Source organism: Micromonospora sp. CA-248260 (assembly GCF_050942205.1).
In the GTDB taxonomy this organism is placed as follows: domain Bacteria; phylum Actinomycetota; class Actinomycetes; order Mycobacteriales; family Micromonosporaceae; genus Micromonospora; species Micromonospora antibiotica.
The window spans coordinates 3363707-3421377 of sequence record NZ_CP192021.1; the positions used below are offsets into that span (position 1 = coordinate 3363707).

43 protein-coding genes (1 of these 43 cut by a window edge) are annotated in these 57671 nt (G+C 73.9%); 17 read left to right on the forward strand and 26 right to left on the reverse strand.

What is annotated here, in order from left to right:
* From ACQP2H_RS14890 to ACQP2H_RS14915, 6 genes are all read left to right on the forward strand, one after another.
* Positions 1-1211: the 3' portion of an MFS transporter gene (locus ACQP2H_RS14890; RefSeq protein WP_433233215.1), read on the forward strand. 34 nt of this gene lie to the left of the window's left edge; 1211 of the gene's 1245 nt are visible here — the last part of the coding sequence; its start codon lies beyond the left edge, outside the window; it ends in the stop codon at positions 1209-1211.
* Between the two features lie 179 nt (positions 1212-1390).
* Complete coding sequence (locus tag ACQP2H_RS14895) at positions 1391-2941, forward strand: pyridoxal phosphate-dependent decarboxylase family protein (RefSeq protein ID WP_433233217.1); 1551 nt, start codon at positions 1391-1393, stop codon at positions 2939-2941.
* A gap of 24 nt (positions 2942-2965) precedes the next feature.
* Positions 2966-4258, forward strand: a complete 1293-nt coding sequence (locus ACQP2H_RS14900; protein ID WP_219461853.1) for a lysine N(6)-hydroxylase/L-ornithine N(5)-oxygenase family protein — start codon at positions 2966-2968, stop codon at positions 4256-4258.
* Positions 4255-4830 carry a GNAT family N-acetyltransferase gene (locus ACQP2H_RS14905; protein WP_433233219.1) on the forward strand — a complete coding sequence of 192 codons (576 nt, stop codon included), beginning with the start codon at positions 4255-4257 and terminating at the stop codon, positions 4828-4830. The genes ACQP2H_RS14900 and ACQP2H_RS14905 overlap by 4 nt, the downstream gene beginning before the upstream one ends.
* Complete coding sequence (locus tag ACQP2H_RS14910) at positions 4827-6611, forward strand: IucA/IucC family protein (RefSeq protein ID WP_433233221.1); 1785 nt, start codon at positions 4827-4829, stop codon at positions 6609-6611. The genes ACQP2H_RS14905 and ACQP2H_RS14910 overlap by 4 nt, the downstream gene beginning before the upstream one ends.
* Positions 6608-8101 (forward strand): MFS transporter, encoded by a 1494-nt coding sequence (locus tag ACQP2H_RS14915; protein ID WP_433233223.1) that lies wholly within the window; start codon positions 6608-6610, stop codon positions 8099-8101. The genes ACQP2H_RS14910 and ACQP2H_RS14915 overlap by 4 nt, the downstream gene beginning before the upstream one ends.
* An 89-nt stretch (positions 8102-8190) precedes the next feature.
* On the opposite strand, the gene ACQP2H_RS14920 is transcribed toward ACQP2H_RS14915, so the two are convergent.
* From ACQP2H_RS14920 to ACQP2H_RS14945, 6 genes are read right to left on the reverse strand one after another with little or no spacing between them, the layout of a single operon-like run.
* A complete protein-coding gene (locus ACQP2H_RS14920; protein WP_433233225.1) occupies positions 8191-9183 on the reverse strand; it encodes an STM4011 family radical SAM protein in 993 nt (330 codons plus the stop codon).
* Positions 9180-10505, reverse strand: coding sequence for an STM4012 family radical SAM protein (locus ACQP2H_RS14925; RefSeq protein ID WP_433233227.1), 1326 nt, complete (start codon positions 10503-10505; stop codon positions 9180-9182). The genes ACQP2H_RS14920 and ACQP2H_RS14925 overlap by 4 nt, the downstream gene beginning before the upstream one ends.
* Positions 10502-11305, reverse strand: coding sequence for an STM4013/SEN3800 family hydrolase (locus ACQP2H_RS14930; RefSeq protein ID WP_219461863.1), 804 nt, complete (start codon positions 11303-11305; stop codon positions 10502-10504). Before ACQP2H_RS14930 ends, ACQP2H_RS14925 begins: the two co-directional genes overlap by 4 nt.
* A complete protein-coding gene (locus tag ACQP2H_RS14935) occupies positions 11293-12450 on the reverse strand; it encodes an STM4014 family protein (protein WP_357533528.1) in 1158 nt (385 codons plus the stop codon). The genes ACQP2H_RS14930 and ACQP2H_RS14935 overlap by 13 nt, the downstream gene beginning before the upstream one ends.
* Before the next feature lies 1 nt (position 12451).
* The gene (locus tag ACQP2H_RS14940; protein ID WP_219461867.1) at positions 12452-13402 is read right to left on the reverse strand and encodes an STM4015 family protein; all 951 of its coding nucleotides are present in this window, start codon (positions 13400-13402) and stop codon (positions 12452-12454) included.
* 6 nt (positions 13403-13408) lie between these two features.
* On the reverse strand, positions 13409-14341 hold the full coding sequence (locus tag ACQP2H_RS14945) for an STM4015 family protein (protein ID WP_433233230.1): 933 nt from the start codon (positions 14339-14341) through the stop codon (positions 13409-13411).
* Between the two features lie 204 nt (positions 14342-14545).
* On the opposite strand from ACQP2H_RS14945, the gene ACQP2H_RS14950 reads away from it, so the two are divergent.
* Positions 14546-15955: a pectinesterase family protein gene (locus ACQP2H_RS14950; RefSeq protein WP_433233232.1), complete on the forward strand. Its 1410-nt coding sequence runs from the start codon at positions 14546-14548 to the stop codon at positions 15953-15955.
* 25 nt (positions 15956-15980) lie between these two features.
* Here the strand turns inward: ACQP2H_RS14950 and ACQP2H_RS14955 are convergent, their stop codons facing one another.
* Positions 15981-16226, reverse strand: a complete 246-nt coding sequence (locus ACQP2H_RS14955; protein ID WP_219461871.1) for a hypothetical protein — start codon at positions 16224-16226, stop codon at positions 15981-15983.
* Entirely contained in the window at positions 16223-16696 is a 474-nt protein-coding gene (locus ACQP2H_RS14960; protein WP_433233234.1) for a low temperature requirement protein A, read from the reverse strand. The genes ACQP2H_RS14955 and ACQP2H_RS14960 overlap by 4 nt, the downstream gene beginning before the upstream one ends.
* Before the next feature lie 146 nt (positions 16697-16842).
* Here ACQP2H_RS14960 and ACQP2H_RS14965 point away from each other — a divergent pair, with 146 nt between their 5' ends.
* Entirely contained in the window at positions 16843-19035 is a 2193-nt protein-coding gene (locus tag ACQP2H_RS14965; RefSeq protein ID WP_433233236.1) for a carbohydrate-binding module family 20 domain-containing protein, read from the forward strand.
* A 200-nt stretch (positions 19036-19235) separates the two neighbouring features.
* Positions 19236-21092 carry a right-handed parallel beta-helix repeat-containing protein gene (locus ACQP2H_RS14970; RefSeq protein WP_433233238.1) on the forward strand — a complete coding sequence of 619 codons (1857 nt, stop codon included), beginning with the start codon at positions 19236-19238 and terminating at the stop codon, positions 21090-21092.
* Between the two features lie 132 nt (positions 21093-21224).
* Here ACQP2H_RS14970 and ACQP2H_RS14975 read toward each other — a convergent pair whose 3' ends face one another.
* From ACQP2H_RS14975 to ACQP2H_RS14990, 4 genes are all read right to left on the reverse strand, one after another.
* A complete protein-coding gene (locus ACQP2H_RS14975; protein WP_219461880.1) occupies positions 21225-22586 on the reverse strand; it encodes a glycosyl hydrolase family 18 protein in 1362 nt (453 codons plus the stop codon).
* 123 nt (positions 22587-22709) lie between these two features.
* A complete protein-coding gene (locus ACQP2H_RS14980; protein WP_433233240.1) occupies positions 22710-24434 on the reverse strand; it encodes a pectinesterase family protein in 1725 nt (574 codons plus the stop codon).
* 145 nt (positions 24435-24579) lie between these two features.
* A complete protein-coding gene (locus ACQP2H_RS14985) occupies positions 24580-25224 on the reverse strand; it encodes a hypothetical protein (protein WP_255597571.1) in 645 nt (214 codons plus the stop codon).
* Positions 25145-25759 (reverse strand): helix-turn-helix domain-containing protein, encoded by a 615-nt coding sequence (locus ACQP2H_RS14990; protein WP_308291094.1) that lies wholly within the window; start codon positions 25757-25759, stop codon positions 25145-25147. Before ACQP2H_RS14990 ends, ACQP2H_RS14985 begins: the two co-directional genes overlap by 80 nt.
* Here ACQP2H_RS14990 and ACQP2H_RS14995 point away from each other — a divergent pair.
* Positions 25644-25979 carry a hypothetical protein gene (locus ACQP2H_RS14995; protein WP_357534045.1) on the forward strand — a complete coding sequence of 112 codons (336 nt, stop codon included), beginning with the start codon at positions 25644-25646 and terminating at the stop codon, positions 25977-25979. The genes ACQP2H_RS14990 and ACQP2H_RS14995 overlap by 116 nt on opposite strands.
* Before the next feature lie 148 nt (positions 25980-26127).
* On the opposite strand, the gene ACQP2H_RS15000 is transcribed toward ACQP2H_RS14995, so the two are convergent.
* The 5 genes from ACQP2H_RS15000 to ACQP2H_RS15020 all read right to left on the reverse strand — a co-directional run bounded on the left by ACQP2H_RS15000 (position 26128) and on the right by ACQP2H_RS15020 (position 33495).
* A complete protein-coding gene (locus ACQP2H_RS15000) occupies positions 26128-27366 on the reverse strand; it encodes a helix-turn-helix domain-containing protein (RefSeq protein ID WP_433233242.1) in 1239 nt (412 codons plus the stop codon).
* 146 nt (positions 27367-27512) lie between these two features.
* Positions 27513-29078 (reverse strand): Na+/H+ antiporter, encoded by a 1566-nt coding sequence (locus tag ACQP2H_RS15005; RefSeq protein ID WP_433233244.1) that lies wholly within the window; start codon positions 29076-29078, stop codon positions 27513-27515.
* 80 nt (positions 29079-29158) lie between these two features.
* Complete coding sequence (gene kynU / locus ACQP2H_RS15010; RefSeq protein ID WP_433233246.1) at positions 29159-30412, reverse strand: kynureninase; 1254 nt, start codon at positions 30410-30412, stop codon at positions 29159-29161.
* A gap of 168 nt (positions 30413-30580) precedes the next feature.
* Positions 30581-32218 (reverse strand): copper resistance protein CopC, encoded by a 1638-nt coding sequence (locus tag ACQP2H_RS15015; RefSeq protein ID WP_308290734.1) that lies wholly within the window; start codon positions 32216-32218, stop codon positions 30581-30583.
* 32 nt (positions 32219-32250) lie between these two features.
* Positions 32251-33495: a PucR family transcriptional regulator gene (locus tag ACQP2H_RS15020; protein WP_433233249.1), complete on the reverse strand. Its 1245-nt coding sequence runs from the start codon at positions 33493-33495 to the stop codon at positions 32251-32253.
* A 96-nt stretch (positions 33496-33591) separates the two neighbouring features.
* On the opposite strand from ACQP2H_RS15020, the gene ACQP2H_RS15025 reads away from it, so the two are divergent.
* Complete coding sequence (locus ACQP2H_RS15025) at positions 33592-35250, forward strand: FAD-binding dehydrogenase (RefSeq protein ID WP_219461888.1); 1659 nt, start codon at positions 33592-33594, stop codon at positions 35248-35250.
* A 70-nt stretch (positions 35251-35320) separates the two neighbouring features.
* On the forward strand, positions 35321-35995 hold the full coding sequence (locus ACQP2H_RS15030; RefSeq protein WP_308290735.1) for a formylglycine-generating enzyme family protein: 675 nt from the start codon (positions 35321-35323) through the stop codon (positions 35993-35995).
* Positions 35996-36031: 36 nt separating this feature from the next.
* On the opposite strand, the gene ACQP2H_RS15035 is transcribed toward ACQP2H_RS15030, so the two are convergent.
* Positions 36032-37048 (reverse strand): LacI family DNA-binding transcriptional regulator, encoded by a 1017-nt coding sequence (locus ACQP2H_RS15035; RefSeq protein ID WP_208566004.1) that lies wholly within the window; start codon positions 37046-37048, stop codon positions 36032-36034.
* A gap of 373 nt (positions 37049-37421) precedes the next feature.
* Here ACQP2H_RS15035 and ACQP2H_RS15040 point away from each other — a divergent pair, with 373 nt between their 5' ends.
* On the forward strand, positions 37422-41531 hold the full coding sequence (locus tag ACQP2H_RS15040) for a SpoIIE family protein phosphatase (protein ID WP_433233252.1): 4110 nt from the start codon (positions 37422-37424) through the stop codon (positions 41529-41531).
* On the forward strand, positions 41528-41827 hold the full coding sequence (locus ACQP2H_RS15045) for an STAS domain-containing protein (protein WP_357533501.1): 300 nt from the start codon (positions 41528-41530) through the stop codon (positions 41825-41827). The genes ACQP2H_RS15040 and ACQP2H_RS15045 overlap by 4 nt, the downstream gene beginning before the upstream one ends.
* A 37-nt stretch (positions 41828-41864) precedes the next feature.
* On the opposite strand, the gene ACQP2H_RS15050 is transcribed toward ACQP2H_RS15045, so the two are convergent.
* The 3 genes from ACQP2H_RS15050 to ACQP2H_RS15060 form a co-directional block, all read right to left on the reverse strand.
* Positions 41865-42569, reverse strand: coding sequence for a VOC family protein (locus tag ACQP2H_RS15050; protein ID WP_208566001.1), 705 nt, complete (start codon positions 42567-42569; stop codon positions 41865-41867).
* A gap of 181 nt (positions 42570-42750) precedes the next feature.
* Positions 42751-44484 (reverse strand): ABC transporter ATP-binding protein, encoded by a 1734-nt coding sequence (locus ACQP2H_RS15055; protein WP_357533497.1) that lies wholly within the window; start codon positions 44482-44484, stop codon positions 42751-42753.
* Positions 44481-46127, reverse strand: coding sequence for an ABC transporter ATP-binding protein (locus ACQP2H_RS15060; protein ID WP_357534020.1), 1647 nt, complete (start codon positions 46125-46127; stop codon positions 44481-44483). Before ACQP2H_RS15060 ends, ACQP2H_RS15055 begins: the two co-directional genes overlap by 4 nt.
* Before the next feature lie 270 nt (positions 46128-46397).
* On the opposite strand from ACQP2H_RS15060, the gene ACQP2H_RS15065 reads away from it, so the two are divergent.
* Together ACQP2H_RS15065 and ACQP2H_RS15070 are read left to right on the forward strand one after the other, a co-directional pair.
* Positions 46398-47522 carry a hypothetical protein gene (locus ACQP2H_RS15065; protein WP_357018612.1) on the forward strand — a complete coding sequence of 375 codons (1125 nt, stop codon included), beginning with the start codon at positions 46398-46400 and terminating at the stop codon, positions 47520-47522.
* A gap of 48 nt (positions 47523-47570) precedes the next feature.
* On the forward strand, positions 47571-50789 hold the full coding sequence (locus tag ACQP2H_RS15070; protein ID WP_357533493.1) for a BTAD domain-containing putative transcriptional regulator: 3219 nt from the start codon (positions 47571-47573) through the stop codon (positions 50787-50789).
* Here ACQP2H_RS15070 and ACQP2H_RS15075 read toward each other — a convergent pair.
* The 3 genes from ACQP2H_RS15075 to ACQP2H_RS15085 all read right to left on the reverse strand — a co-directional run bounded on the left by ACQP2H_RS15075 (position 50749) and on the right by ACQP2H_RS15085 (position 54333).
* Entirely contained in the window at positions 50749-51576 is an 828-nt protein-coding gene (locus ACQP2H_RS15075; protein ID WP_357533491.1) for an ABC transporter permease, read from the reverse strand. The two genes, ACQP2H_RS15070 and ACQP2H_RS15075, sit on opposite strands and share 41 nt — an antisense overlap.
* Entirely contained in the window at positions 51573-52550 is a 978-nt protein-coding gene (locus ACQP2H_RS15080; RefSeq protein ID WP_219461907.1) for an ATP-binding cassette domain-containing protein, read from the reverse strand. Before ACQP2H_RS15080 ends, ACQP2H_RS15075 begins: the two co-directional genes overlap by 4 nt.
* A 172-nt stretch (positions 52551-52722) precedes the next feature.
* Positions 52723-54333, reverse strand: coding sequence for an RICIN domain-containing protein (locus tag ACQP2H_RS15085; protein WP_433233256.1), 1611 nt, complete (start codon positions 54331-54333; stop codon positions 52723-52725).
* Positions 54334-54591: 258 nt separating this feature from the next.
* Here ACQP2H_RS15085 and ACQP2H_RS15090 point away from each other — a divergent pair, with 258 nt between their 5' ends.
* Positions 54592-55239: a DUF2238 domain-containing protein gene (locus tag ACQP2H_RS15090; RefSeq protein ID WP_219461912.1), complete on the forward strand. Its 648-nt coding sequence runs from the start codon at positions 54592-54594 to the stop codon at positions 55237-55239.
* A gap of 16 nt (positions 55240-55255) precedes the next feature.
* Here ACQP2H_RS15090 and ACQP2H_RS15095 read toward each other — a convergent pair whose 3' ends face one another.
* Both ACQP2H_RS15095 and ACQP2H_RS15100 read right to left on the reverse strand, forming a co-directional pair.
* Entirely contained in the window at positions 55256-56395 is a 1140-nt protein-coding gene (locus ACQP2H_RS15095; protein ID WP_357533486.1) for a CaiB/BaiF CoA transferase family protein, read from the reverse strand.
* Complete coding sequence (locus ACQP2H_RS15100) at positions 56385-57551, reverse strand: acyl-CoA dehydrogenase family protein (protein ID WP_219461915.1); 1167 nt, start codon at positions 57549-57551, stop codon at positions 56385-56387. Before ACQP2H_RS15100 ends, ACQP2H_RS15095 begins: the two co-directional genes overlap by 11 nt.
* Between the last annotated feature and the right edge of the window lie 120 nt (positions 57552-57671).

Consider the following 57671-nt stretch of genomic DNA (forward strand, 5'->3'; position numbering starts at 1 on the left):
ACGTCACGCAGTACCTCGGCATCGGGTTCATCACCGTCGGACTGACCGCCATCCTGCGCGACGGCGGCACCTCGCTGGACACCCTGGCGTTGCTGCAGTTCGTCGGCCTGGTCTGGCCGTTGAAGTTCCTCTGGGCCCCGCTGCTCGACAGGTACGGCTCCCGCCGGCACGGGCACTACCGGTCCTGGCTGCTGCCGTTGCAGGCGGGTCTGGTGCTGAGCCTGCTGGCGCTGCTGCCGTTCGCCGATCCGACCCGGCAGCTGGGCCCGGTGGTGGCGATCTGCGCGGCCTACGTCTTCCTTTCCGCCACCCAGGACATCGCCGTCGACGCGGTCGCCGTCCGGGTGCTGTCCGAGGGGACCCGGGGGGCCGGCAACGGCATCCAGGTCGCCGCGAGCTACCTGGGCAACCTGCTCGGCGGGGGCGCGTGCGTGCTGGTCTACGACCGGTACGGCTGGGTGCCGGCGATCGGGCTGCTGGCCGCGCTGACCGCCGTCGGGCTGGTGGTGGTGTGGCGGCTGCGGGAACCGGAGCGGGTCGCCCGGGTGGCCGGCGCCGGGCAGGCGTACCGGGCGTTGCTGTCGGTGTTCGGGCAGCCCGGCTGCCGCTGGTGGACCTTCGGCGTGGTGCCGCTGGTCTACACCGGAGCCGGCGCGGCCTATGCCCTGGTCACCCCGGCGCTGGTCGACGCGGGCTGGTCGCTGGCCCGCATCGGCGTGGTCACCGGCGTGGTGATCAGCGCCCCGGCGATCGTGGCGGGCCTGCTCGCCGGGGTCGGCGTCGACCGGTTCGGCCGGGGTCGGCTGCTCGTCGTCGGGGGAGCGGCCCTCGCGGTCTCCACGACGCTGCTGCTGCCCCTGATGAACGGGCGGGCCCCGCTGGGGACGACGGTCGCCGCGCTGTGCTGCTTCATGGCGGCGTACACCGTGGCCAACGTGGTGCTCTACGTGGTCAACATGGACTACTCGCGGCCGGAGACCGGGGGGACCGACTTCACCGTGCTGTCGTCGTTCGGGTTGGTCTGTTCGTTCGTCGCGGCCTCGATCGGCCTCGCCGCGGCCGACCGGGTCGGCTATCCCGCCGTGGCGGTCGCCTCGGTCGTGCTGGTCGCCCTCGGCCTGGTGGTGGGGTTGGGTCACCAGCGTCGGTTCCGGGTCGCGCCGACCCGGACGGCCGAGCCGGCGGCGCAGTCGGTCGGGGTGCCCGGCTGACCCTCCACCCGGCTGCCCCCGTCGCCTGCCGGCCGATCCGCCCTCCGGCGGGTGTCGGCGTTGACAAGAGGTTAGGTTAGGGTAGCCTAACTCGCGAGATCAACTGGGCCGCCGGGACGACCTGCCCCCGCCCCACCGTCCCTGCCAGTGCGCCCGTCACCGACCGTCGAGGACTGCCCATGAGCCTGCCCGGATCCACCGTCGAGGCCCCCGTGACCGGGACGTACCCCCTTCCGCCCCGCGCCCACCTGCTCAACGCCGGCACCGTCGCGGACTACCGACGGGCCGTCGCCCAGGGCATCGAACGGGTGGCCGCCCGGGTGACCGAGGTGGACCGACCCGCCACCGGCGTCACCCCCGACGAGTTGGCCCCCCGGATCGCTGGCATCGACCTGGACCGGCCGCTCGGCGACACCACCGCCGCCCTCGACGAACTGCACGACGTCTACCTGCGTGACGCCGTCTACTTCCACCACCCCCGCTACCTGGCCCACCTCAACTGCCCGGTGGTCATCCCCGCCCTGCTCGGCGAGGCGGTGCTCAGCGCGGTCAACTCCTCCCTGGACACCTGGGACCAGAGCGCCGGCGGCACCCTGATCGAACGCCGGCTGATCGACTGGACCGCCGAGCGGATCGGCCTCGGCCCGGCCGCCGACGGCGTCTTCACCAGCGGCGGCACCCAGTCCAACCTGCACGCGTTGCTGCTCGCCCGGGAGGAGGCGTACGCCCGGATCGTCGGCGGCGGCACCGACCGGCCCAGCCGGCCCGAGGTGCTGTCCCGGCTGCGGATCATCACCTCCACCGCCGGGCACTTCAGCGTCCAGAAAGCCGCCAAGCTGCTCGGGCTCGGCGCCGACGCGGTGCTCACCGTCGCCACCGACGCCGGCCGGCGGATGCGCACCGACGAACTCGCCGAGACCCTCGACCGGTGCCGCCGCGACGGCCAGACCGTGCTGGCCGTGGTCGCCACCGCCGGCACCACCGACTTCGGCACCATCGACCCGCTGGACCGGATCGCCGAGATCTGCACCGCCGCCGGGGTCTGGCTGCACGTCGACGCCGCGTACGGCTGCGGGCTGCTGGTCTCGCCCACCCGGCGGCACCTGCTCACCGGCATCGAACGGGCCGACTCGGTCACCGTGGACTACCACAAGTCGTTCTTCCAGCCGGTCAGCTCCAGCGCCCTGCTCGTGCGCGACCGGCGGGTGCTGCGCCACGCCACCTGGCACGCCGACTACCTCAACCCGGCCCGGATGGCCGAGCGGCGCATCCCCAACCAGGTCGACAAGAGCCTGCAGACCACCCGCCGCTTCGACGCCCTCAAGCTCTGGCTCACCCTGCGGATCATGGGCGCGGACGCGGTCGGCGCGCTCTTCGACGAGGTGGTCGACCTCGCCGCCGCCGCCTGGCGGCTGCTCGCCGACGACCCCCGCTTCGAGGTGGTCACCCGCTCACAACTGAGCACGGTGGTGTTCCGCTACCTGCCGCCGGGCGCCGGCCGCGACGTCGTCGACGACGCCAACCTGTACGCCCGCGAGGCGCTGGCCGCCTCCGGCACGGCCCTCGTCGCCGGCACCAAGGTCGACGGCGCCCACCACCTCAAAATCACCCTGCTCAACCCCGAGACCACCCTCGACGACATCGCCCACGTGCTCGACCTGATCGCCGAACACGCCGGCTGGTACGCCCGCACCCGGGCCACCGCCGAGCTGTCCAGCCCCGTCGGCTGACCACCCGCCATGGAGAAAACCCCTGTGTCGACCCACGACTTCATCGCCATCGGGCTGGGCCCGTACAACCTCGGGCTGGCCTGCCTGACCGCGCCGCTCGACGACCTCGACGGCCTGTTCCTCGAAGCCCGCGACGAGTTCGACTGGCACCCCGGCATGCTGCTGGACGCCACCCGGTTGCAGACGCCGTTCATCGCCGACCTGGTCACCCTGGCCGACCCGACCTCCCCGTACTCCTTCCTCAACTACCTGAAGGAATCCGGACGGCTCTACCCGTTCTACATCCGGGAGAGTTTCTTCCCGCTGCGCCACGAGTACAACGACTACTGCCGGTGGGCCGCCGCGAAACTGCCCTCGGTCCGTTTCGGTCACCGGGTCACCTCGGTGGAGTACAACCCCGCCGACGAGCGGTACGTGGTGCACGCCGTGGTCGACGGCGAACGCGTCACCCACCGGGCCCGGCACCTGGTGCTCGGCACCGGCACCCCGCCGCACGTCCCGGACGCCTGCCGGGGCCTCGGCGGCGACGTCATCCACAACTCCCGCTACCGCGAACACCGGGCGGCGCTGCGCACCAAGCGCAGCATCACCGTCGTCGGCAGCGGGCAGAGCGCCGCCGAGATCTACCACGACCTGCTCACCGACCTCGGCACCCACGGCTACCAACTCAACTGGGTCACCCGGTCGCCGCGCTTCTTCCCCCTCGAATACACCAAGCTCACCCTGGAGATGACCTCACCGGACTACGTGGACTACTTCCACGCCCTGCCCGAGGAGACCCGCTACCGGCTGGAGGGCACCCAGAAGAACCTCTTCAAGGGGATCAACGCCGACCTGATCAACGACATCTTCGACCTGCTCTACGCCCACCGGGTGCACGGGCCGGTGCCGACCCGGCTGCTGACCAACACCGAACTCACCAGCGCCCGGTACGACGAGAGCACCGGCCGCTACACCCTCGGGCTGCGCAACATCGAACAGGAGCACGACCTGACCCTCGACACCGAGGGGCTGGTGCTGGCCACCGGCTACCACTACCGGCTGCCGGAGTTCCTCGCCCCGATCCACGACCGGCTGCGCTGGGACTCCCACGGCCGGTTCGACGTGGCCCGCAACTACAGCATCGACCACACCGGCCGGAGGGTGTTCCTCCAGAACGCCGGCACCCACACCCACAGCATCACCTCACCCGACCTGGGCATGGGCCCGTACCGCAACTCCTGGATCATCCGGGAGTTGACCGGGCGCGAGCACTACCCGATCGAGCAGCGGATCGCCTTCCAGGAGTTCGGCGTCCCGGCGGGCGGCGCCTCGTGACCCACGTCGTCCACCACCGGCACGACCCCGCGCTCGGCGAGTTCGCGCTGCGCACCCTCGACCCGGAGGGCGACGCCGGGCTGCTGCACCGCTGGGTGACCCACCCGAAGTCGGCGTTCTGGCTGATGCAGGACGCCGACGTCGACCGGGTCGCCCGGGAGTACCGGGGCATCGCCGACCACCCGCATCACGACGCGTACCTCGGGCTGTGGCGCGGCGAACCGGCGTTCCTCGCCGAACGCTACGACCCGGCCCGGGTCGACCTGGTCGGCCTCTACCCCGCGCAGTCCGGCGACGTCGGCATGCACTTCCTCTGCGCCCCCACCGACCAGCCGGTGCACGGCTTCACCCGGGCCGTCATCACCACCGTCCTGGACTGGCTCTTCGCCGACCCGGCCACCCGACGGGTCGTCGTCGAACCCGACGTGCGCAACACCGCCGTGCACGCCCTCAACGCGGCCGTCGGGTTCACCGTCGTCGGCCCGATCCGCAAACCGGAGAAGGACGCCCTGCTCAGCGTCTGCACCCGCGACCAGTTCCTGGCCGCCACCCGAGGAGACCTGCCCGCGTGAACCCCGCCGCCGCCGTGGCCCACCTGACCCCCGCCACCTGGGCCCGCGCCAACCGGCTGCTGGTCGCCAAGGCGCTTGCCGAGTTCACCCACGAACGCCTGGTCGAGCCCGCCGCCACCGGAGACGGCCGGTGGGCCGTCCGCACCGACGACGGCACGGTCGAGTACCGCTTCACCGCCCGCCGCTTCGCCCTCGACCACTGGCAGGTCGACCCGGACAGCATCACCCGGCGACGCGGCGACGAGGACCTGCCGCCCGACGCCGTCGACCTCTGCCTCGAACTGCGCGGCGCGCTCGGCCTCACCGACCAGGTGCTCCCCGTCTACCTGGAGGAGATCACCTCCACCCTGGCCGGCACCGCGTTCAAGCTGGACCGGCCGGCGGTGGGCGCGGCCGAACTGGCCCGCGCCGACTTCCAGGCCATCGAGACCGGGATGACCGAGGGCCACCCGTGCTTCGTGGCCAACAACGGCCGGATCGGCTTCGGCGTGCACGAATACCACGCGTACGCCCCGGAGACCGGCCGGCCGGTGCGGTTGGTCTGGGTCGCCGCGCACCGCGACCACGCCACCTTCAGCAGCGCCGCCGACCTCGACTACCCGACCCTGCTGCGCACCGAACTCGGCCCGGACACCCTGGCCCGGTTCACCACCACCCTGACCGACGCCGGCCTCGACCCCGACGACTACCTGCTCATCCCGGTGCACCCGTGGCAGTGGTGGAACCGGCTCGCCGTCACCTTCGCCGGTGAGGTCGCCCGGCAGCGCCTGGTCTGCCTCGGCGAGGGCCCCGACGAGTACCTGCCGCAGCAGTCCATCCGCACCTTCTTCAACGTCACCGACCCGCACCGGCACTACGTCAAGACCGCCCTGTCCGTGCTCAACATGGGCTTCCTGCGGGGCCTGTCGGCCGCCTACATGGAGGCCACCCCGGCGATCAACGACTGGCTCGTCGACCTGGTCACCGGCGACCCGGTGCTCGCCGGCACCGGACTGACGGTCATCCGGGAACGGGCCGCCGTCGGCTACCGCCACCCGCAGTACGAGGCGGCCACCGACCGCTACTCGCCGTACCGCAAGATGCTGGCGGCGCTGTGGCGGGAGAGCCCGGTGCCCGGCCTGGCCCCCGGCCGGCGGCTGTCCACCATGGCCGCCCTGCTGCACACCGACCGCGACGGAGGGTCGCTCGCCGCCGCCCTGATCGCCGAGTCCGGCCTGCCCCCACGGGAGTGGCTGCGTCGCTACCTCGACGCCTACCTGGTGCCGCTGCTGCACAGCTTCTACGCGCACCGGCTGGCCTTCATGCCGCACGGCGAGAACGTGATCCTGGTGCTGCACGACGGCGCGGTCGAGCGGGTGATCTTCAAGGACATCGCCGAGGAGATCGTGGTGATGGACCCCGACGTCGACCTGCCACCGCTGGTGCAGCGGGTCCGTGCCGCCATCCCCGACGACGAGCAGCTGCTGACCATCTTCACCGACGTCTTCGACTGCTTCTTCCGCCACCTCAACGCCGTGCTGGCCGGGGCCGGGGTCCTCGACGAGGACGACTTCTGGCGCACCGTCGCCGACTGCGTGACCGACTACGCCGCCCGGGTGCCGCACCTGGCCGACCGGCTGCGCCGGCACGACCTGTTCGCCCCGGAGTTCACCCTGTCCTGCCTCAACCGGCTGCAACTGCGCAACAACCAGCAGATGGTCGACCTCGCCGACCCGTCGGCGGCGCTCCAGTTCGCCGGCACCCTGACCAACCCGCTCGCCCGCTACGCCCCGCCCCGATGACCACCGCGTTGTCCGCCGCGCGGCCCGGCCCGGCGACCCCGTTGCGGTCGCGTTGGCTGATCCTGGCGGTGCTCTGCCTCGCCCAGTTGACCGTGGTGCTGGACAACACGGTGCTCACCGTGGCGGTGCCGGTGCTCACCACCGAACTGGACGCCAGCACCACCGACATCCAGTGGATGATCAACGCGTACGCGCTGGTGCAGTGCGGGCTGCTGCTCACCGCCGGCAGCGCCGCCGATCGCTACGGCCGTCGCCGGATGCTCGTCGCCGGCCTGGTGCTGTTCGGCGTCGGCTCGCTGGCCGCCGGGTTGGCCCGCTCCGGCGACCAGCTGATCGCCGCCCGCGCCGGCATGGGCGTCGGCGGGGCACTGCTGGTCACCGCCACCCTCGCCGTCGCCATGCAGGTCTTCGACGGCGCCGAACGCTCCCGGGCGATCGGCCTCTGGGCGGCCACCAGTGCCCTCGGGTACGCCGCCGGACCGCCCATCGGCGGCATCATCCTCGCCCACCTGCCGTGGGGGGCGATCTTCCTGGTCAACGTGCCCATCGTGCTGCTCTGCCTGGTGGCCGGCCTCGCGCTGGTGCCGGAGTCCCGCGACCCGGTGGGTGGGCGGCCCGACGTCGGTGGGGTGCTGCTGTCCACCGCCGGCCTCACCGGCGTGGTCTGGGCGATCATCGACGGTCCCGAGCGTGGCTGGACGGCACCGGCGGTGCTCGGCGCGGCCGGCGGCGGGGTGCTGCTGCTGGCCACGTTCGTCTGGTGGGAACGACGGATCACCGCACCCATGCTGGACATGCACTTCTTCACCGACCGCCGGTTCGTCGGCGCGGTCACCGGGGTCGTCCTGATCACCTTCGGCTCCACCGGCGCGCTGTTCCTGCTCACCCAGGACCTCCAGTTCGTCCGCGGCTACCCGGCCTGGGAGGCGGGGCTGCGGATGGTGCCGTTCGCGCTGTCCATCGTGCTGCTCAACCTCGGTGGGGTCGCCACCCGGCTGATCCGCCGGCTCGGGGTGCCCGGGGCCATCGCGCTGGGCATGGTGCTGCTCTCCGCCGGCCTGACGCTGATCACCCACGTGCGCACCGACGGCTACGGCGTGCTGCTGACCGGGTTGCTGGTGATGGGCTTCGGCTGCGCCCTGGCCAACCCGGCGATCGTCGAGGCGGTGATGAGCGCCATCCCGCCGTCGAAAGCCGGCGTCGGCGCGGGGATCGACGGCACCATGGCCGAGGTGGGGGGCAGTCTCGGCATCGCCGTGCTCGGGGCGGTGCTCAACGCCCGGTTCGCCGCGTTGGTGCCGGTCGCGGTGGCCGGCGTCGGGTCGTACCCGGCCGCGCTGGCCGCCGCCGCAGACGACACCGAACGCGGTCGGGTCACCGACGCCTTCTCGTCGGCGCTGGTCACCGGGCAGACTGCCGGGGCGGTGGCGGTGCTGGCCGGCGGGCTGCTCGCCGCCGGGCTGCTGCGCCGCGCCGAACGCACCCGCTGAGCGTTTCCGCCGTCGGGCGCACCCACCGAGCACGCCTGCCGGGTGTCGGCAGCTCAGCGGGTGCGCCCAGCTGCCGGTTTTCGCCCCGCTCAGCGGGCCGCCCCGCTGCCTACCGGCCAGGCGGCCGGGATCCGTTCCAGCAGCCCACCGGCGAACACGTCGCGTAACCCGAGCGGCTTGAGGTGGACGTACCCGATGTGGCAGTCGCAGAGGGCGGCGTCGCACGCCCGGGGCTTCAGGGCGGCCCGCCACGACCCGTCGTAGAGGTTGCCGATCGGCGCGGGCCGGAAGTGGCAGCGGCGCACGGTGCCGTCGCCCGCGACGGAGATCGCCGTCTCCCCGGCGTGGCAGGGCCGGTCGAGCGACGGATGCGCACGCACACTCCAGCCGAACAGCGGGTCCAGCGCCGTCCAGGCCGCCTCCTGTTCGGCGGGGTAGTGGTGCCCGTCGGCGGCGTTCACCCACAGGTACACCTCCGGGGGCAGGGCGGCCCGTAGCGCCCGCGCCTCGGCCAGGTGCTCGGGCAGGCCGACCACCCCCACCGAGTAGCGCACGCCCAGCTCGGACAGCCGGGCGCAGCGGGCGAGGAACCGGTCCCGGGTGACCTGCCCCGGGTGGTACGTCGTCCACAGTGCCGCCGTGGCCCGGTCGGCGTCGGCCAGCCAGTCCACCCGGGCGGCCAGGTTGGTCTGGATGACCACCCGGTCGACGTGCGGCAGGTGCGACAGCGTCACCATGGCCTCGCGGTACCAGCTGCGGGTCAGCCCCTCGCCCCACGGGGTGAACAGCACCGACAGCCGCCGGTCGGTGGTGGCCGCCACCCAGCCGGTGAACCGGTCCAGCGCAGCCCGGTCGGCGCGCAGCAGCTCCGGCGGGTCGACCCGCTTGGCGAACGGGCAGTACGGGCAGTCGTAGTTGCAGCTCGCCAACGGCCCCCGGTAGAGCACCGCCAGCTCCGCCCCGACGTCGGCCGCCCCGGCCCCGGAACACCCCGGCTGCGCCGCCCGGGACGTGACAGTGTGCAGCGGCAGCACCGCCCGGGGCGTGACGGGGTGTGGCAACGACGGCGGCCGGCCGGTCACCGGGGCACGTACCCGGTCATCGCCTGCCTCACCCGGGCGGAGGTCAGCCACGGGCCGATCGCGTCGGAGCGGGCCAACCCGGCCGGGGTGAGCCGCAGCCCGTCGGCGCTGGCCCACCCACGGGCGACCAGTTGCCCCAGCTTAGGGAAGTCCTCGCCCGGCGGCCGGCCGAACCGGGCGGTGTAGGCCGCCGCATCGACCCCATCGGCGCGCAGCAGCGACTTGAGCAGCCACCGGCGGCGCTGCTCGGCGCCGTCGAGGGCGAAACCGAACTCGGCGTGGCGGAAGTCGTCGGCGGGGCGGGCCAGGTAGTCGTCCAACACCATCCGGACCTGCGACACGGAGACCGCGTAGTCGAACGAGTAGTGCAGCGCGGTGGTGTAGGAGCGCGCCCCGCACCCGAGGCCCACCATGCCGTCGTCCTGGCAGCAGTAGTCCGGCCCGTCCGGGGCGGGCACGTCGGCGCGGCGGAACTGCCGCATCGACTCCTGCCGGTAGCCGGCCGCGCCGAGGACCTGCACCGCCTGCTCGTAGAGGGCCAGCCGGTGGGCGTCCCAGTCGGCCCGGCCGTGCGCCCGCCGACCCAGCCCGGTCAACGGCCGCACGTAGAGCGGGTAGAGGTACAGCTCCTCCGGCCGCCAGGCCAGCGCCGCGTCCAGGCTCTCCTGCCAGGTCGCCGCCGTCTGCCCGTCGATGCCGTAGATCAGGTCGATGTTGAGCACCGGGACCGCCGCGGCCCGGATCGCGCCGAGCGCCGTCTCCACCTCCGCGCGCCGCTGCGGCCGGCCGGCGGCCCGCGCCTCGACGTCGAGGAAGCTCTGCACGCCGATGCTCACCCGGTGCACCCCGTGCGCCGCCAGCACCGCCAGCCGCTCCGGCGTCGCGGTGGCCGGCGAGGTCTCCACCGCCAGCGGTACGCCCGGCAGCCGCGCCCCGGAGGTGCCGGTGACGATGTCGAACAGGTCGGTCAGCTCGTCGGCGGTCAGGTAGGTGGGGGTGCCCCCGCCGAACGCGACCCGGGCGTACCCGGCGTCGTCGCCGAGCGCGTCGGCGACCCGTTCCGCCTGCCGGCGCAGTTGCCGCAGGTAGGCCGTCACCTGCTCCTGCGGGGCGTTGGCCCGGGTGAACAGGTTGCAGAAGCCGCATCGCATCTCGCAGAACGGCAGGTGCATGTAGAGGAACAACGCGTCGCGGGCCTCGGCCCGCCACACGTCGGCCAGCAGCGGCCGGGGCCGCAACGCCCGGTAGGAGGTCTTGTGCGGGTACGCGTAGAGGTACTGCTGGTACGGCGAGCCGTCGAGGCCCGTGTCGGTGCTGGTCACCATTCCCCCGGTCGCAGAGTGAAGTGGGCGTACGGCACGGTCCACACCACGTCGTGGCCGACCCGGTGGCCGGTGTGCCCGTCCTCGCCGTACGCCGTGCCGTGGTCGGAGCAGATGATCGTGAACACCGGCCGCCCCCGCCCGGTGAGCAGGGCGAACAACCGGTCGACCCGGGAGTCGACGTACTCCAGGGCGGCGGCGTGACTGTCCCGGCTGTCCTGCGCCGCGCCGGGCAGGTGGTGCCGGTTGGGTTGGTGCAGGGCGGCGACGTTGAGGAAGGTGAACACCGGCCGGTCGGCGGGCTGGCCGGGCAGCACCTCGGCCAGCCGGTCGAGTTGCGCGTCGAGGCAGGTGGGGGAGGTGACCCCGAACGCCGGCTCCCAGTGCGCCTCGGCGAACAGGCCCGGCAGCACCGACCCGAGCGGGCTGCGCCGGTTGAAGAAGCCCACCCCGCCCAGGCAGAGCGTGTGGTAACCCGCCCCGGTCAGCGCGGTCGGCAGGTCGGGGGCGTCGAAGACCCAGGTGTCGGCCCCGGCGGTCTCGCTGCCCGGGAACGCCGCCGCGTACAGCCGCTCGTGCCGACCCGGCCCCACCGGGGTGGGCAGGAAGCCGGCGAAGAAGGCGTGGTGTGCGGCGTAGGTGAAGCTCGCGGGGGAGTGCCGTCGCTCCCACCGCCCGCCCGGCAACACCCGGGTCAGCCGGGGTGTCCGACCGGCTTCGGCCAGCTCGTCGGCCACGTCGAAACGCAGCGTGTCCAGGGTGACCAGGCAGATGTCGTGACTGCCGATCAGCGCGCGCATCCCGCCTCCTCCCGTCGCGTCGTCGCCGGCCCGCCGACCGCCGGGTCGGGCCCGGCCGTTGCCGGGCCGTCGCCGGCCACCGTCGCGGTCGCCTGCCACCGGTCCCACCGGCCGCTGGTCAGCGCGTGCACCTGCTCGGCGTAGGTGTCCCGCCCGTCGGCCAGCACCCCCGGCAGCAGGTCGCCGAACGCGTTGACCTCGGCGACCGCGTGCCGTCGCCAGCCCACCAGGAACATCAGGTCGACCCCGACGTGCAGCGACCGGGGGAAGCACGCCGCCGCCCGCTCGCAGGTCCGCATCGCCGCCGCCCAGGACTCCGGGCCGGCCGCCGCCCGCAGCGCGGCCAGGTCGCCACGGGCGTTGCCCAGGTGCAGGTTGGTCAGCGGTCCCCGGGCGGCCCGGACCACGGCGTGGGTGGCCCGGCCGGCGACCACCACCACCCGCAGGTCGACCACCCGGTCGGCCAGCCCGGCCTTGGGCAGCCACTGCTCCACGTGCAGGCCCTCCGGGGCGAGCCGGTCGACCAGCGCCGCGACGGTCGCCTCGTCGTCGTAGCGGCGCAGCCGCAGCGAGTTGAACAGCCCGTCCGGGGTGATCTCGATCGGGGTGACCGCCTGCACCCGGCGTGGCCCGACCGCGAGCGCGATCACCCCGGCCGCCGACGAGCCGTGCGCCGGCTTGACGAACACCCGGTGCCAGCCGGCCGCCGCCATCGCCGCCCGCAGCTGCGGATAGCCGTCGACCGGCGGGAGCGCCGCCGGCACCGGCACCTTGGCGGCCGACAGCAGCGCGTGGCAGCGGCGCTTGTCGCACAGCGCCGCCACGTCGTCGGGGTGGTTGAGCAGCGTCGCGCCCCCGGCGGCCACCCGGCCCATTGCGGCCACCAGCCCGGCGTACGTGTCGGCGAGGCCGATCAACTCCCCGTGCCGGGCGGGGGTGGCCGCGTCGCGTAGCAGCCGGTCCACCTCCGCGTCCTCGCCGGGGGAGTCGACCCGGACCAGGGCGTCGGCGTCCGGCGGGGCCGCCCCGGTGAGCACCCGTGCCCAGGGCAGCACCGCCGGGTCGGGCAACCCCGCCTCGCGTACGGCCCGCCGGAACAGCGCGACCCGCCGGTTGTCGGGGTTGCCCACCACGGTCAGTCGCATGTCACTCCGACACCGCCGTGTAGCGGTAGGTCTCCCCGTCGTCCTCGTCGGCTTCCTGCGGTTCGGAGACGTCCACCTCGACCCCGGGCAACGCGGCGACCACCCGGTCGGCGGCGTCCTCCGACAGGTAGTGGTGGTGCAGGTCGAGCGCGGACAGGTGGGTCAGGGGCTGCCCGCCGAGCAGTGCGGCGAGCCCGTCGTCGGACAGGGTGCCCAGCGACAGGTCGAGCCGCTCCAACCGGGGCACCACGGCGGCGGTGGCCAGCGCGGCGGCCAACTCGTCGGTGATCACGGAGTTGCGCAGCCCGAGCCGGCGCAGCGCCGGGAAGAGCTTGCCGGCCAGCAACGCGTCCAGGTCGGCCACGGTGGTGTCCCCGCCGTAGTCGTCGGTGCCCAGCCACAGGTCCAGGTGGTGCAGTGCGGGCAGCTCCGAGCCGAGCACCGCGGCGACGAACTCCCGGGGCAGCCCGCCGCTCTGCACCGACAGCGTCCGCAGCCGGTCGTGGCGCACCGGGGAGAAGCTGAAGTCCTCGCCCCCGCGTACCCGCAGCACCTCCAGCTGCGGGTAGGCGGTCAGCAACGGGCTGACGTCGCCGACCCGCATCCAGGAGACCTCGCACTCCTCGGTGACCATGTCGCCGAGGAACAGGGCCCGCAGCCGGGGCAGCCGGGGGGCCGCCGCGCAGAGCTGGGCGATCGGGGCGTGGTGGAACGCCGCGTATCCCCAGGCCCCGACGACCAGCGCCTCGGCCTGGTCACCGACCTGCTCGACGAACCTGTCGAACCGGTCCCGGAACTGTTCCGACAGGGTGTCCTGCCGGGTGTTGCCGTCGAAGTGCCAGTCGGCGACCCGCCAGCAGACCGGGCCGTCCACGGTGGGCAGCGGACCGTCGGCGGGGAACTCGACCACCGGCCGGCCGGCGAACGTCTGCGCGTGGGAACCGAACGTCATCGTCGCTCACTCCCCGACCGCGGTGAACCGGTAGACGGTGCCGTCGTACTCGTCGGGCGTCTGCGGGTCGTCCAGGTCGACCTGGACACCGGGCAGCGCGTCGGTCAGCCGCTGTGCGACCTCGGGGGAGAGGAAGTGGTGGTGCAGGTCGAGGCGGCGCAGGTGGGTCAGCGGCTGCCCGGCCAGCAGCGCCTCGGCGCCGGGGTCGGTGAGCACGCCCATCGACAGGTCGAGCACCTCCAGCCGGGCCACCACCGGGGCGGTGGCCACCGCCCGCGCGACGTGGTCGGCGAACTCGGCGTTGCAGACCGCCAGGTGCCGCAGCGCGGGCAACCGGTCGCCGGCCAGGATCGCGGCCAGGTCGTCGACGCCGGTGTCGCCGCCGTAGTCCTGCCGGCCGAGCCACAGGTCGAGCCGGTGCAGGGCGGGCAGGTCGCTGTCGCCCACCGCCCGGGTCACCTCGGCCGGCAGGCCGCCGGTCTGGAAGCCCAGTTCCCGTAGCCCGGTGTGGCGTACCGGTTGCAGGGTCAGCTCGTTGGCCCCGCGTACCCACAGCGTCTCCAGCTGCGGGTAGGCGGTGAGCAGCGGGGTGAGGTCACCGTGGGTCAGCCAGGAGATCTCGCACTGCTCGCTGACCAGGTCGGCCAGGAACACCGCGCGCAGGGCGGTCCAGTCCTTCGCGGCGTCGGCCAGCAGGTCGACCGGGAGGGCCCGCTCGTACGCCGAGCCCCACTCGCCGATCACCAGGGCGCGGACCGCCTCGCCGGGCACCTCCGCCCGCAGCGCCGCGACCAGGCCGGCGAACTCCTCCGGCTCGGCCTCGAAGTCCTCGACCTCCAGCCGCCAGGCGACGGCCGACGGGTCGTCGGGCAGGGTCATCCCCGGTGTGAAGGGGACCACCGGCATTCCGGCGAACGACGACATGTGCGAACGGATCACGCCTACCTCCGGCTCGACTGGTGTGACAGCGGCGCGACCGTAACAGGGCCGACCGACAGGATGATCAGCCGCCGGGTGACCGGACCCGTCCGCGCCAACCGGTGGTGTCCGGCCGGTGACGCTTTACAGCGGAAGCAGGGTGTGCGAGGCTCGGGTGAGCGCTCCCACGGCGGTCCGTGTTCGGATACCCCGGGGAGTTCGCTCGTGAGAAATCGCACCCGGCGGGCGGCGTCGATCGTCGCCACTGCCGTCACCACCACCCTCGTCGCCGGTGTCGTCACCGCCGTCTCGGCGCAGGCCGCCGCCGGCTGTCAGGTCACCTACCAGGTCGGCGCCCAGTGGACCGGTGGCTTCACCGCCGCCATCTCGATCAAAAACCTGGGTGACCCCGTCAACGGCTGGCGGCTCGGCTGGACCTTCCCCGCCGAGCAGACCATCACCAGCGCGTGGGGCTTCACCGCCAGCCCGGCCAGCGGCGCCGTCGTCGCCACCAACCTCGACTACAACGCCGCCATCGGCACCGGTGGTGTGGTGGACGTCGGGTTCAACGGCACCTGGACCGGCAGTAACCCCGACCCCGCCGGCTTCACGCTCAATGGCACGGCCTGCACCGGGACGACCACCCCCACCACCGCCGCGCCGACCACCCCGCCCCCGACGACGCCCCCGACCACCCCGCCTCCGCCGACCACCCCACCGCCGACCAGCGGGACGCCGACGGTCGCCTCGGACGGCACCGGCAGGTACCGCACGGTGCAGGCCGCCATCGACGCGGTGCCGGCGAACAGTTCCAGCCGGACCACGATCACCATCAAGCCCGGCACCTACCGCGAGGTCGTCCGGGTGGCGTCGAACAAGACCAACGTCACCCTGCGGGGCCTCGGCTCGGCACCGTCGAACGTGGTGCTCGTCTACAACAACTCCGCCGGCACCCGTAAGCCGGACGGCACCACCTACGGCACCTTCAACAGCGCGAGCATGTTCGTCGACGGGGCGAACTTCGCCGCCGAGAACCTGACCATCGCCAACGACTTCGTGGAGAACTCCTCGGGCGTCGACCAGCAGGCGGTGGCGCTGCACCTGAACGCCGACCGGGCGGTGCTGCGCAACGTCCGGCTCCTCGGTGACCAGGACACCTTCCTGGTCAACGACAAGACCCGCGCGTACGTGGTCGGCTCCTACGTCGAGGGCACCGTCGACTTCATCTTCGGCGGCGGCACGATCGTCGTCGACAGCAGCTCGATCTACGAGAAGCGGTCGACCGGTGGACCGATCACCGCCGCCCGGACGCCGGCCAGCAAGACGTACGGGATGCTGATCTACCGCTCGACGATCACCGGGGCGACGAACAACACCACCCAGCTCGGTCGTCCGTGGGGGCCGGACGCCCAGGTCCTCTACCGCGAGTCGACGCTCAGCGCGACCATGAAGACCGCCCAGCCCTGGATCGACATGTCCGGCAACGTGTGGCAGAACGCGCGGTTCCGTGAGTACCGCAACACCGGGCCCGGTGCCGGCACCAACGGCAACCGTCCCCAGCTCAGCGACGCCCAGGCGGCCACCTACACGCCGCAGCGCTACCTGGCCGGCAGCGACGGCTGGAACCCGATGTGAGCGTCCGACCGACGGCGGACGAGCCTCACCCGAGGTGACCCCGGTCCCCGCGTCGGGTTCCGACGCGGGGACCGGACGGTCCGCAGCACGGGCCGGTCAGTCGGCCGACCGGCCTGGCCCGTGCTGCGCAGGTGCCCTCGCGCTCCTCGATGAGGGCGCGACGCAGTCGTTGCCGCTCGCGGCGGATGACCAGGAACTCGGTGCCGGCCTCCCCGACGAGGGTGGGCATGTGCTTGAACCCCAGGGCCAGCAGCATGATGCCGGCGATCATCGGCAGGTGCGGGTGCCCGCCACCACCACCGCGAGGGCGGAGGCGACCAGCAGGCCGACCGAGTTGGTCAGCCGGGAGCCGGCGATGCCGACCGCGGTCAGCACCTCCCCGAGGGCGGTGATGACGATCAGGTCGTGCCGTTCGGTCCAGTGCCGGGCGGGGAAGATCATGCGCGGCGGCAGTGGCAGGGCCTGGCCGACGACGTAGTCGACGATGCCGGCCAGCACCCACAGCAGCACCTGCGCGGCGATTGTCCGGTCGGTGGGCAGCGCGGTGCGCGGCAGCAGCGCCGCGCCGGTCAGCAGGCCGGCGGCCAGGACCGGGGGCACGGTGAGCGCCAGGACGTCGCGGGCCCGCAGCTGCGGCGACGAGTACAGGCGCAGGCCCAGGTAGCAGCAGCGTACGGCGAGATGGCAGCCCGACGCGGGTATTGGCGACGCAGGGTGAGCCCGCCGCGCCCAAGGGTGCAATGTTTTGCGGATCATTGCCGGCAGATGTCGAAAACTTTGCCGCAAGGTCTTGCAAAACCTTTCATCGATGCCGCATCGTCTTCTCCACCGGACGGCCGTCCCACCGCCCAGCGCCTCTTCGACCCCCGGAAGTAGGTCCACTCCCGATGTCCGCACCCCGCGTTTCCCGGGGAACCCGTCTGCGACGGGGCCTCCTCGCCCTCGCTGTCACCGCCTCCTCCCTCGCCGCGCTGAGCGCGCTGCCGGCCACCGCCCCCGCGACCGCCGCCGTAGCCCTCAACGACAGCGAGGTCACCGCCAACCTCTGGGAATGGAACTGGCGCTCCGTCGCCGCCGCGTGCACCGACCACCTTGGTCCGGCCGGCTACGGCGCGGTGCAGGTCGCCCCGCCGCAGGAGTCGGTCAGCCTGCCGAGCAGCGCCGACGGCGTCCACCCCTGGTACGAGGTGTACCAGCCGGTCTCCTACCGGCTGGAGAGCCGGTTCGGCACCCGGCAGCAGTTCGCCGACATGGTCACCACCTGCCACAACGCCGGCGTGCGGGTGTACGTCGACGCGGTGGTCAACCACATGGCCGGCGCCAACAACCCCGAGTCGGTCGTCGGGTACGCCGGCACCGATTTCTCCGGCCCCGGTTACAGCTTCCCCGCCGTGCCCTACGGCACCGGCGACTTCCACCGCCCGGGTGACAACTGCCCGACCTCCGGTGCGATCAACGACTGGAACAACGAGGCCCAGGTGACCAGCTGCGAGCTGCTGTCCCTGACCGACCTCTACACCGAGAAGGACAGCGTCCGCACCAAGGTCGCCGGCTTCCTCAACGACCTGGTCGGCCTCGGGGTCGACGGGTTCCGGGTGGACGCGGTCAAGCACGTCAAGAAGGACGACTTCGCCGCGATCCTCGGCAAGGTGCGCAACACCACCGCCGAGAACAAGCGCCCGTACGTCGCCCAGGAGATCTTCGACGGGGCCAGCAACGACGCCCTCAAGGCCCGCGCCTTCACCGGCAACGGCGACGTGCTCGACTTCGGGTACGCCAAGGGCCTGAAGTCGGCGTTCCAGGGCTCGATCGCCAACCTGGCCAACGTCGGCAGCTGGAACCTCGACGCGCCGAGCGCCAACGTGTTCGCCATGGTCACCAACCACGACCTGGAGCGCGACGGGGTGGTGCTGTCCTACCGCGACGGCAGCGACTACGTCCTGGCCAACTACTTCGCGCTGGCCTACCCGCACGGCAAGCCGTCGGTCTACGACAGCTTCACCTGGTCCAACCGCAACCAGTCGCCGCCCGCCGACGGCAACGGCTACGTCACCGACACCGTCTGCGGCAACAGCTGGAACTGCCTGACCCGGTCCACCGGGATCAAGGGCATGGTCGGCTGGGCGAACACCGCGAAGTCGGTCCGGACCGTCTCCGACTTCACCGTGGTCAACAGCAACGTCATCGGCTTCCACCGGGGCGACCGGGCCTGGATCGGGATCAACGACTCCGGTTCCGCCAGCACCGCCACCTTCACCACCGGCCTGGCCGACGGGTCGTACTGCGACGTGATCTCCGGGGCGCGCGGCGGGTCCGGCTGCACCGGCACGACGGTGACCGTCAGCGGTGGCCGGGCCACCGTGCAGATCCCCGCCAACGGCGCGGTGGCGCTGCACGTCAACGCGAAGAGCGGCCCGGCGACCACGCCCACCGCCACCCCGACGCCCACGGCCAGCGCCACGCCGACGCCGACCGCGCCGGCCGGCACGGTCGCCACCACCTTCACCGTCACCGCGTCCCTCGCCGGTGGTCAGGACGCCTACGTGGTCGGCAGTGTCCCGGCGCTGGGTTCGTGGGCCCCGGCCGCCGCGGTCAAGCTGACCGCGCTGGGCGGGGGGACGTACCGGGCGGTGGTCAACCTGCCGGCGGCCACGGCGGTGGAGTTCAAGTTCCTCAAGAAGACCACGGCCGGTGTGGTGACCTGGGAGTCGGGGAGCAACCGGACGTTGACCACGCCGGGCAGCGGCACCGCGTCGGTCACCGACACCTTCCGGGGTGACCCGGCCGGCACGCAGGGGGCGTCGTTCACGGTCAACGCCACCACCTCGTACGGGCAGAACGTCTTCGTGGTGGGCAGTGTCGCGGCGCTGGGCTCGTGGAACCCGGCGAACGCGGTGGCGCTCTCCTCGGCGGCGTACCCGCTGTGGCGGGCCACGGTCGCCCTGCCGGTGAACACGACGTTCGAGTACAAGTACCTGAAGAAGAACCCCGACGGCACGGTGACCTGGGAGTCCGGGGGCAACCGCAGCGCCACCGTCGGGTCGACCGGCTCGTGGAGCGCCAACGACACCTGGCGGTGACGCCGGGCGGGTGCGGCGGCCGGTCCCCTTCCCGGGGGTCGGCCGCCGCGCCGTCGGTGCCGGGTGCACCGCCCGGCGGTGGGGTGCAACGGGAGAGTTGCGGGCGACATGTTGACGACAGTCGATGCATGCTCGTATCGTCCGGGAAAGCGCTTTCTCTGAGCCGCCACCCCGTCCGCCCACCGTCGGAGGTACGCCTCATGCGACCGTCCCACCAGCGTCGGCTGGCCCTGCTGTTCGCCGCGGTGCTCGTCCCCGTGGTCGCCCTCCTGGTCGGACCGGTCACCACCGCCTCCGCCGCCACCGCGTTCTGCGACGACTTCACCGACGGCGACACCGCCGGCTGGTCGAAGTCGGGTGGCACCTGGACGGTCGTCACCGACGGCTCCCCGGCCGTCCGGCAGTCCAACGCCGGCAGCGAGAACGCCCGGCTCTTCGCCGGCAGCAGCGGCTGGGCCGACTACCTCGTCCAGGCCAGGGTGAAACCGCTCAGCCTCGGCACCGGCGGCCAGGTCGGCCTGCTGGCCCGCGCGTCCGGGTCGACGCGCTACTACCGGCTGGCGCTGCTGCCCGGCAACCAGGTGCAGTTGCAGGCGGTGAACGGCGGCGCGGTCACCGTGCTGGCCGGCATCGTCCACCCCGTGACCACCGGCACCTGGCACACCCTCGTCGTCGAGGTCGTCGGCAGCACCGTGCGGGGCCGGGTCGACGGGGTCTTCGTCGGCGAGGTCACCAGCTCGCTGATCGGAGCCGGCCGGATCGGGTTGCAGACCGCGTACTCGTCGGCGTCCTTCGACGACGTCCTGGTCAGGGACAACGACGTTCCGCCGACCACCCCGCCCGCCCCCACCCACACCCCGCCGCCGAGCCCGACCACACCCCCGGTGACCCCGCCGGCCACCACGCCGCCGTCGACCCCGCCGCCCACCAGCCCGCCCACCGTCCCGCCGCCCGGGACCGTCGTGCTGGTGGTGGCCACCGACGGCGACGACGCCAACCCCGGGACGCTGGCCCGGCCGTTGCGCACCATCCAGCGCGCGCACGACCTGGCCGAGCCCGGCACCACCATCGCGGTACGCGGCGGCACCTACGCGCCGACCAGCACCATCAAGATCCTCAAGGACGGTACGTCGTACCAACCGATCACCCTGATGAACTACCAGGGTGAGAAGGTGGTCATCGACGGTGAGAACATGCCGTACACGCCGGGCGCGGTGGGTTCCAGCATCCCCCGGGCCGACCGGGGCGCGCTGCACGTCGAGGCCGACTGGTGGCGGTTCGTCGGCCTGGAGATCGTCCACGGCCCGTACGGCATCTTCGGCGTCGACACCAACTACGGCAGGTACGAGCGCCTGGTCACCCGGGACAACTACGAGTCCGGGCTGCACCTGCAGGGCGCGTCCAGCGGCAACCGGATCATCAACCTGGACAGTTACGGCAACCGGGACCCCCGCAAGAACGGCGAGAGCGCCGACGGGCTGGCCATCAAGGAGGGCTCGGGCCTCGACAACCGGGTGAGCGGTGCGCGGCTGTGGCGCAACTCCGACGACGGGTTCGACGCCTGGCTGTTCCAGTCGCCGATCCTGATCGAGGACAGCGTCTCCTACGACAACGGCTACAACTACTGGAACCTGCCCGACTACGCCGGCGACGGCAACGGCTTCAAGCACGGTGGCGGCAACGACCCGCGCCCCGCCGTCGACCACGTCACCCGCAACAGCATGGCCTGGGGCAACTCGGCCGGCGGCTTCATCGACAACGGCAACCCCGGCACGCTGCTGTTCGACCGCAACACCGCGTGGCGCAACGGCAAGGCCGGTTTCGACGTGTCCCGTTCCACCTCCCGGCTCAGCCGCAACCTGGCCGTCGGCAACACCCCCGACGTCTCGCCCGGCTCCTCGACCGGGACCGACAACTCCTGGAACCTGGGCGGCACCTGGCCGCTGGTCAGCACCGACCCGTCGACCATCACCGGCCCCCGGGCGGCCGACGGGTCCATCCCGCCGTCTCATTTCCTGCGCCCGGTCGACGCTGCCGACGTGGGTGCCCGGCTCTGAGCCACCCGACCGGGTCGTGCTCCCGCCCGCACCGGCGGGAGCACGACCGACCCGTCCGGGCGGCCCGGCCCGGCGGCCCCCGACCGGCGTGGTCGGGGCCGGCCGGGCGGTGCGGCGTCGCCCGACGGGGACTCAGCGGCCCTGGAGGGCGCGTACGTTGTCGCCGAAGGTCCAGCCCTTGGACCCGTCCCAGTTCACCGACCAGGTCATCATCCCCTTCAGGCCGCCCCGGTAGGTGTTCCAGGCCTGCGCCACCGAGGCCGGTGCCAGGTAGCCGCCGCCGGCGCCGGGCTGCGCGGGCAGGCCGGGGACCTGCTTGTCGTACGGGACGCGGATGGTGGTGCCCTGGATGACCAGGCCGGCGTTGAGGCAGTCGGTCTGGGCGGTGAAGCCCGCCACCGTCCCGGCCGGGTACGAGTCACCGGCGCAGCCGTACATGCTGCCGTTGTAGTACTGCATGTTCAGCCACCAGAGCCGCCCGTTGTCGACGTACCGCTTGATGACCGGCAGGTACGCGCCCCAGATGGAGCCGTAGGTGACGCTGCCGCCGGTGACGTACGCGGTCTCCGGTGCCATGGTCAGGCCGAAGCCGGCCGGCATCTGGGCCAGCACGCCGTCGATGATGCGGATCAGGTTGGCCTGCGAGGTGGACGGCCGGGTGATGTCGCCGCTGCCGGTCAGCCCGGTCTCGATGTCGATGTCGATGCCGTCGAAGTGGTACCGCTTGAGGATCGGCACGACGGTGGCGACGAACCGGTCGGCGACGGCGGCCGAGCCGAGGTCGATGCCGGCGGTGGCGCCGCCGATCGACAGCAGCACAGTCAGCCCGGCGGCCTTGGCCTGGCACATCTCGGTCGGGGTGGGCACCCGGACGGTGGCGTCCATGCCGTCCTCCCAGAGCACCGTGCCGTCGGCGCGGATCACCGGGAAGGCGGCGGTGACCACGTTGTAGCCGTGCCCGGTGATCCGGGGGTCGGTGATCGGGATCCAGCCCAGCGGCGGGTGGACGCCGTTGGCCGCGCCGTCCCAGTTCTCCCAGTAGCCCTGGAGCACCTTGCCGGTCGGCCGGGGCTTCAGCGCGCAGCCCGTGCCGTCGGGCGGCGGCGTCGTCGTGCCGGGGGTGGGCGTGGCGGTGGGTGTCGGGGTCGGGGGACGGGTGGGCGTGGCGGTGGGTGTCGGCGACGGCGTGGGGGAGGGTGTGCCGGTGCAGGTGCCGAGGTCCCGCCAGAGCGCGGGCACGGCGGCCGGGTTCCAGCCTGCGCCGGCCGGCGGGGTGTGGGTCACCAGCGACTCGTAGAGGCGGCCGAGGTAGCTGATCCGGGTGCCGGCCGGGTAGCTGACGCCCTCGACCCAGGCCGGTGCGGAGCAGGCCGCCAGGACGCGGGCGTTCCCCGTGGTGGTGGTCGGTGCGGCGAAGCCGTTCGCGGCGGGCAGCGCGGCGGCGAGCAGCACCGCGCCGGCCAGTACGGCCGTCGTCCCGGGTCGAAGTTGCATGACATACCTCCTCGTCGATGGCGGGGAGGTTATCAGTTAAGTTTGTTAAATGTAAATGCCCGACTGCCGACGGGGTCGCGCCGCCGCCCGCCCCGGGCGGTCGTGCGGGCGGCGGCGCGTGTCTCAGGGGATCGGATTCCAGCCGTCGGTGCCGGCCAGGTAGCGCTGCGGGGTGTAGGTCGACGCCTGCGCGTCGGTCAACTGTGGCCGGTCGACGGTGACCGTCGACCCGGGACCGTCGTTGCGGTACTCGGAGAACCGGGCGTCACGCCAGGAGAAGCCGGACATGTCGCTCCACGGGGAGTCCTTCACGTGCGCACCGAGCACGCTGTCGCGGAACACCACCTGCCCGATCGCGTTGACGTCCCCGCTCGGGTGCCACGGTCGGCCCAGGTGCACGCTCTGCGCCGCCGCCGAGTCGGTGGTCAGGTCACAGCCCGTGAAGAGCAGCCCGTACGGGTTGCCGATCATGGTGGACGGTGCGGTGACGTACCCGTTGTTGCTCGTCGAGCCCCGGCTGAGCGATCGGATCTCGCAGTGGTCGAAGACCCCGGTGCCCCGGCCGAAGACGAAGTCGACGTCGCCCTCGACGTAGCAGTCCCGGAAGTACGCCCGGCCGACCGCGTCGACGGAGGCGCTGTTGTGGTAGAGGGTGTCCTGGTTGCCGAGGAACCGCACGTCGTCGAAGACCAGCCGGTCGGCCCGGGTGAGCACGGCCACCGCCTGCTCGGCGCTGTAGTCGTGCGCCGCCTCGTCGAAGTCGTTGGCGAAGGTCAGGTGCCGGGCGGTGAAGTCGTTGCCGTCGATGGTCACCGAGGCGCTGCCCGACGTGCCGTACGTGCCACCGCCCGGCTTCGGGGTGCCCGAGGCGTTGTCATAGACGATCACCACGTCCCGGGCGTCCCCGGTCGACCCGACGAACGACACGTACGGCTTGCCGGCCGGGACCGTCACCCGTTCCCGGTAGGTGCCCGGCCGGATGGTGATGGTGTACCGGCTCGTGTTGCCCACCGGCACCGCGTCCACCGCCGCCTGCACGCTGGTGAAGTCCCCGCTGCCGTCCCGGGCGACCACCGAGGACCCCTCGGCCGGCCCGGTGGGCGTGGGCGTCGGGCCGGTGGGCGGCGGGGTGTCCGACGGGGTGGCGGTGGGGGTGCCGCCGGGGGTCGGCGTCGCGCCGGTCGGGGTGGTCGTGGGGCTCGGTGGCGCACTGGTCGGGGCGGGTTCGCCCCGGGTCACCAGCACGTCGTCGAAGCGGGCGGTGGCGTTGCCGGTCTGCACGCCGATCCGGCCGGTCGCGGTAAGCGTGCCGGTGCCGGAGCCGACCGGGACGCCGTCGACCCAGCCGCGTACCACCGTCCCGGCGACCTCGATCCGCAGGGTGTGCCAGCCGCCCGCCGTCACCGGGTGGGACACCGTGCCCAGCGGGGTGACCCGGCCGCTGCGTACCGCCTCCAGCCGGACCTGGTCGCCGGCCGACAGGGCGAGCCGGTAGTAGCTGGTCGCGCCGCTGGCGCGGGCCAGCAGCGCGACCATGCCGTTGCCGGGCAGGGTCAGCGGCTTCACCCGGGCCTGCACGACCTGGTCGGCCCACGACGCGCTGCCGGCGAACAGCCGGGCGTCGCCGGTGTCGGCCCTGGCCTGCTGCAACGCCGGGCTGTCGTCGGCGGCCACCGACCAGGTGCCGCCGGACCTCGACCAGCCGGCCAGGTCGCCGTCGGTGAAGTCGTCGCTGAACAACGGCGCGGCGTGGGCCACCCGCGCGCCGCCGAACTGGGTGAGGGCGAGCAGTACGGCGGTGAGCGCCGCGACGGTGACGGCGAGTGGGCGGAGGCGCTTCGTGCGCATGGCGGATGAACCTCCGGGGACGGGGATGGAGGTGGGAGACAGTACGTGAAAGCGCTTTCCTGGCGCACCGTAACTCCGCCCATACGCGACTGTCAATGCGCAGCGACCGCCGGAAACGGGTGTCCGTCCCGGCTGCGCGGACCCCTCAGCCCATCCCGAGGGCGGCGGCGAGTTGGCGGAGGGTCGGCGGGGCGTCAGGCTCACGGGCCACCCGGGCGAGCACGTCCCGGCCCGCCGGGCGGTGCCGGATCTCGGCGGGCGCGATCCGGTCCGCGTCGACCAGGATCCGGCCGGCCCCGGCCGGATCCGCGTGGTGCAGATGGGCGCGGGCCGCATCGACCAGGTACGCGGCCCGGTGCTCGACGGGCAGCCACCGCCAGCCGTCCCGCCGGGTGACCGCCTCGTGTCGGGCCAGCGCGCCGTGGGCGTCGCCCAGTTCGACGGCCGTGGCGGCGCGCGCCACCGCCACGGCCGTCGGTCCGAAACCGGTCCGGTGGTGGTCGTGCCCGTCACCGACGAACGTGGCCAGGTCGTCGGCCTCGTCGAGCAGGTCGGCCACCGCCGCGTCGTCGCCGTGGGTGGCGGCGGCCAGGGCCGCCTGGAGGAGCAGCGTCCCGCACAGGGACAGCTCCGGGGATACGTCGCACCCGATCACCGGCGGGGCGATCCGGTACGCGGCGGCCAGCATCGCCGACTTCGCCACCCGCACCTCACCGGAGGCGCGCAACACCTGGCCGAGCTGCACCGCTGCGGCGGCGACCAGAACGGAATCGTCGGTCGCGGTGCCCATCGCCCGATCGACCGCCAGCCACGCCAGCTCCGGCGCGGCCAGCTTGACCAGCAGCGACGCCGTGACCCGGTACGTCTCCACCAGCGGCCCCCGGCCCGCCACCGGATCGGCGGCGTGGGCGCGTTCCGCGTCGGCCAGCAGTTCCGGCAGCAGCGCCACCACCTGGGGATAGCTGGCGTGCTGGAAGGTCGTCCAGGCGTGGGCCACCCGCCGGGCCACCTGGCCGGCGGGTGGCACCGGCCGACTGCCCGCCGGGCGGGCCAGCGGGATGTCGTAACCGGGAGAGGGCCACCCGGATCCGCGCGACGTCCGCCGTCCACCCGGTCACCTCGGCCGACCGGGCGTCCCGACCGAGCAGCACCCCCGGGTCGATGCGCAGCACGGCGGCGATGTGCTGGAGCGTCGACACCTTGTCCAGCGTGCGGACACCCCGTTCGATCTTGTCCACCCAGCTCTTCGACTTGCCCAACCGGTCGGCGAACACCTGCTGCGACAACCTGCGCCGGCCCCGCCAGTACGCCACCCGCCGCCCCACCGGCAACAACTCACTACTGTCCACGACGCCACCGCCGGTCGGGTACGGCCCGGGTGGTCTCCTCGGCCGGTATCCGTTCGGCGTCGGCCTGGGCGAGAAGCCGTTGCCTCGCCTCCTCGTGCTCCGCCGCCTGGATCTGCTCGCCTCGGCTCGCTGCCGGCTTGTCGCCCTGGTCCCGCATGTCGCCTCCATCGGTAGGGGCGCGGCGGCACGTTCCTGAGATGACATCACGCCGCGTCCTGCGTCGGTCACCAACTTCAACGAGCAGGTCACCCGAACACAGGTTGTCGTGACTCAGGGCGATGACACAGGTGCGAATGGTGCGATTCGATGATCGTGACGCATCAACTCGGACGTGCCGTACCAGCTCAGCGCGCGCCGCCCGTCAGCTCGGCCAGCTCCGCCAGCTCGTCCGTCATCGCTCGACGGCGACCCGTGACGATGGTGTCCACGATGTCCCCCGCGTACCGCTGCTGCCGCAGCCAGGTGGGGGCGGTGTCCCGCAACTGAGTCAGCACCGCCGTGGCCTTCCCGTACCGCCGCAACTGCGCATAAGCCCATGCCAGGTCCAGTCGATGCCGCCGCCACGCCGACGCGCTGATGGTGGGCACCGGGGGCACCAGCGCGGACAGCTCCAGCACCCGGCCCGCATCCCCGGCCACGGCTGCCGCCTCCACCCGTTGCATCTGCACCTTGGCGTCGTCGAACCCGCCCACCAGCATCAGGTGATCCGATGCCGGCACCCGCTCGCCGATCCGGGCTGCCGCCGCGGCGGCGACGCCGATGAGATCGGCCACCTCGTCCGGCCGGTTGTCCCGGGCGTGCGCGGCGGCGGCGCTCAGCAGCAGCCACCCCCAGGCGGCCAGCTCTTCCGGGGCTGCCCGAGACAGTCGCGGCTCCACCTCGTCGGCGGTCACCACCGCCAACCCGGCCGACTCGCCAATTCGTCCCTGCCGCATCAGCAGCCAGCACATCGTCCGAATGACGGTGGCCGCCACCACCCGGTTCGCGGACCGCTGGGCGGCGTCGAGCGCTGCCGACAGTGCGGTCTGCGCCAGGTCATCGGCCCGCAGTTGGATCAGCAGACCACCCGCCAGGTGCTGGGCGCGGGCCAGTAGGTCGTACGCTTCGTGCTGCCGGTCACTCCCCACGAGCCCGACGGCGGCACGTACGTTCACCAGCAGCGGCGGCACCACCCGCAGCGCGACCGCGTAGTCACCGGCATGGTAGACGTGGTCGGCGGCGTGCAGATTCCGTCTGAGCGTGTCGAGGTCGGGGGGTTCGTCCGCCGGCACGACGAGCGGAGCGCCGTCGATCCCCCGCACCGGGGCCACCACTCGGCGGATCTCCGCCAGTGACAACTGTCGGTGACCCGGCTCCCCGCGCGCGGCGGCCTGCGACGCGTCGCCCAACAGCGCGGACGTCGAGACTCCCAGGGCGCGGGCGAGCGCGTGCAGCGTATCGAGGCGAGCCGCGCCCCGGCTGCCCTGCTCCAGCTTCCGAATCACCTCGACGCTGATGCCCGACCGTTCGGCAAGCTGCTCCTGCGTCAGCCTCGCCTCACGACGGATCTCCGCGAGACGATCACCCACTGTCGGTATAGCCATGCCGTCTCCTGCCAGCGCGAGGAGCAACCGCCGCCGGCTCGCCCGGGAGGCTGCCACTTCGGACGGTACACCTCGCACCGATCGCATGAGGTGTCCGGGTGGTTACCGTACGCGTTGTCCTCGGTGGATGCCTCGGCGCGGTGTGATCAGTCCTCGGTCTGGGGGCCGAGCAGGCGGATCTCCTCGATGTCCAACGTCGCCTGCACCTCCCGCAGCACGCTGTCGTCGATCTCGTTGTTGTCGCGCAACCGGGTCACCTCGCGGCGCTTGTGTTCCAGCACCCCCAGCCGCAGCCGGGTGTCCAGCTCCTGTGCCCGGTCGGCCTCGTCTCCGCCGCCGGTCGCCGTCACCAGGTCCAGGTGCCGCTGGTAGTCGGCGCGCAACCGGTCCACGGCCGCCGCGTCGACGGCGAGGTCGGCGGCGACGTCCGGCAGCGCCGCCAACGCCACCTCGGTGGTCCGGCGGCGGGCGTGCCGGACCTCGTCGCCACGCGCCTCGTCGCCGCGCAGGCCGGCCCAGCGGGCCACCGCCGGCAGGGTGGTGCCCTGCACCAACATGATCGACACGATCGCCACGGCGGTGCAGAAAATGATCAGATCCCGTTCCGGCACCGGCGTGTGCGTGGTGGCCGTGGTCACCGGCACCGCGAGGGCGGCGGCCAGCGACACCGCCCCCCGGAACCCCGCCCAGCCGGCCGCCACCCGCACCCGCCGGCTCACCGTGGCACCCCGGCCCACCACCGGCAGGCCGTAGGAGAACAGCTGCAACCACACCAGCCGGACCACCACCACCATCAGGGTGACCGAGGCGGCGATCGCCACCGACCGCATCAGCGAGGTGCTGGTCACGTGGTTCACCGCCCGGGGGATCTGCATCCCCAGCAGCACGAACAACGCCCCGTTGATCAGGAAGGTGGACAGGTCCCAGAAGGCGTACGCCAACACCCGGGACCGGGCCCGGATGATCCTCGGGCTGGCGTACGACAGCAGCAGCCCGGCGACCACGACGGCGAGCACCCCGCTGGCGTGCACCACCTCGGCGAGCAGGAACGCGGCGAACGGGGTGAGTACGCTCAGCGCGCCCTCGCGCAGCGGGTCGTCCAGCCGGCGGCGGATCAGCACCACGACCAGGCCGACGACCAGCCCGGCGGCGACGCCTCCGCCGGCCGAGCCGACGAACCGGCCCAGGAAACCGAACACCCCCGGCGCGGTGCCACCGACGATCAACCCGACCGTCACCGAGAACAGCACCAGCGCGGTGCCGTCGTTGACCAGGCTCTCCGCCCGCAGGGTGGTCAGGATCCGGCGGGGCATCCGCTTCGCCAGGCCGGCCACCGCCGCCGCGTCGGTGGGGGCGAGCACCGCGCCCAGCACCCAGGCCGCCTGCGGGCTCATCCCCAGCCCCTTGGCGACCAGCGCCACCGCCACCATGGTCACCACCACCAGCGCCACCGCCAGCGAGGCGATCACCAGCAGGTTCGCCCGGATCTCCCGCAGGCTGATCACCAGGCTCTCCCGGTAGAGCACGGCCGGCAGGAAGAGCAGCAGCACCACGTCCGGTTGGAGCACCACGTCCGACAGGGGCGGCAGCAGCGCCAGCAGCCCGCCCATGGTGATCAGCAGCACCGGCGGGGCCACCCGGTACCGGCCGCCGATGGTGGTGCCGACCAGCACGGTGGCGGCCAGCACCACGATCAGGACCAGGACCTCCACGGCACCCCCCGCCTCCACCCGACATGCTGGTACGAAGTCGGCGGCGAGGCGGGGAGAATCCGGGATCTGCCCGGACCGGGTCAGGTGACCCGGGACGGCTCCGCCGGCACCTCGGTCCAGGCCCGCCGCTCGGCGAGGTCCCGCAGCCGGTCCATCGCGTCCCACACGTCGACGTGCCGGGTGTAGAGCGCCGCCGGGCCGAGCCGTAGCCGGTCGGGCACCCGGTAGTCGCCGACCACCCCGGCGTCGACCAGGGCCCGGGAGATCCGCAGCGCCTCCGGGTGGTGCAGCGACACGTGTCCGCCGCGCCGACGCGGGTCGCGCGGGGAGGCGAGCTGGAAACCGTGCGGGACGAGCCAGGCGTCGGCCAGTTCGATGATCAGCTCGCCGAGGCGTAGCGACTTCTCCCGCACCCGGTCCATCCCGGCGTCGGCCAGCACGTCCAGGGCCGGGTCGAGGGCGGCCATCCCGAGCACCGGCGGGGTGCCCGCCAGGAACCGCTCCGGGCCGGGCGCGGGATCGTAGCCGGCCCCCATCCGGAACTGGTCGCGCTGGCCGAACCAGCCCCAGATCGGCTGGCGCAGCGACTCCTGCAACTCCCGCCGGACATAGAGGAAGGCCGGTGCGCCGGGGCCGCCGTTGAGGTACTTGTAGGTGCAGCCGACCGCGAGGTCGACCCCGGCGGCGGTCAGCTCCAGCGGCACCGAGCCGACCGCGTGCGACAGGTCCCACAGCACCAGCGCGCCGACCCGGCGGGCCGCGTCGGTCACCGCCGCGACGTCCAGCAAGGCCCCGCAGCGGTACGACACCGCCGAGAGCACCACCAGCGCCACGTCCTCGGTCAGCGCCGCTGCCAGGGTGTCCGGGTCCAGCCCCTCGTCGAGGTCGGAGGGGAGTAGCCGCAGGGTGTGCCCGCGCTGGGCGGCCAGCCCCTCGAGCAGGTACCGGTCGGTGGGGAACTCCTCGGCGTCGGCCAGGATCGTGCCCCGGCCCGGCCGGGCGTCGAGGGCGGCGGCGGCCAACTTGTAGAGGTTGACCGAGGTCGAGTCGGAGACGATCACCTCGCCGTCGCGGGCGCCCAGCGCGTGGGCGGCGATCCGGTCACCGATGCGGCGTGGCCACTCGATCCAGGTCGGCCAGCTGCGGACCAGCTCGGTGCCCCAGCCGTCGCCGACCAGGCCGGCCAGGTGGTCGCCGGTGGCGGCGGGCAGCCGGCCCAGCGAGTTGCCGTCGAGATAGAGCAGGTCGTCCACCACGAACCGGTCCCGCAGGCCGGCCAGCGGATCGGCGGCGTCCCGTTCCTGCGCGTCGTGCCGGGATGTCGGTGCGGTCATGGTGTCCTCCCTCCGCCCGGGGACACCCGGGCCGATGCAGGCTAGCCGATCGCCTGGTCGGCCCACCCCGGCCGGTGCCCCAGGCACCGCAGGCCAGCGCCCCGGCGTCGGGGAAGCGCCCGGCCGCCCCCGGGCTGTGCCGCGTACCCCGGGCGGGTCGGCGGTCGGTCAGCGGACCGGGACGGTGGCGGTGACGGTGGCCTGGTCGATGTCGCTGGTGCGGACGGTGAACCGGATCGTCCAGTCCCCGCGCGCCGGCAGGCTGATCTCGGCGCTGCCGTGGTGCGGCTCCGGGGTGTCCACCGGCACGGCCATCGGTTCGATCCCGGCCGCCGGCAGGGCGAGGCTGACCGTCCACTGGACCACCGGCAGCGGCTGCCCCTGCGGGGTGTAGACGTAGGCGTGCAGCGAGTTCGGCACCCCCACCCGTACCGGATAGATGTCGAACTGGAGGGTGTAGGTGCCGCTGGTCAGGGTCTGCGCGACGCCCTCGCGGGTGGCGCGGGCGGCCTCGGTGTCGGCGGTCCGACCGGGCGGGGTCTGCACCAGCACGGCGGTCAGTGCCAGCACCACCGCCGTGGCGGCGAGTTCCACCCCGGCGGCCCGCGCGACCCGGCCCGGCCGGTCGGCGGCCCGGCCGTCGCGCACCGCCCGGCGTTGCCAGGCGGCGACGCCGAGCACGGCGGCGAGCAGGGCCGCCTTGGCGCACAGCAGCCGACCGTAGGTGGTGCCGACCAGCGCGCCGGGCCGGCCGAGTTCGATCGCGGCCTGCCCGACGCCGGAGGCGACCAGCCAGCCCACCGCGACGGTCGCCCACCGCGACCAGGCCGGCAGGATGCGGCCCAGCACCCGCCGGTGCGTGCCGCGCAGCACGAACACCGCCAGGGTGACCAGCCCGCCCAGCCAGACGCTCATCCCGGCCAGGTGCACCACGTCGGCGAGGATGCTCACCGGCGGCAGGGGCGTGGCCACCGGGTGCCCGGCCAGCGGCCAGGTCACCAGCCCGGCCAGACCCACCACCGCGAGCGCCGTCCGCCGTCCGCGCCCGGCCCGCCCGCCGGCCACCGCCGCCAGCAGCCCGGCGGCGATCGCGGCGAGCGCCAGCCGGGCCCCGAGCACCGGCCCGACGTCGCTGCCCGCCACCGCCGTCAGGTCACCACGCGACAGACCGCCCACCGGAACCCCGACCATGTCGGCGGCCTGCGCCACCCACGTCCCGGCGGTGCCGACGGCCACCAGCGCCAGGCCGACGTACCCGGTGACGGTCACCGCGCGACGGCGGCGACGGCGCGGCCAGCGCACCGCGCCGAACAGGGTGGGGCCGACCGCCAGCACCAGGCCCAGGTAGCCGACGTACCGGGCGGCGGGGGTCCACCCGCCGGAGGGGCGCTCGTCCACGCTGACCGGCTCCGGGGGCGTCGCCGACGGCGCACCGGCCGAGTAGGCGAAGCTGCCGGCGACCGGGTGGCTGTCCGCCGAGATCACCCGGTAGCTGACCAGGTACGTGCCGAGCGGCCGGTCCGGCACCCGCACCGGGATGCGCAGCGTGGCCCCGTCCGCGACCGGCTCCCCGGCGGTGACCCGCCGCCCGTCCGGGCCGAGCACCTGCACCCGGCCGATGACCGGGGAGACCGACTCGCTGAAGACCAGCACCACCTCCGCGGGCGGGGCACCGATCACCGCGTCCCGGACCGGGCTGGTGGCGACCAGCGCGGCATGGGCGGCGGCCGGGGTCGCCGGGGTCAGCGGTACGGACAGCAGCGCGAGGAGCAACCCCAGCAGCACGGCGGAACGGGTGGTACGCACGCACAGTGGTTCGTATTTCGTGATCACATGGTTCAACCGTCGCCGGAACGATTCGGCTCACCGGTCGGGTGCTGGTGCAGGGCGAGGGTCAGCAGGAGGCGGGCGTCCGGGTCGTCGAGGGCCGGGCCGAACAGGCCGCGCAGCTGCCGCATCCGGTAGCGGACCGTCTGCGGGTGGGTGTGCAGGTCCTCGGCGACGGCGACCACCTGACCCTGCCGGCGCAGCCAGCCGTGCAGCGTTTCGGCCAGGGCCCGGCGGGTGATGGGCCGCAGCCCGGCCAGCGGGGCCAGCACCGTGCCGGCGAGGTGCCCGGCCAGGCCCGGCTCCCAGGCGGTGAGCAGGGTGAGCAGGTGGTCGTCGCAGGACACCACCGGGTCCGGGCCGAGCGCGCCCTGCTGGTGCAGGGCCAGCGCCCGGCGGGACAGCCGGTACGACAGCCGCGCCCGCTGCCGCTGCACCGTCGGCCCGAGCGCGGCCCGTCGCCCGACCAGCGCCTGCCGGGCCCGGTCGAGCCGTCCCGGCGTACCGGGATCGGGCAGCACCACCCGGATGGCGTCGCCGACGACGGCGGCCAGCGCCCCCGCGCCGATGCCCCGGGCCACGTGTTCGGCGTCGGTGCCGTCGACGCTGCACACGGCCACGGTCGCCGGCAACGGCCAGCGGGCCGCGTCGGCGGCGGCGTGCAGCACCGCCCCGGTCGGCGGGTCGGGCTGCACGAGGAGGGTGACCAGCCGGCGTCGGGTGGTGGCCCAGTCCTGGGCGGTGTCCCGCTGCTCGGCGAGGAACCCCTCGGCGGCGGCCCCGGCCAGCGCGTCGACGTAGCCGAACAACGCCCCGGCGATCACGTACAGGTCGGCCGGGGCCGGGCCGGCCGGTGCGGTGGCGGGCCAGCCGGGCGTGGCCGGCGCGGTGGCGTGTTCCACCAGGAAGGCCCAGATGTCGCGGGCCCCGAGGGTGAGTACGGTCCGCAGCGCGTCCACCCGGTGCCCCTCGCGGTACTCGGTGCGCCCCAGGGCGTGGAACACCTCCCGGGTGCCGGTCAGCTCCCGGGCCGGGTCGGCGACCGCGTCGACGAAGGTGTCGACGGCGGTCTGTACGCCCAGGGCCAGGCCCTGCCCCTGCCCACCGGTCAGCGACCGGCCCTGGGCGGCCATCGCGGCCCGGACGGTGGTGAGGATCCGCTCGTGCAGCGGCCCGCGCAGCCCTCGCAGGTGGTCGCCGACCGACGGCGCGAGACCGGCGAGACCGGGCTCGATGTCGAGCAGGGCGTCGGACACGATCGGCCATCCTTTGTCATCCGGGTGACAATTCCGCTGGTGAATCCTGCACCCCGGCACGGATCATTTTGGCACCACGCTACGTAGGGTCGGCGCATGGAGACGGATGTCATCGTGATCGGCGCCGGCCTGGCCGGTCTGGTCGCCGCCGCCGAGGCCGCCGACGCGGGCCGTCGGGTGCTGCTGCTCGACCAGGAGTCGGAGCACAACCTCGGCGGGCAGGCGTTCTGGTCGTTCGGCGGGCTGTTCTTCGTCGACTCGCCCGAGCAGCGGCGGATGGGCATCCGCGACTCGGTCGAGCTGGCCTGGCAGGACTGGACCGGCAGCGCCGCCTTCGACCGGCCCGAGGACCACTGGCCGCGCCAGTGGGCGCAGGCGTACGTGCACTTCGCCGCCGGGGAGAAGCGGGCCTGGCTGCGGTCGATGGGCCACCGGGTCTTTCCCGTGGTGAGCTGGGCCGAGCGGGGCGGGGGAGCGGCCCACGGGCACGGCAACTCGGTGCCCCGGTTCCACGTCACCTGGGGCACCGGCCCCGGCGTGGTCGAGCCGTTCGCCAGGCGGGTCCGGCAGGCCGTCGAGCAGGGCCGGGTGACGCTGCTGTTCCGGCACCGGGTCGACGAGCTCGTCACCACCGCGGGAGCCGTCACCGGGGTACGCGGCGCGCTGCTCGCCCCCGACGACGCGCCCCGGGGGCGCAGCAGCTCCCGGGAGGTCGTCGGCGACTTCCAGCACGACGCCCAGGCCGTGATCATCACCTCGGGCGGCATCGGCGGCAACCACGACCTCGTCCGGCGGGCCTGGCCGGCCCGGCTCGGAACCCCGCCCACCCGGATGGTCACCGGCGTACCCGCCCACGTCGACGGCCGGATGCTCGCCATCACCGAGACCGCCGGCGGGCAGGTGATCAACCCGGACCGGATGTGGCACTACACCGAGGGGCTGCGCAACTGGGACCCGATCTGGCCCCAGCACGGCATCCGCATCCTGCCCGGCCCGTCCTCGCTCTGGCTCGACGCCACCGGGGCCCGGCTGCCGGCGCCGCTGTTCCCCGGCTTCGACACGCTGGCCACCCTGCGGCACCTGCGCGCCACCGGCCACGACTACAGCTGGTTCCTGCTCACCCAGAAGATCATCGAGAAGGAGTTCGCGCTGTCGGGCTCCGAGCAGAACCCGGACCTGACCAACCGCAGCGTGCGGCAGGTGCTGCAACGCGTCCGGCCCGGCGCACCCGGGCCGGTGGAGGCGTTCAAGCGGCACGGGGCCGACTTCGTCGTCGCCGACACCCTGCCCGAGCTGGTGGCCGGGATGAACAAGTTGGCCGCCGAGACCGACGGGCCGCAGCTCGACACCGCCGCGCTGACCGCCCTGGTCGAGGCCCGCGACCGGGAGATCGCCCACCCGTTCGGCAAGGACGCCCAGCTCGCCGCGATCCGGGGGGCCCGCCGCTACCGGGGTGACCGGCTGATCCGGGTCGCCACCCCGCACCGGCTGCTCGACCCGGCGGCCGGCCCGCTGATCGCGGTGCAACTGCACGTGCTGACCCGCAAGAGCCTCGGCGGGCTGCACACCGACCTGTCCGCCCGGGTGCTGCGCCCCGACGGCGAACCGCTGGCCGGGGTGTACGCGGCCGGTGAGGTCGCCGGCTTCGGCGGCGGGGGCATGCACGGCTACAGCGCCCTGGAGGGCACCTTCCTCGGCGGCTGCCTCTTCTCCGGCCGCACCGCCGGCCGTGCCGCAGCGGCAGCCGTCAGCTGACCGGCACCGACACCCGGCCGGCACCGTGAGCCGACCGGCCCGGGCTGTGCCCCCGGTAGGCTCTGCGGCCGTGGACGACGACGCGCTGACCGCGCTGGTGACCGTCGCGGCGGGGCAGGTGACCCTGTCCGACAGGCGTACCGAGCGCCGCTGGTCGGTCGGGGTGGCGGCGTACCGGCTCGGCGTGGTACCGGTCACCCAGGGGTGGTACGCCCGGGTGACCGGGGAACGGCCGGGCGCCATCCGGGGCGACCGGCTGCCCGTGGAAGGGGTGTCCTGGCTGGACGCGGTGCGCTTCTGCAACGCGCTGTCCCGCCAGGAGGGGCTGACCCCGGCGTACCGGCTGCACGACGACGGTGCGGGCGTGGACTGGGACCGGGGCGCCGACGGCTACCGGCTGCCCACCGAGGCCGAGTGGGAGTACGCCTGCCGCGCCGGCACCCCGGGCCCGCGCTACGGCCCACTCGACGAGATCGCCTGGTACCGGGGCAACTCCGGTGAGCGGCCGCACCCGGTCGGCGGACGCGCCCCCAACCCGTGGGGCCTGTACGACACCCTCGGCAACGTCTGGGAGTGGTGCTGGGACGTCTACGACGCCGAGGTGTACGGCAGCTACCGGGTGCTGCGTGGGGGCGGCTGGTTCGACGAGCACTGGAGCTGCCGGGCCTCGGTGCGCCGTCGCAGCCACCCGACGTTGCGCATCGACGACGTCGGTTTCCGGGTGGCGCGTTCCCTGCCGCGCTGACCATGACCCGGCACGGACCCTCCGGTCGGCCCGGGGTCAGGGCACGCGTCGGGTGCTGTGCCGCGCGATCAGCGGGGTGGCCAGCTCGATCCGGTGGCTGTCCAGCCCCTCCCCGGCGATCAGGGACAGCAGCATCCGGGTCGCCATCCCGGCCATCTCGGCGAGCGGCTGACGGACGGTGGTCAGCGGCGGGGCGGCCCAGCGGGCGGAGTCGAGGTCGTCGAAGCCGACGATGCTGATGTCGTCGGGGACCCGGGCCCCGCGTTCGTAGAGCGCCTCGTAGGCGCCCAGGGCCATCTCGTCGGCGCAGGCGAACACGGCGGTGGGCGGCTGGGCGAGGTCCAGCAGGGCGTTCATCTCCCGGTAGCCCGACGGGGAGGTGAAGTCGCCGTGGCGGACGTACCCGGCGGGGATCTTGCGGTTTGCCGCGTTCATCGCGGCCCGGTACCCGTCGACCCGGGCCCGGCTGCACGGCACGTTCGGCGGCCCGCCGATCACCGCGATCCGATGGTGACCCAGGTCGAGCAGGTGCTCGGCGGCGGCCACCCCGCCGGACCAGTTCGTCGCGCCCACCGACGGGATGCCCGCGCCGGGCTGGCCCGCCGGGTCGATGATCACCACCGGGATGCCCAGCTCGTCGAGCTGGCCCTGCTGGCTGGGGGACAGGTCGGACAGGACGAGCAGCACCCCGTCGCACCGGCGCTTGGACAGCTGCTCGATCCACCGCCGGTCGGGGCGGGTGCGGCTGCGGCCGTGCACGGCGGAGACGACCACCCCGACGCCCGCCCGGTAGGCCAGCTCCTCGACGCCGTCGAGGATCTGCATCGCCCACGGGCTGCCGAGGTCCCGGAAGACCAGGTCGATGAGGCCGGCGGCCCCGGGCATCGAGGGCGCCCGGCGGGCGGTGTACGACCGCCGGTCGAGCAGGTCCTGGATGCGCCGCCGGGTCGCCGGGGCGACGTCGGGTCGACCGTTGAGCACCTTCGAGACGGTGGGGACGGACACCCCCGCGGCGGTCGCGATCTCCGACAGCGTCGCCCGGTCCTCCGCCATGCCCATCTCCTTCGGTCGTGCGCCCGTCGGCAGCATAGCCCGAAAGTTTCGGAGGTCGGGGGTCGGGCCGGCCGGCGCGGCGGTCGGACCGCTCGTCATCGACGGTCGCCGCCGACCCGTGTCGAGGGCCGCCGTCGCTCGACAGGGACTCGAAACTTTCTCGAAACGGAAGTATCCGGTACGTCCTGTCCCCGGCCGGCGGACCGGTCCGCCGAAATCGGGCCGGGGCGAACCGCCCACCCGGCCCGATTTCGACTCCGGCCGCCCATGCGGCATGCTGGTGCCCGGCGGCAGGAACCTCTGTCGGCGGCCGGCGACGACCCGCGGACACGCGGTCGTCCCTGCGCGGGACGTGCGGGAGGACAGGGCGGCGATGGCCGAGGCTCAGGCGAGGCGTTCCGTGTTCACCGGCACCAGTGAGATGGCCGGGCGGATGCGCGCCCTCGACTGGTCCGCCACCTCCCTCGGCGCGGTCGAGAGCTGGCCGGCGAGCCTGCGTACCGCCACCCGGATCTGCCTGACCTCCCGCTTCCCCATGATCGTGTGGTGGGGGCCGGAGCTGCGGTTCCTCTACAACGACGCCTACGGCCCGCTGCTCGGCAGCAAACACCCCGCCCTCGGCAAGCCGGGCGACCAGGTGTGGGCCGAGATCTGGCACATCATCGGTCCGATGCTGCGGGGCGTGGTGGAGACCGGCGAGGCGACCTGGTCGGAGGACCTGCTGCTGCCGATGAACCGGCACGGCTACTGGGAGGAGACGTACTGGACGTACTCCTACAGCCCGCTGCACGACGACGACGGCGTGGTACGCGGCGTCTTCACCGCGGTCAGCGACACCACCGAGCGGGTGATCGGTGAGCGCCGGCTCGCCGCGTTGCAGGACCTGGGCGCCCAGGCCGGCACCGCCCGTACCGTGGGCGAGGCCTGTGACCTGGTCGTCGGCTCGCTCGGCCGGTCCGCGGTCGACGTGCCGTACGCGGCCGTGCACCTGCGGACCCGCGGCGGTGAGCTGCGCCCGGCCGCCAGCACCCTGGCCGGTGAGGTCGACCGGTCCGACCCGACCGCACCGCCGGTGTGGCCGGTCGCCGAGGTGCTCGCCACCGGCCGGCCCGCCCACGTCACCGACGTCGTCGCCCGCATCGGTGACCTGCCCACCGGCGGTTGGCAGACCGCGCCGACCGAGGCGGTGGTGCTGCCCCTGCACGGCGAGACCGGCGCCGAGGACATCGGTGTCATCGTCCTGGCCGCCAGCGCCGGACGGGCCCTCGACGACGGCTACCGCACCTTCCTCGACCTGGTCGCCCGGCAGGCCGCCGCCCTGATCAACGGTGCGGTGGCCTACGAGGTGCAGCAGCAGCGGGCCGAGGAACTGGTCGAGTTGGACCGGGCCAAGACGGCGTTCTTCTCCAACATCAGCCACGAGTTCCGCACCCCGCTCACCCTGATCAGCGGGCCGTTGCAGGAGTTGCGGGCCCGCCTCGGCGACCAGGACGAGCAGGTCCGCGACGAGCTGGAGGTGATGCACCGCAACGCGTTGCGGCTGGGCAAGCTGGTCACCGCACTGCTCGACTTCTCCCGCATCGAGGCCGGCCGGATGCAGGCGAGCTACGAACCCGTCGACCTGGCCCGGTTCACCGCCGAACTGGCCAGTGTCTTCCGGGCGGCGGTCGAACGCGCCGGCCTCACCCTGGACGTCGACTGCCCGCCGCTGTCCCGGCCGGTCCACGTCGACCGGACGATGTGGGAGAAGGTGCTCCTCAACCTGCTCAGCAACGCGCTGAAGTTCACCTTCCAGGGCGGTATCCGGGTGTCCGTCGCCGAGCGCGACGGCATGCCGACCGTGCAGGTCGCCGACACCGGTGTCGGGGTGCCGGCCGACGAGATCCCCCGGCTGTTCGAGCGCTTCCACCGGGTCCCGCAGGCCCGGTCCCGGTCCCACGAGGGCAGCGGCATCGGACTGGCCCTGGTGCAGGAGCTGGTCGGCCTGCACGGCGGCACCATCACCGTCGACAGCACCCCGGACGTCGGGACCGCCTTCACCGTGCGGTTGTCGTACGGCGTGGCCCACCTGCCCGCCGAGCACGTCGTCACCGGCATCGGCACGGCGACGCCGTCGGACACCGTCGAGCCGTTCGTCCAGGAGGCGCTGCGCTGGCTGCCCGCCGGCGACACCGACGAGCGGCCGGCCGGACGACCACCGCCGGCCGACCGTCCCGGCCCGGACCGTCCCCGGGTGCTCGTCGCTGACGACAACGCCGACATGCGCGAGTACCTACACCGGCTGCTGCGTTCCCGGTACGACGTCACCGCCGTGGGTGACGGGCTCGCCGCCCTGGCGCGGGCCCGAACCGACCTGCCCGACCTGATCGTCAGCGACGTGATGATGCCCGGCCTGGACGGCCTCGAACTGGTCGCCGCGCTGCGCGCCGAACCCCGCACCATGGGAGTGCCGGTGCTGCTGTTGTCGGCCCGCGCCGGTCAGGAGGCCGCCGTCGAAGGGCTGGAGGCCGGCGCCGACGACTACCTGGTCAAGCCCTTCTCCGCCGAGGAGCTGTTGGCCCGGGTCCGGGCCAACGTCGACCTGGCCCGGTTGCGCAACCACCACGCCAACTGGCGGGCTGCGATGATCAACTCGCTGCAGGAGGGCTTCTTCGTCCTCGACGCCGACGGCGCGTTGGTGGAGATGAACACCGCCTTCGCCGACCTGTTCGGCTACGGCCCGGAGGGCCTGCCCTACCGCCCGCGCTATCCGTGGTGGCCCGACGAGACCACCGACCCGTCGGCACACCGGCTGGTGGCCGACACGTTCTCCCAGGCCATGACGGTGACCCACGGCTCGTTCGTGGTGCCGCAGCGGCACCGCGACGGTCACCGGCTCTGGACGGCGGTCGCCTTCAACGCGGTCACCGACGACCACGGCCGGCGGCTGGTGGTCGGCACCATCCGCGACGTCACCGCCGAACGGTACGCGGTGCAGCGGGAGACCGCCCTCAGCGCGCTCAACCAGCGGTTGTCCCGGGCCGCCAGCACCACCGAGGTGTTGCGCGCCGGAGTGGAGGAACTGCGCCAGCTGTGGCAGGCGCACCGGGTGCTCGCCACCCACTGGCCGGCGGCCGGCACCCCGACGGTGACCGGCACGCCGACCACCGACTGGGCGCAGCTGCCCGACCCGGTGCGCGACACCGTCACCGCGCTGCGGTCGCAGCCACCCCTGCGGATCACCATCGACCCGGCCACCAGTGTCCGGCCGGCCGGGGCCGGCACCACTGTCGACTCGCCGCAGGGTCCGCTGGTGATCTGGCTCGAACTCGACCCGGCGCGGGGTTTCGGCACCGAGGACCAGATGCTGCTGCTGCTCCTGTGCGGTGCCCTCGGGCAGGCGTTGCACCGGGCGCACGCCGCCGACCAGCAACGCGAGGTGGCGGTAGCGCTGCAACGGTCCATCCTCGGCCCGGCCGAGCTGCCCGCCGGCTTCGCCGTACGCTACGAGCCGGCGACCCGCCCCCTGGAGGTCGGCGGCGACTGGTACGACGCGGTGAGCCTGCCCGACGGTCGGATCGGCATCGTCGTCGGGGACTGCGTCGGCCGGGGCCTGCCCGCCGCCGCGGTGATGGGGCAACTGCGCAGTGCCTGCCGGGCCCTGCTGCTGGAGGCGTCCGGCCCGGCCCAGGTGCTCACCGCCCTGGACCGGTTCGCCCGGATGCTGCCCGGGGCGTCCTGCACCACGGTGTTCTGCGGCATCCTCGACCCGGAGACCGGCGAGCTGACCTACAGCAGCGCCGGGCACCCCCCGGCGATCCTCACCCACCCGGACGGCCGCACCGAGCTGCTGGCCGCCGGTCGGGGCAGCCCGCTGGGCATCCCGTCCCCCGGTGGACGCCCCGACGCGACAAGCGTCGTACCGCCCCGGGCCGTGCTGCTGCTCTACACCGACGGACTGGTGGAACGCCGTCGCCAGTCGCTCGACAGCGGGATCGCCCAGGCCGCCTCCGCCGTGCGGGAGCACCACACCGCCGGGGTGCAGCAGCTCGCCGACCGGGTGATGGACCGGATGACCCCGCAGGGCGGCTACGACGACATCGCCCTGCTGCTCTACCGCCACCCGGCGCCGCTGGAGTTGTCGTTTCCCGCCGACCGGTTGCAGATGGCCCCGGTGCGCTCCACGCTGCGGCAGTGGCTGCGGCGTACCGGCGCCGACCCGCACGTGGCCCAGGACGTACTCGTCGCCACCGGGGAGGCCTGCGCCAACGCGGTCGAGCACGGCCACCGCGACGCCCGCCCCGGGCTGATCCGGCTGCACGCGGTGGCCGCCGGTGCGGACCTGTTCGTCACGGTGGCCGACTCGGGGCGGTGGAAGGTGCCCGAGATCGACCATGACCGGGGGCGCGGCATCAACCTGATGCGCGCGCTGATGGCACACGTCGACATCCGGACCACCGATGCCGGCACCACCGTCGAGCTGCACACGAGGATCCCCGCATGAACACGCCCCTGGGCCTGTCCACCGGCCTGCGGGCCGACGGCGCACCGGTGCTGACCGTCACCGGCGAGATCGACATGAGCAACGCCGACGAGTTCCGGGCGGCGATCGTCGACGCCGTCGTAGACGGGCACCGGCTGACCGTCGACCTGACCGCCGTGGAATACCTGGACAGCGCCGCCCTCGCCGCGTTGTTCGCCCACGTCGACCGCCTGTCGGTGGTGGCGAACCCGCTGCTGGACAGCGTCCTGACCATCTCCGGTCTGAGTCGACTCACCACGGTCACGATCCGCGACTGAGCCGCCCGGCCGGCGGGTGACCCGGCGCCCCGGGTGATCAGCTCGCCGTCACGCAGAACTCGTTGCCGTCCGGATCGGCCAGCACGATGTCGCCGTCCGCGCCGGCATCCAGCCGGGTGGCCCCGAGGGCGACCAGTCGGTCGACCTCCGCCTGCTGGTCGCCCTCGGGGGTGAGGTCCAGTCGCTGCCGGTTGCGGCCCTGCCTGGGAGCCACGGGCGGACCACCCCAGGCGATCTTCGTGCCGCCGTGCGGTGACTGGACGGCGGTCTCCTGGTCCTGGTCCCAGACCAGCGGCCAGCCCAACGCCGCGCTCCAGAAGAGACCGACCGCCCGGGTGCCGTCGCAGGCGATCTCCCCGAGTGGACCGCAACCGGCGAGGAAGTTGTTGTCCGCCTCGATGACGCAGAACTCGTTGCCCTCGGGGTCGGCCAGCACGATGTGCCCCTCCTCGGGTCGCTGCCCGACGTCGAGGTGGGCGCCGCCGAGGTCCAGCGCGGTCGCCACCTGCCGCTGCTGGTCGTCGGGGCTGGTGCTGGTCAGGTGCAGGTGCATCCGGTTCGGACCGGCCTTGCGGGTGGGGCTCGGGACGAACCGGAGGCCGAGCTGGGTGTCCGTGCCGGGCAGGAGCGCCCCACCGGTGGCGTCCTCGACGACCTCCCGGTCGAGCAGGCCGGCCCAGAAGCGCGCCAGTCGGGTCGGATGTCGGGCGTCGAGGGTCAACGTCAGGGGTCCCGAGAGCATCACCGCACCGTAGACACCGGCCGGTGCGGCGACAAGGCAATATCGCCGGGCCCCGACCGGAGCGCGCGGCGGGCCCGATCCCCGCCCGCCGCGCCGGTCTCGCCCCAGCCGTGCCCGCCGCGCCGGTCTCGCGCCCCCAGCTGCCCGCCCCAGCCGCCGGCGGCACCCGGCGGGTGCCCGGTCAGTGGCCGTGCCAGGAACGCCACAGGGACGCGTAGACGCCGTCGCTGGCGACCAGGTCGTCGTGCCGGCCGATCTCGGTGATCCGGCCGTCCTCCAGCACCGCCACCCGGTCGGCGTCGTGCGCGGTGTTGAGCCGGTGCGCGATGGCGATCACCGTCCGGCCGGCCAGCACCGCACCGAGCGCCCGCTCGGTGCGCCGGGCGGTCGTCGGGTCCAGCGCGGCGGTCGCCTCGTCGAGGATCAGGATGTCCGGGTCGGCCAGGACGAGCCGGGCCAACGCCAACTGCTGGGCCTCGGCCGGGCCCAGGTCGCGCACCCCGGCCCCGAGCGGGGTGTCGAGGCCGTCCGGCAGATCGGCGTGCCAGTCGGCCCCCACCGCCGCCAGGGCGGCCCGCAACTGCGCGTCGGTGCCGCCCGGCGCGGCGAACACCAGGTTGTCCCGCAGCGTACCGAGGAAGACGTGGTGCTCCTGGGTGACCAGGGCGATCCGGCGGCGGCGTTCGGCCGGGTCGAGGTCGGTGACCGGGACCCCGCCGAGGCTCACCATCCCCCGGGCGGGCACGTCGATGCCGGCGAGCAACCGGGCCAGGGTGGACTTGCCCGCCCCGGACGGGCCGACCACGGCCAGCCGTTCGCCCGCCGCGACCGTCAGGTCGATGCCGTGCAGCACCTGCGGGCCGCCCGCGTACCGGAACGTCGCCCCGCGCACCTGCACCACGCGCCCGGTGGGCAGGGCCGCCCGGCCCCGGGGCTCCGGCGGCACCTGCCCCACCCCGAGCACCCGGGCGTACGAGGCGACGCCGCGCTGCGCCTGCTCCACCCACAGCAACAGCCGGTCCAGCGGGTCGATCGCCTGTTGCAGGTAGAGCGCGGCGGCGACCACCTCACCCAGGCTGACCCGTCCCCGCGACAGCAGGACACCCCCGGTGAGCAGCACGGCGGCGATCGGGAGCGGATAGCTGCCCTCCACCACCGGAAAGAACGCCGACCGCAGGGCGAGGGTGGCCCGTCGGGTGGTCCACACCGCGCCGATGCGGGCGGTGCCGTGGGCGACCCGGTCACGGCCCAGCCGCAACGCCTCGACGGTGCGGGCGCCCTCGGCTGTCGTGGTCAGCGCCTCGGTCAGCTCCGCCGTCGCCGCCCCCTCGGCCAGGTAGGCGGGGGTGGCCCGGCGCAGATACCGGTGGACCGCCAACCCGATCGACGGGAACCCGGCGAGCGCGACCAGGCCGAGCAGCGGGTCCAGCAGGAACACCGCGCCGAACAGCAGCGTCAACTGGGTGCCCGCGATGACCAGCACCGGCACCACGTCACGCAGCATGGTGCCCACCGTGGACACGTCCACCGAGCTGCGGGTGGCCAGGTCACCGGTGCCGGCGTGCTCGACCACCGAGACGGGCAGGCCGAGCAGGCGGGTCACGAAGTCCTCGCGCAGCCGCGCCACGGCCCGCTCACCGAACCGGTGCCCGGCGTACTGGGCGTAGCGGGCGAGCAGCCCCTGCACCAGCACGCAGCCCCCGATGGCCAGCGCCAGCCGGTCCACCGCGCCCGCCCCGGCCCCGGCGGTGACCTGGTCGACGATCCGCCCGATCAGCCACGGCGCGGCCAGCCCGGCGAGGGCGGCGGCGCTGTGTAACGCCAGCACCCCGACGACCGCCCACCGGTCACCGGCGAGCACGTCGCGGGCGGCCCGCCGGACCACCGCCGCACTCGCGACCGGGAGCTTCGTCATCGTCCGGCCCGCCCCACCGGCGTGTCGTCGGTGCCGCTGGTCCGCCAGACCAGCCGCCGGTAGTCCGGGTCGGCGGCCAGCAGCGCGGTGTGCGTCCCGGTGCCGGTGATCCGGCCGTCGCGCAGGTGGGCGACCGTGTCGGCGTGCCCGAGCAGCACCGGTGAGGTGCTCAGCAGCACCGTCGTGCGGCCTGTACGGGCCAGCCGCAGGCGCTGCGCCACCCGGGCCTCGGTGTGTGCGTCCACCGCCGACGTCGGGTCGACCAGGATCAGCACCTCCGGGTCGGCGAGCAGGGCGCGGGCCAGCCGGACCCGCTGCCGCTGACCGCCGGAGAGGGTACGGGCCCGGTCGCCGACCGGGGCGTCGAGACCGTCGGGCAGCCCTTCGACGACGTCGCGGGCCGACGCCACGTGCAACGCCGCGTCGATCCGGGCGTCGTCGACGGTGCCCTGTGGACCGGCGAGGATCTGCCGCAGCGTCCCGGCGAAGAGGTACCCGTCGTGGTCGGCGACCAGGATGCGGGAGCGCACCTCGTCGAGGTCGACGGCCGTCAGCGGGACCCCGCCCCAGGTGGCCGCGCCGGTGACGTACCGCCCCAGCCGGTCGGCCAGGGCCGCCGCGTCGCCCGGGTCGTCGGCGGCGACGCCGATCAACCGGCCCACCGGGACCGTCAGCCCGCTGTCGGGGTCGTGCAGCGGGGCCGGGCCGGCCGGGGCGGGACAGGTCGCCGGGCCGCCCACCGGGTCGGGGGCGAGCCGGAGCAGGTCGACGATCCGCCGGGCGGCGACCCGGCCCTGGATCAACTGGTAGCTGCCCTCCAGCAGGAACCAGACCGGCACGATGAGCACCGCCACGTAGCCGTAGACGGCCACCAGTTGCCCGACGGTGATCTCGCCCGCCGCGGCCGTGCGGGCGGCCAGCCACACCACCACGGCGAGGAACAGCCCGGGGATGACGGCGGTCAGCGCGTCGACCCAGCTGAGCACCGCACCGACCCGGTAGCCCTCGGCCCGCAGCCGTTGCGACCGGGCGGCGTACCGGCGGGCGAACAGGTGCCGGCCGCCCACCCCGGCGAGCACCCGCAGGCCGGCGACGATGTCGTCGGCCCGGGTGGTCAGCTCGCCCTGCTGTTGCCGGTAGACCGCCTCGGCCCGCTCCAGCCGGCGCAGCAGCGGGCCCACGACCAGCGCGATCACCGGCACCCCGAGCAGCGTCACCAGCGCCAGCACCGGGTCGATCGACCAGAGCACCACGGCCGCGACCGCGTACGCCAGTACCGCGCCCACCCCGGGGCCGGTCAGCGTGAGCACCTGCGAGGTGCGCACGATGTCGTACCCGCCGACGGTGGCGACGTCCCCGGCGGCGAGCCGGCGGGGCAGCACCGCCCCGACCCGGGCGAGTTGCCGCAGCAGCACGGCCGCCGAGCGGGCGCTGGCATCCTCGCGGATGAACGTCATGGTCCGGTGCCGCATGATGCCCGCCCAGGCCAGCGCGGCCCCGGCGACGACGATCGCGGCGACCCAGCCGAGCAGCGCCCCGGTGTCGCCGGTGCGCAGCCCGTCGTCGACGGCACGGGCGACCAGGAACGGCCGCACCGACAACCCCACCATCCAGACCGTGCCGAACAGTGACCCGCGCAGCACCCGCCACGGTTGGCTGCGGACCAGCCACCAGATGTACCGCAGCGGCCCCGCCGTGTCCGGGGTGCCCGGGTCCGGGTGGGGCAGGCGTGGAGGCACCGACCCAGGCTAGTCACCGGCCGTCGGCCGCACCGGCCCGTACGCGGCCACGGCGCGGTGGCGTACACCTCAGTGCCCGGCGGGGTGGCGGCATTGACGCGGCGTACGGCGACCGGCAAGCTCCTGTGCTCGGATCGTCGGCGGGGGGTCGCCGGCCACGGCGGGGGAGGGGCGATGACGCGGCGGCCGGCAACCCGCTTGTCGTCGCTGCTCACCACGCTGCTCGTCGTCGGCACGGCGACGGTGGCCGTCCCCGACCCGGCGCGTGCGGCGGCACCGGCCACGGTGTGCCGGGTCCGCGACGGGCGGCTGACCGAGATCTCCGGCATGGTCGCCACCGACTCCGGGTTCGTGATGGTCAACGACGGCGCCGACGAGGCGTCCCGGCGGCGCATCTTCTTCCTCGACACCCGGTGTGCGGTGGTGCGCACGGTGGCCTACCCGTCGCGGCCCCGCGACACCGAGGACCTGGCGGTCGGCGCGGACGGCACGGTCTGGGTCGCCGACACCGGCGACAACGACCGGACCCGGTCGACGGTGGCGCTGTGGAAGCTCGCGCCCGGGGCCCGCCGGCCGGTGCTGCACCGCCTGGCGTACCCCGACGGGGCGCACGACGCGGAGGCGCTGCTGCTCGACGGGGCCGGCCGGCCGGTGCTGGTGACCAAGCAGGGCGGCAGCGCCGGCGTCTACCTGCCGGCCGGGCCGCTGAGGGCCGGCGCGACGGTGCCGTTGACGCTGGCCGGGCAGGTCCGGTTGCCACTCACCACGACCCCGAACCCGTACTCGTTCTTCGGCCGTCGGCTGGTCACCGGCGGGGCCGTCGCCCCGGACGGCCGCCGGGTCGTGCTGCGCACCTACGCCGACGCCTTCGAGTACGAGGTGACCGACGGCGACGTGGTGGCCGCGCTGACCGGCGGCACGCCCCGGACCGTGGCGCTGCCCGACGAGCCGCAGGGCGAGTCGGTCAGTTACAGCCGCGACGGCCGCTGGCTGCTCACCGTCTCCGAGACCGCCGGTCAGCCACCCGGCACCCGGCCGACGGTGCTGCGTTACGCCCGCCCGGCGGCCCCCACGCCGGCCGTGTCGTCCCCACCCGCCCCGACGGCGTCCGACGGAGCCCCGACAGCAGCGTCCAGTGGTGCCCCGACAGCAGCGTCCCCGGGCGCGACCGCCACCGCCGTTGCCCGGTCCGGCGTCGACGGGACCCGGTCGCTGCTGCTGGGGGTCGGGGTGATCGTCGCCGGCCTGCTGCTGGCGGCGCTGGTCGGGGTCGTCCGGGCGCGGCGGACCCGCCACTGAAGCGGGGGACGGCGACGGCCGGGTGTCCCGGTGAGGGATGCTGGACCCGTGCAGATCAGCATCCTCGGCCCGCTCGCCGTCGACGGCCGGCCGGTCCGGGGCGAACGGCTCGCCGCCGTGATCCGCACGCTGGTCGACGCGCGGGGCCGGGCGGTCTCCACCCCGTTGCTGGTGGACGCGGTGTGGGACGGCACGCCCCCGGACGACGCGACCGGCGCGGTACAGGCCCTGGTCTCCCGGGTACGCCGGCTCGGGCTGCCGGTGCTCGCGGTGCCGGGTGGCTACCGGTTGCCCGCCGAACAGGTCACCGTCGACGCGGTCCGGGCCCGGTCGCTGCTGGAGCGGGGCCGGGCCGCCCTGCGTGACGGTGCCGGGCCGGCCGCCCGGGACGCCGCCGACGCGGCCCGGGTGCTGTTCCCCGAGGTCCCGGCCTGGGACACCGAGGAGACCAGCCGGCTGTTCGCCGACGTCGTCGCGTTGCGCGCCGAGGCGGCGTTGACCGGCCCCGGCCCGTATGACGACAGTGACCTGCGGCGGCTCGTCGCGCGGACCCCGCCGGACGAGCCGTCGGCCGCCCTGCTGGTCCGGATGCTCGCCGCCCAGGGGCGCGACGCCGAGGCCCTGGAGGTGGTCGCGCGGTTGCGCACCGAACTGGCCGACCGCTACGGCACCGACCCGTCGCCGGTGATCAGCCAGGTCCACCTGGCGTTGCTGCGGGGTGAACTGACCGCCCCGACCGGCCCGGCGTCGCCGGTCACGTCGACCCGGACCGCCCTGCCGGCCGCGTGGCGGCGGCCGGCGACGGCGCTCGTCGGCCGGGAGCACGACGTCGAGGCGGTGGAGGTGGCGCTGACCGAGGCGGCGCTGGTGACCGTCGTGGCCACCGGTGGCGCGGGCAAGACCCGGCTCGCCGCCGAGGTGGTACGCCGGGCGGTGGCGGCCGGACGACCGGCCCGGGTGATCGAACTCGCCGGCCTGCGGGCCCCCGAGGAGGTGCTGCCCACCGTCCTGGCTGCTCTCGGCGGGGCGGACACCACGACGGCCGGCGGCCCCCTGGGTCTCGACCGGCGGGTGCTCACCCCGCAGGAGCGGCTGCGTGCCCTCGCGCCGGATCTCGACGGCCTGGTGGTGCTGGACAACTGTGAACATCTCCTGGATCCGGTGGCGGCCGTCGTCGCGGACCTGGTCGCGGTGTGCCCACCGGAGGTGACCGTGCTGGCGACCAGCCGGGCGCCGCTGGGTCTGGCCGGTGAACGGGTGCACCGCTTGGCCGTGCTGCCCGACGCCGATGCGGTGGCCCTGGTCGAGTCCCGGGCCCGCGCCGGTGGTGCGGTGCCCACCGGGGACACCGACCGCACGTTGGCGCTGTGTCACCGGCTGGACAACCTGCCGCTGGCCCTCGAACTGGCCGCGGCCCGGCTGCGGCACATGCCGATCGACGACGTGCTCGCCGGGCTGACCGACCGGTTCGCCCTGCTCGACGCCGCGCTGCGTGGCCTGCCGGAGCGGCACGCGAGCCTGTGGGCGATGGTCGACTGGAGCCGGGAACTCCTCGCCCCCGCCGACCGGGACCTGCTCCAGCGGGTCGCGGTGGTCCCCGCCCCGTTCACCGCCGACCTCGCCGCCGCCGTCGCCGGTGTCCCCGACGTCCGGCGTGGGCTGGCGCGGCTGGTCGAACAGTCCCTGCTGACCCTCGTCGAGGGCGACGGCCCACCCCGCTACCGGATGCTGGAGACCGTCCGCGAGTACGGCGAGGCCCGGCTCGACGCCGCCGGTGACCGCGCCACCGCCATGGCCGGCCTGGTCGGCTGGGCCCGGCGGCAGGCGACCGGGCTGCTCGACCGGTTCATCGGCCCCGACCAGCTCGACGCGTTCGCCAGGTGCGCCGCCGAGCAGGACAACCTCGTCGCCGGCCTGCGGTGGGCGCTCGGGCACGACGACGAACCGGCCGTGGTGGACATCGCCACCCCGCTGTTTCACCTGTGGGCGGTACGGGGCCTGCACCTGGAGGTCTCCGGCTGGTCCCGGGGCCTGCTGCACCTCGACGCCCCCGGGCGGCGACACGGCTCGGCGATCGTCTCCGGCCGCAGCGGCGGTCGGCCGTTGCCCGACGCCGACCGGCTGGCCTGGATGTGCCTGCTGGTGGTGGTCAACGCCGGCATCACCGGCCCGCTCCGGCTCGCCGTGCTCGCCCGCCGGGCCCTGCGCCGGCTGTTGACCGAGCGCCCCCGGGAGGTCTCCTCCCGGCACGCGGTGCTCGCCTCGGTGCTGCCGGCGTTCGACCATCTCGACCCGGAGTTGGCGCTGCCGGGCACCTTCACCCTGATCGAGCATCCCGACCCGTACGTGCAGGGCTTCGGCCTGTTCGCCCGCGCGGCGATCGGGGACAGCGGGGGTCTGCCGGCGGCCTCGGTGGCCGACGCCGAGCAGGCGTACCGTCGGTTCGAGACGGCCGGCGACCACTGGGGGATGGCGATGGCGGCGCAGGTCGTCGGGCACGGCCTGACTCCCACCGACGGCAGGTCCACCGAGTGGCTGGCGCGCGGCGTGCACCACATGGAGCTGATCGGCGCCACCCAGGACGTCCGCGCCGCCCAGGTGGTGCTGGACGTGCAGCTCGCGCTGCGCGGTGACCCGGCGGCCGAGCGGCGGTTGGTCGAGACGGCGACCCCCGGTCAGGGCGAGGAGGTGGAGACCGCGCAGGCGGGCCTGGGGTTGGCCCGCCTCGCCTGGCAGCGCGGGCGGCATGCCGAGGCGCTCGACCACGCCGACGCGGTGGTCCGCGCGCTGGCCGGCTGGACCGGCCCGCCACCGCAGCCCCGGGTCGTGCTGCGGGTCGCGGTGGCGGTGCTGCGCCTGCGGATCGCCGAGGTCTGGCCGGCCGCCCGGCGCGACGTCGACGCCCGCGCCACCGACCTGCTGGCCGCCGCCGGTGCGGAGGCGCTGTCGTCGCGGGACCTGCCGGTGATCGGGACCTGGGCGTTGGGTGGCGCCGAACTCGCCGCCTGGCGCGACGACGTCGGGACCGCCCGGGAGTTGTTCGCGCTCGGCACCCGGCTGGGCAGCAACTCGGCGGCGTTCTTCCCGTCGGGCATCGGGGAACGGCTCACCGCCGCCCTCGGTGACGAGGCGCGGCGGGAGCCGTTGCTGGCCGGGTGGCGGGCGCGGCCGGCCGCCGCGGCCGCCACCCGCATCGGCGAGCTGATGGACGACCTGCTCGGCCGGATCACACCCGCCGACGGTACGCCCGCAGCGCCAGTGGCATGAACACCGCCACGAAGCCGGCGCACCACAGCAGCGTCCACCACACGTGGTTGCCGACCGGGGTGCCGAGGAACAGTCCGCGCATCGCCGTCACCAGGTGGGTCAGCGGGTTCACCGTCACCACCGCCTGCATCCAGCCCGGCAGGGTGCCGGCGGCGACGAACACGTTGGACGCGAAGCTCAACGGCATGATCAGCGCGAACATCACCCCCTGCACCGCGCCCGGCGTGCGGACCTTCATCCCGACGTAGACCGGCAGCCAGCTCAGGCAGAGCGCGAACAGCACCGCGAGCAGGCACCCGGCGAGGGCCTGCACCGGGCCGGACTCGATCCGGAAGCCGAGCAGGTAGCCGATCGCCAGCGTCGACACGGTCACGATCACGTACCGCACCACGTCGCCGAACACCGCCCCGACCAGCGGTGCGGACCGGGGGACGGGCAGCGAACGGAACCGGTCGAAGATGCCCTTGGCGATGTCGGTGTTGAGGTTGACACCGATCGCGATGCACCCGGTGGCGATGGTCTGCGCCAGGATGCCCGGCAGCAGGTACTGGAGGTAGTCGTGGGTGGAGCCGGCGACCGCGCCACCGAAGACGTACACGAAGATGACCAGGAACAGCACCGGTTGCAGGGTGACGTCGATCAACGCCTCCGGGGTCCGCCAGGTCTTGATCAGGCTGCGTTTGGCCAGCGCCAGCGAGTGCCGCAGCAGGCGCAACGGCCGGGGCTGCGCCACGACCGTGGACAGCGTCGGCCCGGTGCGGGGCGGGGTGCCGGTCAGGGTGCTCATGCGGCGACCTCCGTACGGGTGGTGTCGTCGTCGGCCGCGGTGCGGCCGGTGAGGGTGAAGAAGACCTCGTCGAGGCTCGGCAGGTGCAGCGAGAGTTCGGTGACCGCGATGCCGGCGGCGGCCAGCCGGGCGACGCTCTCGGTCAGCGCGGAGTCGTCGGAGACCGGTACCGCGAGCACACCCCGGCGGATCTCGTCGGCGGGTGCGCCGGAGCCCACCCGGGACAGGATCGCCGCCGTCGGGGCCAGCTGTGCCGGGTCGGTCGGGCGTACCTCCAGGGTCTGTCCGCCGACGATCCGCTTGAGCCCGTCCGGGGTGTCGTGGGCGATGACGCGGCCGTGGTCGATCACCGTGATGGCGTCGGCCAGCGCGTCGGCCTCCTCCAGGTACTGCGTGGTGAGCAGCACGGTCGCCCCGTTGGTCACCAGCGACCGGACCACGTCCCACATGTCCTCGCGCTTGGCCGGGTCGAGGCCCGTCGTCGGCTCGTCCAGGAAGATCACGTCCGGTGAGCCGACCAGGCTGGCGGCCAGGTCCAGCCGGCGGCGCATCCCACCGGAGTAGGTCTTGGCCGGCCGGTTCGCGGCGGCGGTCAGGTCGAACCAGTCGAGCAGTTCGGCTGCCCGCCGTCGCGCGCCGGCCCGGCCGAGTTCCAGCAGCGTCCCGAACAGTTCCAGGTTCTGCCGCCCGGTCAGGTCCTCGTCGACCGAGGCGTACTGGCCGGTGAGGCCGATGGACTGCCGGACCCGCTCGGCCTGGCGTACCACGTCGAGGCCGTTGATCCGGGCGGTGCCGGCGTCCGGGGTCAGCAGCGTGGACAGGATGCGCACGGCGGTGGTCTTGCCGGCCCCGTTGGGGCCGAGCACCCCGAGCACGGTGCCCCGGGGCACGGCGAGGTCCACCCCCTGCAACGCCCGGGTGCGGCCGAAGGACTTGACCAGGCCCTCGGCCTCGATCATCAGTTCAGCTGTCATGCCGTGCAGCGTGCGCCGGTCGGCTGACACCGCGCCGACACGCCGCCGACACCGGCTGACATCCGCAGGCAGGGGGTGCTGCGGTGGCCCGGGGGATGCTGCGGTGGCCCGGGGGGATGGTGCGGTGGCCCCACCGCCGGCGGTGGGGCCGCGCGGTCGTCGGCGGGTCGGGTCAGCAGCGGACGATGGTCGAGTTGGTCAGGGTGATGTTGCTGATGGTCAGGTTGTCGGCGCAGGGGTTCTCCACGATCCGGTTGTTGACCAGGGTGAAGTTGCGCAGGGTGAGGTCCCGGTTGCCGGGGAACTCGGTGCGTTCGGCCAGCCGCACCTCGCCGCCGCCGCTGATGGTTCCGCCGTTGGTGGCCAGGCTCACCCCGTAGCAGTTCTCGATCAGCACGGCGTTGTTGCCGGTGTTGGCGATGTCGACCCGGTCGATCGTCGCCCCGCCGGACTCGGAGACGCAGAAGACGCCCCGGCCGCCGCCCCGGGCCCGGACGGTGCCGACCCGGATGTTGGTCGGGTAGCTGTCGCCGATGCGGCCGTTGCGGTTGGCCATCCGGAACGCGGCGTACCCGGTGCCGGTGCCGGCGTTCTCGGCGTCCACGGTGGACACGGTGGCGTTGATGGTCTGGTTGAGCAGCAGGCCGGACTCGCCGACGTTGCGGGCGGTGACGGTGCCCACGGTCAGCCCGTCCACCCCGTACGTCTCCACGGCGTGCGAGCTGGCGCCCGAGACGTACACGTTGTCGATGCGCACGTTGCGGGTCCACTGGCTGGTGTCGCCCCGGTTGTCGACGCGGACGCCGAGGCCGGCGGAGAGCCGCATGTCGAGCTGCCCCAGCACGACGTTGGTGACGTTGCGCAGGAAGACCCCGTAGAGCGGGGTGCCGGTGAGGGTGAGGTGCTGCACCTCGACCTGGGTGGTGCCCCGGGAGTAGACGGGGGCCTGGTCCCCCGAGCCGGTGCCGGTGACGTTGATCGTCCCGCACACGTCGAGGGTGGTGTAGCTGGGCAGCGAGATGCGGGAGTTGGCGCTCATCGTGCCCGAGCCGCGCACCACCACCCGCTGCTTGCTGGTCCGCCCGGCGGTGAGGCTGTTCACCGCGGCCTGCACGGCGGCCCGCAGGTCGGTGCCGGTGTGCACGGTCGTGCCACCGTTGCGGACGGTCCAGGTGCCGCCGGCCAGCACCGCCTCGGCCTGGAACGCGCCGCTGCCGCAGTCGGCCGTGCCGCCCGGCCGGACGAGCTGCCACTGCTGGTTGGCCCCGTCGAGGTCCTGGTACTGGGAGATGGTCGCCCCGTCGGCGGTGGACCGTTCCCACACGTCGAGGGCCTTGCCGGAGTGCCGGTTGAGCAGCCGGACGTAACCGCCCGTGGAGTCGACGAGCCGGAAGTGCTGCCGGGTGTTGCCGCTGGCGGCCGGGTTCTGCACCAGGGCGGTGCCGTCGAGGGCGTTGGGCAGTTCGAGGACCTTGCCGCTGTGCGCCGAGCGGATCTGGTGGTAGCCGCTGCCGACGTCGACGAAGCGCCACCGCTGCACGGCGAGGTCGTTGCGGGTGTACTGCTTGACCGGTGCGCCGTCGGCGGTGGCCCAGTCGTACAGGTCCATCGCCTTGCCACTGTTGCGGTTGACGAGCACGTAGTCCACGCCGGGGTCGACGGTGGCCGCCGAGGCGGCCGGTGGGGCGACGGTGGTGGCGGTGGCGACCAGGGCGAGGACGGTGACGGCCAGCAGGCCGGGTCGCCGGGGGCGGGCTCTCCGGGTGGGGGTGACGGGTGGCATGGGGCTCCTTCTGCGGGGGTGTGGTGCCGGGACGGGCGGCCTCCGGCTGTACCGTATCGACAGAGGTGGATTCGGGCAATTGCCCGCCGATCAGTGCCGATCCGGGCAGGCCAGGACACCGTCCCGTCGGCCGACCGGGGCACCCGTGCGGCCGTCGTGCCGACCGGCCCACCGGTGCCGGTGCGGTGCGGGGCGCTGTTATCGTCAGCGGCCGGGCGGCGACCGGGCCGCCCGCTCGTCTCCGGACAGGTGGTCGCCGTGACCCGGGCCCGTACGCTCGTCCCGCCCGTGCTGCTGGGCCTCGTCGTCGTGGCGCTGCTGCTGTCCGGCCTGCACCCTTACGACCGGCTCACCTGGCTGCTGGAGACGGTCTGGGTGATCGTCGGGGTGCCGGTGGTGCTATTGGTGTGGCGGCGGTTCCCGTTGACCACCCTGCTGTGCTGCCTGCTGGCGGCGCACGCGCTGATCCTCATCGTGGGCGGGCACTGGACCTACGCACGGGTCCCGTTGGGCGACTGGGTACGCGACGCGCTCGACCTCTCCCGCAACCCGTACGACCGGCTCGGGCACTTCGTGCAGGGCTTCGTCCCGGCGATCCTGGTCCGCGAGATCCTCGTCCGCCGGTCCCCGTTGCGGGGCAGCCGCTGGCTCGCCCCGCTGGTGGTCTGTGCCTGCCTGGCCTTCAGCGCCTTCTTCGAGATGATCGAGTGGTGGTCCTCGGTGGCCGGTGGCTCCGCCGCCGCCGACTTCCTCGGCACCCAGGGCGACGTCTGGGACACCCAGTGGGACATGTTCCTCGCGCTGGTCGGGGCGGTCACCTCGCTGACCCTGCTCAGCCGGTGGCACGACCGTCAGCTGCCGGCCGCGACGCCCGCCCGCCCGGCTCCTGCCGTCGCGGTGGGCTGACCGGCCGGGCGGCAGGTCACGGCCGGTCGGCCCAGTCGTCGAGGACGGTGGCGACGTCCAGCGGGTCCGCCGGGTCCGGTGCCGGTCGCGGCGCAGCGGCGGGCGTCCGGGCGAACCGGGGTGCCGGTGCCGGCTGCACCTCGCCGCCCACCGCGACGAAGGTGCCCCGGGCGGCGTTGTGCGGATGGCGGTGCGCCTCGGTGGGGGCGAGCACCGGCGCGACACAGGCGTCGAGGTCGGCGAAGACCGCCGTCCACTCGTCGCGGGTGCGTTCGGCGAACCGGGCGGTGAACCGGCGGCGCAGCTCCGGCCAGCCGTCCGGGTCGTGCTGGGCGGGCAGCGTCGGGTCGTCGGCCAGGCCCAGCCCGGTCAGCAGCGCGGCGTAGAACGCCGGCTCCAACGCGCCCACCGCCACGAACCGGTCGTCGGCGGTGCGGTAGGTGTCGTAGAACGGGGCGCCGCCGTCGAGCAGGTTGGCACCGCGGGGCGCGGACCACCGACCGTCGCCGAGCATCCCGTGCAGGAACGCGGTGAGCAGCGCCGACCCGTCGACCATCGCGGCGTCGACCACCTGCCCGAGGCCGGAGCGTTCCCGTTCCAGCAGCGCGGCCAGCACGCCGGTGGCGAGCAGCATCCCGCCCCCGGCGAAGTCGCCCAGCAGGTTCAGCGGGGCGTGCGGGCGTTCACCGGGGCGGCCCAGCGGTTCCAGCGCGCCGGACAGCGCGATGTAGTCGATGTCGTGCCCGGCGCGGGCGGCCAGCGGACCGTCCTGACCCCAGCCGGTCAACCGGGCGTACACCAGGCGGGGGTTGCGGTCCCGGCAGGTCCGGGGCCCGAAACCGAGCCGCTCGGCCACCCCCGGCCGGTACGCCTCGACCAGCACGTCGGCCCGTTCGACCAGGCGCAGCAGGTCGGCCACCCCGGCGGGGGTCTTCAGGTCCAGGGTGGTGACCCGGCGGCCCCGGTGCAGCGGCCCGGTCGTCGGGGCGGCCAGTCGTCCCGGGGCGGGGCCGCCGGGCCGGTCGACGCGCACCACGTCCGCGCCGAGGTCGGCCAGCACCATGCAGCCGAACGGGGCCGGGGCCAGGCTCGCCAGCTCCACCACCCGCACCCCGGCCAGCGGCCCGGTGGCGTCGGGCCGGCGGTCAGAGGGCACGGGCGATCAGCTCCTTCATGATCTCGTTGGTGCCGCCGTAGATCTTCTGCACCCGGGCGTCGGCGTACATCCGGGCGATCGGGTACTCGGTGGTGTAGCCGTAGCCGCCGAACAGTTGCAGGCAACGGTCGACGACCTCGCACTGCCCCTCGGTGAGCCAGGCCTTCGCCATCGCCGCGGTGGCCACGTCCAGCTCGCCCCGGTCGTGCCGGGCGATGCAGTCGTCGAGGAAGACCCGGCTGACCCGGGTGCGGGTGGCGCACTCGGCCAGCACCATCCGGGTGTTCTGGTGGCCGATCAGCGGTTTGCCGAAGGCGGTGCGTTCCTTGACGTACGCGGTGGTCAGCTCCACCGCCCGCTGCATCGCCGCGACCGCCCCGATGCCGATGACCAGGCGTTCCTGGGGCAGTTGCCGCATCATCTGGCCGAAGCCGAGCCCTTCGGCCCCGCCGAGCAGGTGCGTCGTCGGCACCCGCAGGTCGTCGAAGAACAGCTCGGCGGTGTCGTTGCCGTGCAGCCCGATCTTGGACAGCAGCCGGCCCCGCCGGAACCCGGCCCGGTCGTCGGCGACCTCGCAGACCAGCAGGGAGATGCCGGCGGCCCGTTGCGTCGGGTCGGTCTTGACGGCCAGGATGAGCAGGTCCGCGAGGCCGCCGTTGCTGATGAACGTCTTGGCCCCGGTGACCAGGTAGTCGTCGCCGTCGCGGACGGCCCGGGTCCGCATCGCCTGCAGGTCGGAGCCGCCGTCGGGTTCGGTCATCGCGATCGCCCCGACCAGTTCGCCGCGGCACAGGCCGGGCAGCCAGCGGCGCTTCTGTTCGGCACTGCCGTAGGCGACCAGGTAGCCGGTGACGATGCCGCTGTGCACGCCGAGGCCGAGGGTGCTCTCCCCGACGTGCGCCTGCTCGTGCAGCAGGACCGCCTCGTGGGTGAAACCGCCGCCTCCGCCGCCGTACTCCTCGGGCACGGACAGGCCGAGCAGGCCCAGCTCGCCGGCACGCCGGTAGTGGTCGCGGTCCGGGTGGCCCTGCGCCAGCAGCCGTTCGGTGTGCGGCAGCACCTCCCGGGCGAAGAAGTCACGGGCCAGGTCGGCGAGGTCGTCGTGCTCGGGCGCGCGCCACGGTGGGGAGTAGTCGTGGAGTCCAGGCGTCGGCATGGATACACCCTCACGCCCTGTTGGCGGCGTGTCAACAATTCCTGATCATCGTCCGGTGGCCCGCCCGGTCTGCCCGAGCGGACCGGTGCCGCACCGGGTCGGGGAGACCGGCGCAGCCGC

Coding starts and splice junctions, on each gene's coding strand:
- kynU (WP_433233246.1), bottom strand. CDS start 30,412: ATGACCGCACCGACATCCCGGCACGACGCGCAGGAACGGGACGCCGCC.
- ACQP2H_RS15025 (WP_219461888.1), top strand. CDS start 33,592: ATGGAGACGGATGTCATCGTGATCGGCGCCGGCCTGGCCGGTCTGGTC.
- ACQP2H_RS14965 (WP_433233236.1), top strand. CDS start 16,843: ATGTCCGCACCCCGCGTTTCCCGGGGAACCCGTCTGCGACGGGGCCTC.
- ACQP2H_RS15075 (WP_357533491.1), bottom strand. CDS start 51,576: ATGAGCACCCTGACCGGCACCCCGCCCCGCACCGGGCCGACGCTGTCC.
- ACQP2H_RS15040 (WP_433233252.1), top strand. CDS start 37,422: ATGGCCGAGGCTCAGGCGAGGCGTTCCGTGTTCACCGGCACCAGTGAG.
- ACQP2H_RS15100 (WP_219461915.1), bottom strand. CDS start 57,551: ATGCCGACGCCTGGACTCCACGACTACTCCCCACCGTGGCGCGCGCCC.
- ACQP2H_RS15055 (WP_357533497.1), bottom strand. CDS start 44,484: ATGACGAAGCTCCCGGTCGCGAGTGCGGCGGTGGTCCGGCGGGCCGCC.
- ACQP2H_RS15000 (WP_433233242.1), bottom strand. CDS start 27,366: ATGGCTATACCGACAGTGGGTGATCGTCTCGCGGAGATCCGTCGTGAG.
- ACQP2H_RS14915 (WP_433233223.1), top strand. CDS start 6,608: ATGACCACCGCGTTGTCCGCCGCGCGGCCCGGCCCGGCGACCCCGTTG.
- ACQP2H_RS14975 (WP_219461880.1), bottom strand. CDS start 22,586: ATGCAACTTCGACCCGGGACGACGGCCGTACTGGCCGGCGCGGTGCTG.
- ACQP2H_RS15080 (WP_219461907.1), bottom strand. CDS start 52,550: ATGACAGCTGAACTGATGATCGAGGCCGAGGGCCTGGTCAAGTCCTTC.
- ACQP2H_RS14970 (WP_433233238.1), top strand. CDS start 19,236: ATGCGACCGTCCCACCAGCGTCGGCTGGCCCTGCTGTTCGCCGCGGTG.
- ACQP2H_RS15045 (WP_357533501.1), top strand. CDS start 41,528: ATGAACACGCCCCTGGGCCTGTCCACCGGCCTGCGGGCCGACGGCGCA.
- ACQP2H_RS14895 (WP_433233217.1), top strand. CDS start 1,391: ATGAGCCTGCCCGGATCCACCGTCGAGGCCCCCGTGACCGGGACGTAC.
- ACQP2H_RS15035 (WP_208566004.1), bottom strand. CDS start 37,048: ATGGCGGAGGACCGGGCGACGCTGTCGGAGATCGCGACCGCCGCGGGG.
- ACQP2H_RS14985 (WP_255597571.1), bottom strand. CDS start 25,224: ATGGGCACCGCGACCGACGATTCCGTTCTGGTCGCCGCCGCAGCGGTG.
- ACQP2H_RS14980 (WP_433233240.1), bottom strand. CDS start 24,434: ATGCGCACGAAGCGCCTCCGCCCACTCGCCGTCACCGTCGCGGCGCTC.
- ACQP2H_RS15050 (WP_208566001.1), bottom strand. CDS start 42,569: ATGCTCTCGGGACCCCTGACGTTGACCCTCGACGCCCGACATCCGACC.
- ACQP2H_RS14955 (WP_219461871.1), bottom strand. CDS start 16,226: ATGATCGCCGGCATCATGCTGCTGGCCCTGGGGTTCAAGCACATGCCC.
- ACQP2H_RS15085 (WP_433233256.1), bottom strand. CDS start 54,333: ATGCCACCCGTCACCCCCACCCGGAGAGCCCGCCCCCGGCGACCCGGC.
- ACQP2H_RS14935 (WP_357533528.1), bottom strand. CDS start 12,450: ATGCGACTGACCGTGGTGGGCAACCCCGACAACCGGCGGGTCGCGCTG.
- ACQP2H_RS15065 (WP_357018612.1), top strand. CDS start 46,398: ATGACGCGGCGGCCGGCAACCCGCTTGTCGTCGCTGCTCACCACGCTG.
- ACQP2H_RS14940 (WP_219461867.1), bottom strand. CDS start 13,402: ATGACGTTCGGTTCCCACGCGCAGACGTTCGCCGGCCGGCCGGTGGTC.
- ACQP2H_RS14930 (WP_219461863.1), bottom strand. CDS start 11,305: ATGCGCGCGCTGATCGGCAGTCACGACATCTGCCTGGTCACCCTGGAC.